58 protein-coding genes (1 of these 58 cut by a window edge) are annotated in these 55,251 nt (G+C 66.3%); 32 read left to right on the forward strand and 26 right to left on the reverse strand.

From position 1 onward, the window contains the following. Both ACERIM_RS05025 and ACERIM_RS05030 read left to right on the forward strand, forming a co-directional pair. Positions 1-112 carry the final stretch of a PAS domain-containing sensor histidine kinase gene (locus ACERIM_RS05025; protein WP_373631575.1) on the forward strand. 1,775 nt of this gene lie to the left of the window's left edge, so the window shows 112 of its 1,887 coding nt (coding positions 1,776-1,887); the start codon falls outside the window, past its left edge; its stop codon occupies positions 110-112. Positions 113-135: 23 nt separating this feature from the next. Next, positions 136-741, forward strand: a complete 606-nt coding sequence (locus ACERIM_RS05030; protein WP_373631576.1) for a riboflavin synthase — start codon at positions 136-138, stop codon at positions 739-741. A gap of 43 nt (positions 742-784) precedes the next feature. Here the strand turns inward: ACERIM_RS05030 and ACERIM_RS05035 are convergent, their stop codons facing one another. Together ACERIM_RS05035 and ACERIM_RS05040 are read right to left on the reverse strand one after the other, a co-directional pair. Next, positions 785-1,807, reverse strand: a complete 1,023-nt coding sequence (locus ACERIM_RS05035; protein ID WP_006647970.1) for a PrsW family intramembrane metalloprotease — start codon at positions 1,805-1,807, stop codon at positions 785-787. A gap of 78 nt (positions 1,808-1,885) precedes the next feature. Beyond that, positions 1,886-3,199 (reverse strand): dicarboxylate/amino acid:cation symporter, encoded by a 1,314-nt coding sequence (locus ACERIM_RS05040; protein ID WP_006647969.1) that lies wholly within the window; start codon positions 3,197-3,199, stop codon positions 1,886-1,888. Between the two features lie 324 nt (positions 3,200-3,523). Here ACERIM_RS05040 and ACERIM_RS05045 point away from each other — a divergent pair, with 324 nt between their 5' ends. Further along, positions 3,524-3,901 (forward strand): hypothetical protein, encoded by a 378-nt coding sequence (locus ACERIM_RS05045; RefSeq protein ID WP_373631577.1) that lies wholly within the window; start codon positions 3,524-3,526, stop codon positions 3,899-3,901. Then, on the forward strand, positions 3,898-5,334 hold the full coding sequence (locus ACERIM_RS05050; protein WP_373631578.1) for a DUF402 domain-containing protein: 1,437 nt from the start codon (positions 3,898-3,900) through the stop codon (positions 5,332-5,334). The genes ACERIM_RS05045 and ACERIM_RS05050 overlap by 4 nt, the downstream gene beginning before the upstream one ends. Positions 5,335-5,414: 80 nt before the next feature. On the opposite strand, the gene ACERIM_RS05055 is transcribed toward ACERIM_RS05050, so the two are convergent. From ACERIM_RS05055 to ACERIM_RS05070, 4 genes are all read right to left on the reverse strand, one after another. Beyond that, positions 5,415-5,873 carry an NUDIX domain-containing protein gene (locus ACERIM_RS05055; RefSeq protein ID WP_373631579.1) on the reverse strand — a complete coding sequence of 153 codons (459 nt, stop codon included), beginning with the start codon at positions 5,871-5,873 and terminating at the stop codon, positions 5,415-5,417. Positions 5,874-6,058: 185 nt separating this feature from the next. Then, positions 6,059-7,045, reverse strand: coding sequence for a bile acid:sodium symporter family protein (locus tag ACERIM_RS05060; protein WP_373631580.1), 987 nt, complete (start codon positions 7,043-7,045; stop codon positions 6,059-6,061). A gap of 247 nt (positions 7,046-7,292) precedes the next feature. Then, positions 7,293-7,460, reverse strand: a complete 168-nt coding sequence (locus tag ACERIM_RS05065; RefSeq protein ID WP_006180265.1) for a hypothetical protein — start codon at positions 7,458-7,460, stop codon at positions 7,293-7,295. 201 nt (positions 7,461-7,661) lie between these two features. After that, the gene (locus ACERIM_RS05070; RefSeq protein WP_373631581.1) at positions 7,662-8,096 is read right to left on the reverse strand and encodes a hypothetical protein; all 435 of its coding nucleotides are present in this window, start codon (positions 8,094-8,096) and stop codon (positions 7,662-7,664) included. A 105-nt stretch (positions 8,097-8,201) separates the two neighbouring features. On the opposite strand from ACERIM_RS05070, the gene ACERIM_RS05075 reads away from it, so the two are divergent. Together ACERIM_RS05075 and ACERIM_RS05080 are read left to right on the forward strand one after the other, a co-directional pair. Continuing rightward, a complete protein-coding gene (locus tag ACERIM_RS05075; RefSeq protein ID WP_006647962.1) occupies positions 8,202-8,546 on the forward strand; it encodes a helix-turn-helix domain-containing protein in 345 nt (114 codons plus the stop codon). A gap of 1 nt (position 8,547) precedes the next feature. Beyond that, positions 8,548-8,868 carry a hypothetical protein gene (locus tag ACERIM_RS05080; protein WP_006647961.1) on the forward strand — a complete coding sequence of 107 codons (321 nt, stop codon included), beginning with the start codon at positions 8,548-8,550 and terminating at the stop codon, positions 8,866-8,868. 39 nt (positions 8,869-8,907) lie between these two features. On the opposite strand, the gene ACERIM_RS05085 is transcribed toward ACERIM_RS05080, so the two are convergent. Continuing rightward, positions 8,908-10,014: an aldo/keto reductase gene (locus ACERIM_RS05085; protein WP_373631583.1), complete on the reverse strand. Its 1,107-nt coding sequence runs from the start codon at positions 10,012-10,014 to the stop codon at positions 8,908-8,910. A 124-nt stretch (positions 10,015-10,138) separates the two neighbouring features. Between ACERIM_RS05085 and ACERIM_RS05090 the strand changes: the two genes are divergently transcribed. From ACERIM_RS05090 to ACERIM_RS05105, 4 genes are all read left to right on the forward strand, one after another. Continuing rightward, entirely contained in the window at positions 10,139-10,354 is a 216-nt protein-coding gene (locus ACERIM_RS05090; RefSeq protein ID WP_006647959.1) for a hypothetical protein, read from the forward strand. Positions 10,355-10,430: 76 nt separating this feature from the next. Further along, entirely contained in the window at positions 10,431-11,330 is a 900-nt protein-coding gene (locus ACERIM_RS05095; protein ID WP_373631584.1) for an acyltransferase, read from the forward strand. A gap of 74 nt (positions 11,331-11,404) precedes the next feature. Beyond that, positions 11,405-11,722: a hypothetical protein gene (locus tag ACERIM_RS05100; protein ID WP_373631585.1), complete on the forward strand. Its 318-nt coding sequence runs from the start codon at positions 11,405-11,407 to the stop codon at positions 11,720-11,722. A 243-nt stretch (positions 11,723-11,965) separates the two neighbouring features. Beyond that, entirely contained in the window at positions 11,966-12,280 is a 315-nt protein-coding gene (locus tag ACERIM_RS05105; protein ID WP_373631586.1) for a HalOD1 output domain-containing protein, read from the forward strand. Positions 12,281-12,297: 17 nt separating this feature from the next. Here ACERIM_RS05105 and ACERIM_RS05110 read toward each other — a convergent pair whose 3' ends face one another. Further along, positions 12,298-13,047, reverse strand: a complete 750-nt coding sequence (locus ACERIM_RS05110; RefSeq protein ID WP_373631587.1) for a hypothetical protein — start codon at positions 13,045-13,047, stop codon at positions 12,298-12,300. Between the two features lie 435 nt (positions 13,048-13,482). On the opposite strand from ACERIM_RS05110, the gene thsB reads away from it, so the two are divergent. Continuing rightward, a complete protein-coding gene (gene thsB, locus ACERIM_RS05115) occupies positions 13,483-15,138 on the forward strand; it encodes a thermosome subunit beta (RefSeq protein ID WP_373631588.1) in 1,656 nt (551 codons plus the stop codon). Between the two features lie 245 nt (positions 15,139-15,383). Here thsB and lrp read toward each other — a convergent pair whose 3' ends face one another. Then, positions 15,384-15,848, reverse strand: coding sequence for an HTH-type transcriptional regulator Lrp (gene lrp / locus ACERIM_RS05120; protein ID WP_006647954.1), 465 nt, complete (start codon positions 15,846-15,848; stop codon positions 15,384-15,386). A 123-nt stretch (positions 15,849-15,971) separates the two neighbouring features. Here lrp and glnA point away from each other — a divergent pair, with 123 nt between their 5' ends. From glnA to ACERIM_RS05135, 3 genes are all read left to right on the forward strand, one after another. Next, positions 15,972-17,327 carry a type I glutamate--ammonia ligase gene (gene glnA, locus ACERIM_RS05125; RefSeq protein ID WP_373631589.1) on the forward strand — a complete coding sequence of 452 codons (1,356 nt, stop codon included), beginning with the start codon at positions 15,972-15,974 and terminating at the stop codon, positions 17,325-17,327. Positions 17,328-17,574: 247 nt separating this feature from the next. Beyond that, positions 17,575-17,844 carry a hypothetical protein gene (locus ACERIM_RS05130; protein WP_373631590.1) on the forward strand — a complete coding sequence of 90 codons (270 nt, stop codon included), beginning with the start codon at positions 17,575-17,577 and terminating at the stop codon, positions 17,842-17,844. A gap of 175 nt (positions 17,845-18,019) precedes the next feature. Continuing rightward, positions 18,020-18,538 carry a gamma carbonic anhydrase family protein gene (locus tag ACERIM_RS05135; RefSeq protein ID WP_373631591.1) on the forward strand — a complete coding sequence of 173 codons (519 nt, stop codon included), beginning with the start codon at positions 18,020-18,022 and terminating at the stop codon, positions 18,536-18,538. Positions 18,539-18,580: 42 nt separating this feature from the next. On the opposite strand, the gene ACERIM_RS05140 is transcribed toward ACERIM_RS05135, so the two are convergent. From ACERIM_RS05140 to ACERIM_RS05155, 4 genes are all read right to left on the reverse strand, one after another. Continuing rightward, entirely contained in the window at positions 18,581-19,078 is a 498-nt protein-coding gene (locus tag ACERIM_RS05140) for a hypothetical protein (protein ID WP_049965716.1), read from the reverse strand. A 63-nt stretch (positions 19,079-19,141) separates the two neighbouring features. Further along, positions 19,142-20,269, reverse strand: coding sequence for a pyruvate dehydrogenase (acetyl-transferring) E1 component subunit alpha (gene pdhA / locus ACERIM_RS05145; RefSeq protein WP_373631592.1), 1,128 nt, complete (start codon positions 20,267-20,269; stop codon positions 19,142-19,144). Between the two features lie 62 nt (positions 20,270-20,331). Next, positions 20,332-21,423 carry an aminomethyltransferase family protein gene (locus ACERIM_RS05150; protein WP_373631593.1) on the reverse strand — a complete coding sequence of 364 codons (1,092 nt, stop codon included), beginning with the start codon at positions 21,421-21,423 and terminating at the stop codon, positions 20,332-20,334. A gap of 39 nt (positions 21,424-21,462) precedes the next feature. Beyond that, positions 21,463-21,759: a DUF6432 family protein gene (locus ACERIM_RS05155; RefSeq protein WP_006180242.1), complete on the reverse strand. Its 297-nt coding sequence runs from the start codon at positions 21,757-21,759 to the stop codon at positions 21,463-21,465. 378 nt (positions 21,760-22,137) lie between these two features. On the opposite strand from ACERIM_RS05155, the gene tnpA reads away from it, so the two are divergent. From tnpA to ACERIM_RS05180, 5 genes are all read left to right on the forward strand, one after another. Next, positions 22,138-22,542, forward strand: coding sequence for an IS200/IS605 family transposase (gene tnpA / locus ACERIM_RS05160; RefSeq protein WP_049965719.1), 405 nt, complete (start codon positions 22,138-22,140; stop codon positions 22,540-22,542). A 4-nt stretch (positions 22,543-22,546) separates the two neighbouring features. After that, a complete protein-coding gene (locus ACERIM_RS05165) occupies positions 22,547-23,788 on the forward strand; it encodes an RNA-guided endonuclease InsQ/TnpB family protein (protein ID WP_373631594.1) in 1,242 nt (413 codons plus the stop codon). Positions 23,789-23,837: 49 nt separating this feature from the next. Next, complete coding sequence (locus ACERIM_RS05170) at positions 23,838-24,848, forward strand: hypothetical protein (RefSeq protein WP_373631595.1); 1,011 nt, start codon at positions 23,838-23,840, stop codon at positions 24,846-24,848. 150 nt (positions 24,849-24,998) lie between these two features. After that, positions 24,999-25,385, forward strand: a complete 387-nt coding sequence (locus ACERIM_RS05175) for a DUF5611 family protein (RefSeq protein WP_006180240.1) — start codon at positions 24,999-25,001, stop codon at positions 25,383-25,385. A gap of 276 nt (positions 25,386-25,661) precedes the next feature. Beyond that, positions 25,662-25,847 (forward strand): hypothetical protein, encoded by a 186-nt coding sequence (locus ACERIM_RS05180; protein WP_373631596.1) that lies wholly within the window; start codon positions 25,662-25,664, stop codon positions 25,845-25,847. On the opposite strand, the gene ACERIM_RS05185 is transcribed toward ACERIM_RS05180, so the two are convergent. Both ACERIM_RS05185 and ACERIM_RS05190 read right to left on the reverse strand, forming a co-directional pair. Continuing rightward, positions 25,848-27,179, reverse strand: coding sequence for a dicarboxylate/amino acid:cation symporter (locus tag ACERIM_RS05185; RefSeq protein WP_373631597.1), 1,332 nt, complete (start codon positions 27,177-27,179; stop codon positions 25,848-25,850). Positions 27,180-27,280: 101 nt separating this feature from the next. Continuing rightward, positions 27,281-28,768, reverse strand: a complete 1,488-nt coding sequence (locus ACERIM_RS05190) for a heme-binding protein (RefSeq protein WP_373631598.1) — start codon at positions 28,766-28,768, stop codon at positions 27,281-27,283. Positions 28,769-28,925: 157 nt separating this feature from the next. On the opposite strand from ACERIM_RS05190, the gene ACERIM_RS05195 reads away from it, so the two are divergent. Beyond that, the gene (locus tag ACERIM_RS05195) at positions 28,926-29,450 is read left to right on the forward strand and encodes a PadR family transcriptional regulator (RefSeq protein ID WP_006647944.1); all 525 of its coding nucleotides are present in this window, start codon (positions 28,926-28,928) and stop codon (positions 29,448-29,450) included. 24 nt (positions 29,451-29,474) lie between these two features. Here the strand turns inward: ACERIM_RS05195 and ACERIM_RS05200 are convergent, their stop codons facing one another. The 4 genes from ACERIM_RS05200 to ACERIM_RS05215 all read right to left on the reverse strand — a co-directional run bounded on the left by ACERIM_RS05200 (position 29,475) and on the right by ACERIM_RS05215 (position 34,913). Continuing rightward, entirely contained in the window at positions 29,475-31,316 is a 1,842-nt protein-coding gene (locus tag ACERIM_RS05200) for a site-2 protease family protein (protein ID WP_373631599.1), read from the reverse strand. Between the two features lie 44 nt (positions 31,317-31,360). Continuing rightward, on the reverse strand, positions 31,361-33,073 hold the full coding sequence (lysS, locus tag ACERIM_RS05205) for a lysine--tRNA ligase (protein WP_373631600.1): 1,713 nt from the start codon (positions 33,071-33,073) through the stop codon (positions 31,361-31,363). Further along, positions 33,070-33,795, reverse strand: coding sequence for a UMP kinase (gene pyrH / locus ACERIM_RS05210; RefSeq protein ID WP_006647940.1), 726 nt, complete (start codon positions 33,793-33,795; stop codon positions 33,070-33,072). The genes lysS and pyrH overlap by 4 nt, the downstream gene beginning before the upstream one ends. Positions 33,796-33,887: 92 nt before the next feature. Further along, positions 33,888-34,913: a CapA family protein gene (locus ACERIM_RS05215; protein WP_373631601.1), complete on the reverse strand. Its 1,026-nt coding sequence runs from the start codon at positions 34,911-34,913 to the stop codon at positions 33,888-33,890. A 137-nt stretch (positions 34,914-35,050) separates the two neighbouring features. Here ACERIM_RS05215 and ACERIM_RS05220 point away from each other — a divergent pair, with 137 nt between their 5' ends. From ACERIM_RS05220 to ACERIM_RS05230, 3 genes are all read left to right on the forward strand, one after another. Continuing rightward, positions 35,051-35,887, forward strand: coding sequence for a molybdopterin synthase (locus tag ACERIM_RS05220; protein WP_006647938.1), 837 nt, complete (start codon positions 35,051-35,053; stop codon positions 35,885-35,887). A gap of 256 nt (positions 35,888-36,143) precedes the next feature. Continuing rightward, positions 36,144-36,383: a hypothetical protein gene (locus ACERIM_RS05225; protein WP_006180229.1), complete on the forward strand. Its 240-nt coding sequence runs from the start codon at positions 36,144-36,146 to the stop codon at positions 36,381-36,383. A 248-nt stretch (positions 36,384-36,631) separates the two neighbouring features. Further along, positions 36,632-37,795, forward strand: a complete 1,164-nt coding sequence (locus tag ACERIM_RS05230) for a site-2 protease family protein (protein WP_049905365.1) — start codon at positions 36,632-36,634, stop codon at positions 37,793-37,795. A 24-nt stretch (positions 37,796-37,819) separates the two neighbouring features. On the opposite strand, the gene thiL is transcribed toward ACERIM_RS05230, so the two are convergent. Further along, entirely contained in the window at positions 37,820-38,698 is an 879-nt protein-coding gene (gene thiL, locus ACERIM_RS05235; protein WP_373631602.1) for a thiamine-phosphate kinase, read from the reverse strand. A gap of 96 nt (positions 38,699-38,794) precedes the next feature. Here thiL and ACERIM_RS05240 point away from each other — a divergent pair, with 96 nt between their 5' ends. Continuing rightward, complete coding sequence (locus ACERIM_RS05240; RefSeq protein ID WP_373631603.1) at positions 38,795-39,250, forward strand: 30S ribosomal protein S19e; 456 nt, start codon at positions 38,795-38,797, stop codon at positions 39,248-39,250. A gap of 118 nt (positions 39,251-39,368) precedes the next feature. On the opposite strand, the gene ACERIM_RS05245 is transcribed toward ACERIM_RS05240, so the two are convergent. Then, positions 39,369-40,649, reverse strand: coding sequence for an RNA-guided endonuclease InsQ/TnpB family protein (locus ACERIM_RS05245; RefSeq protein WP_373631604.1), 1,281 nt, complete (start codon positions 40,647-40,649; stop codon positions 39,369-39,371). A 183-nt stretch (positions 40,650-40,832) separates the two neighbouring features. Between ACERIM_RS05245 and ACERIM_RS05250 the strand changes: the two genes are divergently transcribed. The 3 genes from ACERIM_RS05250 to hisS all read left to right on the forward strand — a co-directional run bounded on the left by ACERIM_RS05250 (position 40,833) and on the right by hisS (position 43,344). Then, positions 40,833-41,183: a DNA-binding protein gene (locus ACERIM_RS05250; protein ID WP_006180225.1), complete on the forward strand. Its 351-nt coding sequence runs from the start codon at positions 40,833-40,835 to the stop codon at positions 41,181-41,183. After that, positions 41,183-41,773 carry an asparagine synthase-related protein gene (locus tag ACERIM_RS05255; RefSeq protein WP_373631605.1) on the forward strand — a complete coding sequence of 197 codons (591 nt, stop codon included), beginning with the start codon at positions 41,183-41,185 and terminating at the stop codon, positions 41,771-41,773. The genes ACERIM_RS05250 and ACERIM_RS05255 overlap by 1 nt, the downstream gene beginning before the upstream one ends. A 272-nt stretch (positions 41,774-42,045) precedes the next feature. Beyond that, on the forward strand, positions 42,046-43,344 hold the full coding sequence (hisS, locus tag ACERIM_RS05260; protein WP_006647933.1) for a histidine--tRNA ligase: 1,299 nt from the start codon (positions 42,046-42,048) through the stop codon (positions 43,342-43,344). A 1-nt stretch (position 43,345) separates the two neighbouring features. Here hisS and ACERIM_RS05265 read toward each other — a convergent pair whose 3' ends face one another. Further along, the gene (locus ACERIM_RS05265) at positions 43,346-43,576 is read right to left on the reverse strand and encodes a hypothetical protein (protein WP_373631607.1); all 231 of its coding nucleotides are present in this window, start codon (positions 43,574-43,576) and stop codon (positions 43,346-43,348) included. A gap of 132 nt (positions 43,577-43,708) precedes the next feature. Between ACERIM_RS05265 and ACERIM_RS05270 the strand changes: the two genes are divergently transcribed. Beyond that, on the forward strand, positions 43,709-45,184 hold the full coding sequence (locus ACERIM_RS05270; protein ID WP_373631608.1) for a sulfatase-like hydrolase/transferase: 1,476 nt from the start codon (positions 43,709-43,711) through the stop codon (positions 45,182-45,184). A gap of 377 nt (positions 45,185-45,561) precedes the next feature. Next, entirely contained in the window at positions 45,562-45,993 is a 432-nt protein-coding gene (locus tag ACERIM_RS05275; RefSeq protein WP_373631609.1) for a hypothetical protein, read from the forward strand. An 18-nt stretch (positions 45,994-46,011) separates the two neighbouring features. On the opposite strand, the gene ACERIM_RS05280 is transcribed toward ACERIM_RS05275, so the two are convergent. The 3 genes from ACERIM_RS05280 to ACERIM_RS05290 form a co-directional block, all read right to left on the reverse strand. Further along, positions 46,012-46,446 (reverse strand): desampylase, encoded by a 435-nt coding sequence (locus ACERIM_RS05280; RefSeq protein WP_373631611.1) that lies wholly within the window; start codon positions 46,444-46,446, stop codon positions 46,012-46,014. Beyond that, the gene (locus ACERIM_RS05285; RefSeq protein ID WP_373631612.1) at positions 46,443-47,435 is read right to left on the reverse strand and encodes an ABC transporter substrate-binding protein; all 993 of its coding nucleotides are present in this window, start codon (positions 47,433-47,435) and stop codon (positions 46,443-46,445) included. Before ACERIM_RS05285 ends, ACERIM_RS05280 begins: the two co-directional genes overlap by 4 nt. Before the next feature lie 334 nt (positions 47,436-47,769). After that, positions 47,770-49,629, reverse strand: coding sequence for a molybdopterin biosynthesis protein (locus ACERIM_RS05290; protein WP_373631613.1), 1,860 nt, complete (start codon positions 49,627-49,629; stop codon positions 47,770-47,772). A 110-nt stretch (positions 49,630-49,739) separates the two neighbouring features. On the opposite strand from ACERIM_RS05290, the gene ACERIM_RS05295 reads away from it, so the two are divergent. After that, positions 49,740-50,867: a serine hydrolase domain-containing protein gene (locus ACERIM_RS05295; RefSeq protein WP_373631615.1), complete on the forward strand. Its 1,128-nt coding sequence runs from the start codon at positions 49,740-49,742 to the stop codon at positions 50,865-50,867. A 15-nt stretch (positions 50,868-50,882) separates the two neighbouring features. On the opposite strand, the gene glp is transcribed toward ACERIM_RS05295, so the two are convergent. After that, positions 50,883-52,190, reverse strand: a complete 1,308-nt coding sequence (glp, locus tag ACERIM_RS05300) for a gephyrin-like molybdotransferase Glp (protein WP_373631616.1) — start codon at positions 52,188-52,190, stop codon at positions 50,883-50,885. A 971-nt stretch (positions 52,191-53,161) separates the two neighbouring features. On the opposite strand from glp, the gene ACERIM_RS05305 reads away from it, so the two are divergent. Beyond that, the gene (locus tag ACERIM_RS05305) at positions 53,162-53,533 is read left to right on the forward strand and encodes an Hsp20/alpha crystallin family protein (protein WP_006647924.1); all 372 of its coding nucleotides are present in this window, start codon (positions 53,162-53,164) and stop codon (positions 53,531-53,533) included. Between the two features lie 66 nt (positions 53,534-53,599). Next, complete coding sequence (locus ACERIM_RS05310) at positions 53,600-55,246, forward strand: ABC1 kinase family protein (protein WP_373631617.1); 1,647 nt, start codon at positions 53,600-53,602, stop codon at positions 55,244-55,246. The last annotated feature ends 5 nt before the right edge of the window (positions 55,247-55,251 follow it).

Genomic DNA, 55,251 nt, shown 5'->3' on the forward strand with positions numbered 1-55,251 from the left:
CTGGGGGATCGACGTGACCGAAAGCGCGGCCGGCGGCGCGCGCTTCGAGTTCACCGGGGTCCGGACCGTTTCCGCCGACGACGCCTTCGAGCCGGACCCGGAACGGCTTTGACGCGTCGCCCGTCAGTTGCGGCTATGTTCACGGGGATCGTCGAGGAGACCGGCAAGATCGTCGCACGAGAACACACCGACGACGGCCTCCGGCTCCGGATCGGTGCCGACGAGGTCGCGACGGGGCTCGAACACGGCCAGAGCATCAGCGTCAGCGGCGCGTGTCTCACCGTCGAAGAGTTCCGCGAGCGCGAGTGGTTCGAGGTCTTCCTCGCGACCGAGACGGTCGAGCGGACCTATCTGGGCGACCTCGCGACCGGCGAGACGGTCAACCTCGAGCGGGCGATGCCGGCCGACGGCCGGTTCGACGGCCACGTCGTCCAGGGGCACGTCGACGCGGTCGCCACCGTCACCGATATCGAATCCGTCGAAGAGGACTGGTTCTTCGAGTTCGACCTCCCGGCGGCTTTCGACCGATACGTCGTCGAGAAGGGGTCGATCACGCTCGATGGCATCAGCCTGACCGTCGCGGACCTGGACGAGGAACGCGGCCGGGTCACCGTCGCGATCATCCCGACGACCTACGACCTGACGACGCTCGCCGAGAAGGAGCCCGGCGATCCCGTCCACCTCGAGGTCGACGTCCTCGCGAAGTACGTCGAACGGCTGCTGGAAGCGCGGTTCGACTGAGCGGGGCTCTCGAGACGGTTCTCGTCGCCCCGCCCCAGCCCGGTCAGCGCTGGGGCGGGTCGAACTCGGTCAGTTCCGGCCGCGAGTCGCCGACGCCGTCGCTCGTGACGGTCTGGTAGGTCCGGCGGTAGCGTGCGAGCTTTCGGTAGAGGTAGTAGCCGACCGCCAGATCGTAGCACACGACGTAGCCGACGAAGGCGACCCCGTAGCCGATCGGGAGCGCGCTGGCCACCTGCCCGGGCACGATGCCGACGGTCACGTTGTACGTGCCGTGGACGAACGCGGCGACGAGCAGCCCTTTGAGGACGATCGGACCGGCGTACTCGCGGTTGAACTTCGCCAGCCCGAGGTAGTAGCCCGCGATCGCCGAGTAGATGACGTGGCCGGGGCCGGCCAGCGCCCGGACGGTCGCGATCCCGCCCGCCGTCGCGAGGAGGCTGGCTTCGGGTTCCGCCTCGCCGACGACCCGGCCGATGTAGATCGCGTTCTCGATGGCCGCGAAGCCGAGTCCCGCCACGGCACCGTAGACCGCGCCGTCGATCACGGCGTCGAAACTGCTGCTCCGGTAGGCGAAGACCTTTACGGCGAGCAGCTTGACCGTCTCCTCGACGGGGCCGACGATCAGGTAAAAAAAGAGGAGGCTCCCGACGGCCCCGACGCCGAACAGCGGCCGCGTCACTGAGTTTACGACTGCGGCGAACGTCGCGAACAGGATCGCCAGCAGAAAGGTCGCGACGAGCAGCCGTAGCGGTTCCGCCGTCGTGATATCGGCGTACCAGATATACGCCGCGAGCAGTCCCGCGGGGACGAGCGAAAGCGCGAAAAAGCCCGCGAGATACGGGTCCTCGACGACGAGCGCGGCCGGCGAGACGAGCAAGGAGAGAGTGATCACGATCGCGGTTAGCAACACGATCGCCCGAAACCCGTAGCTGACCGCGTTGTAGAGTGTATACGCGATCAGATCCGGGACGGATCGCGGGTTCCACGTCGAGACATCGTAGAGGTCGAGTGACCCGTCTCCGGACCGCTCCTCGGCGCGTTCGACCGGGTCTCGCCTGCGTTGCATGAGCGACGGTATGGCTGCCGGCCGGGTATAGGTTCGGCAACCGGCGGCGTTCCGTCGTCCAGTGTCCCGACGGCCGTCTCAGTCGTCGGTCGTGCCCGGCGTCGAGTCCGGGACGTCCGTCTCCGACCAGACGGTGGCCGCGCGGTCGATCTTGTCGTTCCAGCCGGCGACGAGCGTCGTGACTGCCAAGTCGCCGGTCACGTTGTTCATCGTCCGCAGGCGGTCGAGGATCGGATCGACGCCCGCGACCATGCCGACGACCTCGAGCGGGAGGCCGAGTTGCGTGAGGACCATGGTGAGCATGATCAGGCCGCTCCCGGGGACGCCGGCAGTACCGACGCTCGCGAGGAGGGCCGTCGCGACGACGGTGAACTGTTCGCCGATGGTCAGGGTCTGGCCGACCATGTTAGCGGCGAAGACTGCCGCGACGCCCTGATACATCGCCGTCCCGTCCATGTTGATCGTCGCGCCCAGCGGTAGCGAGAAGCTGTAGACCTCCTCGTCGACGCCGAAGTTCTCGTCGGCGTCGTTCATCGTGACCGGCAGCGTTCCGCTCGAGGAGCGGATCGAGAGCGCGGTTACCATCGCTTCCTTGCTGCCCCGGAGGAAATCCAGCGGTGATTCCCGGAGCAGTCCCCACTGGATGATCAGCAGGTAGGTGACGCCGATGTGGAGGCCGACCGCGATCGCGAGCGCGCCGATGAGTTTCGCAAACGGTGCGATCGCGTCGACCCCGGCGTTCCCGAACGTCGTCGCCATCAGGGCGAAGACGCCGATCACGCCGTACTCCATGACGCCCCAGACGATCTTGAACATCGCTTCCGCGCCGGTTTCCGCGAGTTCGAACACCGTTTCGGCACCCTCGTGAACGGCCGAGTTGACGTCGTACTCGTCTTGCAGATAGGCCAGCGCGAGCCCGAACACGATCGTGAAGAAAATCGTCGGGAGAACGTCGCCCGCGGCCATCGCTCCGACCGGGTTCGTCGGCACGATGTTCATGAACACCTCGACGATGTCGGGGGCCTCTTTGGTCTCGACAGTCGCGTCGGCCACCTCGAGCCCGGTCCCGGGATTGATCAGGTTCGCGACGAACAGCCCGATACCGATCGCGATCGCGGTCGTGACCAGATACAGCGCGACGACCTGCCCGCCGATCTTCCCGAGGTTCGACGGCGAGAGCCGTCTGGCACCCATAAGCAGCGTGAAGACGATGATCGGAATCACGATCATCTGGAGCAGTCGGACGAAGAGATCACCGAGCGGCTCGAGCCGCGTTGCCGGTTCGCCGACCGTCAGGCCGACGAGCGAGCCGAGGACGAACGCGACGCCGATGCGGTAGATGATCGGAACGGATCGATATCGATCGTAGAGCTGCCTGAGTGTGATCGCCATACCCACCCTGGCAATACTTACACAATAAAATCATCGATCCTGAACATACGGTCTGGGTCCGTCGCGCTCGGATATTTATTTTCCAGTGATGGTGTATCATTCTTCCCGGATGAAAATTCACTACAAATAATTACTAATGGATGGGGGAAGGGTGTACGAACGATCAGGTATCGGTCGGTTGCCTCGATCGGAACCCCTGCCAGCATTGTCTCTCCCCGTCGTCAGAACGATGACCTGTCCTGGCCAGTCCGACGTGCCGGGTCCCGAAAACGCCGATCGCTCGGACTCGGAATCCACAAAGGCCTCCCGTCCGAACCGACGCCCATGCACTTCGACCAGCGAACCCAGCGGGCGCTCCGGGACGTCGGCCTCGAGACCGACGACCTCCGGGCCGCCTCCGAGGCGGTCGTCGAGGCCGTCGCGGACGACGCGGCGGCGCTCGAGGCGTTCTTCGACGATCACGACACCGTCTACTCCGATATGGACATGGCCCACTCGAGTTCGGCGTATCCGGAACACGCGGTCGATTACGCCGACATCACGACCCACGGCGACGAGATGCGGGGCTGGCTCCGGTTCGAGACCTGGGGCGTCTACGTCGAAGGGGGGCGGCTCCTCGAGGACGGCTCGGTCGAACTCTCCCTCGGCCCGACGATCAACGACCGGGTGCGGTTCGCCGCCGACCGCGACAGGCTGCGATGACGACGGCTCGAGTCCGCGGCATCTACACGACGGCCGTCACGCAACTGCTGAGCGAGGCCGACTGCGAGGTCGTGCAGGCCTCCGAGCCGATTCGGGAGCGCTTCGACCAGTCGTTCGACGCCGCGCCGGCCGACGCGACGGTCGAGACGACCCGCGATCGGCAGGGCGTCGAGATTTCCGGCGACCCCGACGCGGTCGAGACGGTCGCGACGGCCCTCGAAGGGCTAGCCATCGACGCCTTCCGCTGGGACGACGAGATCCCCCGCGGCGCGGTCTTCGACGCCGAGGTCCTCGAGGCCGGCGGCGGAGGCGGCGCGGTCGTCGATCTGGGCGAGGGCCGGCGGGGCTATCTCGCGTACGACGCCGTCGACGGCTACGTCGACGCGGGCGACCGCTATCGCGTGCAGGTCAGCGAGCCTGCGCCGCCGTGGGACGACGACCGCCCGCTCGTGGAACCGACTCTCGAGGTCGCTGGCGGGCTCTGTACGCTCTCGCAGGATCGCAGCGGCGTCTCGGCGGCGCTGCGCGGCGAGCGCGCCGAGGAACTGGTCGGCATGACCGACCTGCTCTCGGTCGAGATCCCCGAGGGGTGGGGACTGCGCTGGCAACACGCCGCGGCCGACGCCGACCTCGAGGCGATGGGGGCTGCCCTCGAGGACGCCGCGAGCCGGGCCCGGGCGCTCGAGGATGCGCTCGCCGACGCGCCGGCCGAGCCCGGCGAGCCGGGACTGCTCGCCACACCCCGGCGGACCGAGTGGTGTTGGTTCGGCCGCGAGACCCGATTCGAACTGGACGGCGTCCGCCGGCGGGTCGAGACGACGATGCCGGGCCATCACCGGTCGAAGGCCGCCGATCGGGCCGCCAGCGCCGCGGTCGACTTCGCGGAGGCGGTCTGTGGCTCGCTGGGTGCCGATACGACCGACGACGACGCCTTCCCCTTCGCCGCGGTCGCCCGCCAGTTCGGCCCGACGAACGGCGACCGCCTCGAGATCGGCCACGGCAAACCCGATGGCCGGCTCATCTCGTTAGGTCGCGGCGAGGTCACCGACTGGGACCCCGAGGGCAAGCTCACCCTCGAGCGGTCGATGAGCGGCGGCGGCAGTTACGACGCGCTCGGGGTGCCCAAGGAGTCGGGCGACGTGGCCGTGACGAAGTTCCGCGAGGGTCGGTGGTGGTATCCGACGACCTACAAGGCGGCCGACGGCACGCCGAAAGGGACCTACGTCAACGTCTGTACGCCGGTCGAACTCTTTCCGGATACCGCGCGGTACGTCGACCTCTACGTCGACGTGATCCGGCAGCGTGACGGGACCGTCGAGATCGTCGACGCGGACGACCTCGAGGCGGCCGTCGACGACGGACTCGTCGCCGAGGATCTCGCCGCAAAGGCGATGGACGTGGCGGAAGCCGTCGAACGAGCGCTCTCGAAATAGGGTCCGCGTTTTCGGTGCGCTCGCGCTCGAGAGCGGCGCGACTGGGAGCGTCCGCCCGGAACGCGATCCGCGACCGGCGATCAGTCCGAGGCGCTCGAGGCCGGTTCGGCCCCCGCGGCGACCGGGAGCAGATCGACGTACTCGTCGAGATCGAGCGCGAACTCCCCCGCCGTCGCCGGCCGGACCCAGCGGAACTCGAACTCCGAGCCGTGTTCACCGCCGCCGTCGGTGACGGTGTGGGTCCACCGATCTCGCGGTTCGTAGACCGTGGCGTGGAAGAAGTGCCGAACGTAGCGCTTCGGCGGTTCCTCGCGTCGGGTCCAGACGTCGGTCGTCAGATGCTGCGCGCCGTTCAGCGTTCCCAGTCCGCTCTCCTCACGGACTTCCCTGAACAGCGCTTCCTGCGGGGATTCTCCCGGCTCGAGGGTGCCTTTGGGAATCTGGAGCCCGTCGTGGCCCGGCCCCTCGAAGACCAGTAGCTCGCTCGAGCCGCGCGTGATGTAGGCACACGCCTTCCGGACGTACGTGACGTCGCCCATGATACAGCATAGCATACCGTGCCACTATAAAAATCTGTCATGGATGCAATTCAAGGACCTTAAGGGAATTTCTCGGTCGGATCGCGGACGAATCTCGGCGGCTTCAGACGGTTTCCTGTCAGTCATTGCCGGCGCAACCGCGACCTGACGGCGGTTGTGTCGGGAAATCGGTACAGCAATCCGTATCAGTCGGCAGCGACCGGTTCCTCGTCCCCGACCGGCGCGTCTCCGTCGAGGTAGGTAAACAGCGTCGCAAGCGCCGGGCCGGAGACGTTGTGCCAGACGCTAAAGAGCGCCGGGATCAGTGCGGCACCCGCGCTGAAGTGGGCCGTCGCGAGCGCGACGGCCAGGCCGCTGTTCTGGAGGCCGACCTCGAACGCACACGCTCGCGCTCGATCCTCCGCCATATTGGCCGCGTGACCGACCGCGTAGCCGGCCCCGAGCCCGAGGCCGTTGTGCAACACGACCGCGAGGAAGACCAGTGCGCTCGCGCCGAGGATCGTCTCGACGTTGAGGCCGACGACCGCCGCCACGATGGCGACGATGGCGATCACGCTGATCGCCGGGAAGATAGAGAGTCCGGCCTGTGCGAGCGCCGGCGCGTACTCGTCGAGGACGTAGCGCAGCACCAGGCCCCCGACGACCGGGAGCAAAACGACTTGCACGATCGACGTCGCCATATCGATGAACGTGACGGTGATCGACTCGCCGGCCAACAGGACGATCCACGCCGGCATCACGAGCGGCGCGGCGATCGTCGTCACCGACGTGATCGACACCGAGAGCGCGACGTCGCCGCGCCCGAGATAGGTCATCACGTTCGAGGCGGTCCCGCCCGGGGCCGCGCCGACGAGTATCAGGCCGAGACCGATCTCCTCCGGCAACCCAAGCGCGACGACGAGGACGTAGGCGATCGTCGGCATCAGGAGCCATTGGCTCATCGCGCCGATGAAGACGTCCCGCGGCCGCTCGAGGATGCGACGGAAGTCCGCGGGGGTCAGCGTCAACCCCATCCCGAGCATGATGATGCCCAGCAGCGGTGTGATGTAGGGTGCGATCGGGGTGAACGTCTCGGGGGAGTAGAGCGCGAGCGGGGAGACGACCAGCACCCAGACGACGAAATACTTGCTCGTCACCGATCCGACTCGTTCCAGAACACGCTGCAAACTCATTCGGCTCTCACCGCACTGTGAAACATGCACAGCCGTCTGTGAGTCTGCTACATTAATACTACGGCTTACGTGTACGTTTGCCACCCCGTGAGACTCGAGTCGGGACGCGGTGACGAGCGGCTACCGATCGGGAGCTATTCGACGGCCGGCTTCGGGCGAGTACCCGTAACCACCGTGACGGGGCCGGGACCGGGTCGGTGAGATAGGAACGGGGCTCGAGACGCGGGTCGTCGCATCGGTGAGCGATCTATGCCGGATCCGCGCGTTCGGTGCTGCCGGCGACCGGTGTGAAGTGATCGTCGGCGACGGGCCGGCCACAGACGGGACAGCCGTTGGCCAACGTCGCCTCTCGCACGGGCTCGGTCACCGCCATCTCCTGGCGACAGTCGGGGCAGGTGAATTCGTACGGTGTCATGGTGGGTGGTGTCCTCGACGACTAGACCTTCGGCTCCATCCCCGATAGGGAGACGACCCAGATATAGAGGGTCGTATATACGTGGGTCCGCCGATCCCCACGATCACGGCCCGACGGCCGATCGCAGGAGTTCGGATTCGACCGTTCGGCGGTGTTCGGTACCCGTACTCGAGACACTGCCCGATCGGTCGACTCGAGCCGCTACAGGACGTTCGCCGTAACGAACGCGATCTGGCCGAGGACGAGGGTCAGGAGGACCGTCAGCACACACAGTTCGTAGTACCCGCGCCGGCGATCGAACGCCTCGGTGCCCTCGAGGGCCGTCCCGAGCGCCCGCAGTCCGAGATAGGCGGCCGCCACGAGGCCGGACGCGGCGGTCAGCGCGAGAACCGTCGGCGCGTATTCCGGGCCGTAGTACGTCCCGACCGACCAGCGGATCCGAACACTGTCTCCGAGGATCGGCGCGGACGCGAGGCTCACCGCGACGCTCGCGAGGACGACGAGGAGCCCGCCGGCCGCGGTCGGCCGGAGCCGGCCGCCGGCGGGACTCGCACACAGCGTCGCCAGCCGCGTCGCGACGCGGCGGAATCGATCACGGAACCGCTCGAGCCGTCCGGTAGTTCGGGTCGATGACATCGTATGCTCACGGACGGGGGCCGTACGGAAAGCCTGCCTCGCACGACTGCAGCGGCTGCAGTCGTGAAAATCCCTTTATGTTCGTTCTCGGTACAGGTCAGTACCGTGAGTGAGGAGCCGGACGTCGAGACGGTCGGGACCCTGCTGGAGGACCCGACAGTGCGCACGATCCTCACCCAAACGAGCCAGGAACCCATGTCAGCCACCACTCTGAGTACTCACTGTGACGCGTCCCAACCGACGGTGTATCGACGGCTCGAGGACCTCCGGGAGTGCGGTCTCCTCGTCGAGCGGACCAAGCCCGATCCCGACGGCGGCCACCATCGGACCGTCTACTCGACGAACCTCGAGCGGATCACGGTCGATCTCGAGGGCGGCGAACTGACCCTCCGTATCGAGCGCCGCGAGGACATGGCCGACCGGTTCACGGACCTGATAGAGGGGATCTGACGTGCGCTCGCTCCCGCTGCAGCTCTGGGAGGCCTCGCCCGCCGAGTGGGTCGCCACGTTCGTGCAGGCGACCGATATCCTGAGCGCGGTCATCGGGCTGTTCATCGCGTATCAGGCCTATCGGGGCTACCGGCGAAACGACAGCCGGCCGATGCTGGTGATCGCCGTCGGGTTCCTGTTCGCGCTCGCGGTCCCGTTCCTACTCGTGATCCTCTACGCGATACTCCCGTTCCTCTCGGAGACGCTGCTTGCGGTCTGCAGTCAAGCGAGCCAGCTCTCGGGGCTGCTCGCGATCCTGTACGCGCTCCGGATGCCGGCCTGAACGTGCCGGTCTGGGTTCGAAAAACGCCGTTGTGCCCGATCAGTCGGCGGCGAGCTTGTCCAGCCCGGCCGACTCGATGTCTGCCCCGTCGACCGACGACCGCAGCGCGTCCATCCCGTCGTCGCGGTCGATGTCGAAGTCGTTCGCGTAGCGTTCGTCGACGCGGGTCATCTCCTCGTCGGTGAGCTTGGGTACGTCGCTTGCGGCCGCCCACTCGTCGATGTCGCCTTTCGTACGGAACGTCGGCGTCACGGTCGCGACGGGGTCGTGGGAAAGCAGCCACGCGATCGCGGCCTGGCCCATCGTGCGTTCGCCGTCTCGCTCTCGCGAACTCTGCTCGCTCGAGCCGTCCGCGGACCGTGGCTCCGCGCGCTCGAGGAAGCGCAGCTGCTCGAGTTTCTCCCAGCCGGTCTCGTACCACTCGTCGGGGCGGAAGCCCCGATGGTCGCCCTCGCCGAGTTCGGTGTCGGGCGTGACCTGCTCGTTGAGGATCCCCGAGGAGTGTGGCACCCGGGGGATGAGGCTAGTCGACGACCCCGTCCGCTCGATCGTCTCGAGGAAGTGGTTCCCGACCTCCTGCTCGAGGACGTTCCAGACCAGTTGGACGGAGTCGAACTCCTCCTCGATAGCGAGGTCGCCCTCGGCGAGCCAGCCGATCGAGGGGCCGAGCGCGAGGCCGGTCGCGTCGATCAGCCCCTCCTCCTCGAGTTCGTCCAGTAGCTCGAGGACGTCGGGCGTGATCTCGTCGACGTCGGCATTGTGGAGTTGGAGGACATCGACGGAGTCCATGTCGAGCCGCTCGAGGCTCCCCTCGACGGCGTCCCGAAGGTACTCCGGATCCATCTCCTTGGGGAGTTCCCCGTGGCCGGCCTGTGGGTTGTTGTAAAAGTCGTAGCCGACCTTGGTGGCGACGGTGACCTCGTCGCGGACCTCGGCCAGTGCCTCGCCGAGCAGTTTTTCGCTGTCACCGTGGCCGTAGACGTCGCCCGTGTCGAAGTAGGTGATCCCCTGATCGACGGCGTACTGGACCATCTCGATGGCGTCGTCCGCGGAGCGGTCGCCCCACCAGTCGGTCCCGACGACCCACGCACCGAAGCCGACCTCGCTGACCTCGACGCCGGAGTCGCCCAGTTCGCTGTGTTGCATATCGACCCCTTCGTAGTGGGGGAACTTATGGTGAACGGAACGCTCGAGCGGCCGTCCGAACGGGTTCGGGCGGGACCGCGTCGGCGAGGCGAATCGTTATTTGCCCGCGGCCGGCAGCTACGGTATGGCCGCCGCTCGCAGCCGCAATCCCCGACTGATCCTGTTCGGGGTCGTCCTCGCACTGCTTCCGATCGGACTGCTTGCCGGTCGCTCCCTCGAGTTCGCGACCGATCGGCTGACGATCAGCGGCGTCGTCGTCGGCGTCGTCTTGGTCGTCGTCGCGCTCGCGATCCCCGTCCTGTTGCTCGCTAGCTGGCAGGCCGAGAACGAATCGCGGTGACACGCGTGCCAGTGGGTCCGGCAACCGGGACCGGACAACCGAACCCCTATCAACTCGGCGGGCAATACTTCGGGGTATGACAAAGCGGTACGTGTCGCTCCCCGACGAGGCCGAATCGGGGATGCGCGAGTTCATCGACGAGGTCGATCGACGGCTTGCGAGCGACGAGGACACCTGCTCGGTCGTCGAAGACGTCCTGATCGACCTCTCGGGCGACCGCCAGGCCTACGAGCGCTGGCAGCGCGGCGAGTCGGTGTCGGCGGCCGAACGCGTCCGCCTGCAGAGCTACGATCCCTGCAACACCACGCTCGAGAGCGAGTACTACGCCGAGAAGGACGAGGAGCGGTTCCGCCGCTCGAAGCACCTCCAGTGGCTCTGGCGGCAGTTCGACAGCCTCCCGATCGCGGACAACGTCGAGTTCGCGCTGCGATTCCGGCGGATGCTCGCGGACCACCTCTTCGAGGAGTGTGGCGACAACTGCCGGTTCTTCAAGGGTATCACCTTCACCTACGGCCACAACATCACGATCGGGGACAACACGGTCGTCCACGACGACGTCCACCTGGACGACCGCGGGAAACTCACCATCGGCGACCGCGTCTCGATCTCCGACGGCGTCCACGTCTACAGCCACGACCACGACGTCGTCGACCAGACCGAGGTCCGCAACTACCACACCATCGTCGAGGACGACGTTCGGCTCACCTACGACGCGATGGTCCGGGCCGGCTGCAAGGTCGGCGAGAACGCCATCGTCGGCGCGCGCGGCATCGTCCAGAACGACGTCCCCGCCCACCACATCGCGATCGGGATGCCCGCCACGAGCGTCAAGATCAAGCCCGGCTGGGAGGACGTCGCCACGCCCGTCGACGAGGCCGGCACGAACCGTCAGGCACAACGGCGGATCGAGTACGATGTCCCGGACGACCTCGAGGTCTTCGACGAGTTCGGCCGGGACCTTCAGCCACCCGAGTAGGTCCCGTTTCTCGAACTGTCTTCGATTCGGACGGCGGGGAATAGCCAAGTGCCTCGAGAACATATGTCACAGTGATGGAGCTGTGGGGCTGGCTCATCGGATACATCGCGCTGTTTGCCCTGTTACACCTGTTACTGTACTATCTCTACGCCCGGCGCGACGACGGCGACGGTGAGCGGACGCCGTCGCTGGCCGATCCGAACCGCGCGAGCGTCCGTTCCTCGCCGGGTTCCGACCGGTACCCGCACGCGTCCGACGACGCCGAGCCGGTCCTCGACGACCGGGCGGTGGTCGACGGCGAACCGACCCGCTGTCCCCACTGCGGTGCGCCCAACGAGGGCGATCAGGCGTTTACGTACTGCTGGAACTGCGTGTCCGCACTGCGCCGATAAACGCCGGCACGGACTGGTGCCCTTCTCGAACGCGGATCGATCCGGGACCCGTTCGACGATCCGGCATCGGCACTCACTGTCGCCGTTCGGTGCCCCGTCGCAACTCGACTGCACACTTCGTTTCTAGTTCGTGGATACTCTCGAGTTCTAACTACTGTTCCTCCGTCACTCTTCCAGATTAGTGCAGTAATAAACGATTACGCTTTTGGTTCTCAAGTGAGGACTGGACGCAGACGAACCGCAATGAACGATTACGCTTCCGCCGCCGCCCGGTCTCGCTCTCCGCCCCTGTATCGCGTCTCGCACGATCCCGCCGGCCCGGCGACGCTCAGCACGACCGTGATCCACGCGCTGGCCGACTGCATGGGCGTCGACGTCACCGACGGCCGCGTCGCGCTGTACGATACCGTCGACCCCACCGCGCTGGACAGGCTCTTCCGACCGCGTCACAACGGCAGTCCCCGGACCGGCGGCGCGCTCTCGTTCGTCGTCGATGGCTATCACGTCACGGTCAGGGGCGACGGTGAGATCCTGATCGAACCGCCGATCCGGCGCTGAAAACAACCGTTTCTTCGTCAGCTCGAGAGGTCGGTCGCGAGCCGCTCGAGGTGATCGACGCCGACGACGGCGACGACGTCGCCCGACTCGGCCCGGAGATCCTCGAGGCGATCGATCATACACTGCTCGCGCGTGTCATCGCGATAGGACAGCGCCGTTCCGTCGGTATCGACGCCGCCCAGTAGCGCCTGCACGCCGGCCACGTGGGCACGCTCGTGGTCGGCCTGTCGCTCCGGCGGGTCGTCGCGGTCGCAGTCGTATTCGGCCTTCGTGCCGGGGACGACCGTCATCGAGGTCGCGTGAGTCAGCGTCGCGGCGACCCGACAGGCGAGTGCCTCGCGGGTCGCGCCGCCGACGCTCGCGAGGACGCGCCGGGCGGTCCCGGCCGAGACGCGGTCGGCGACCAGCCGCCGGACGAGCAGTCTGAGAAACGACCAGTTCGGCGCGTCGATCCCGACGGGATCGGCCTCGGGTGCGGCCCGAATCGCGGCGCTCATCTCACCGCCGAACCGCGGCGACGCCGCGTCGTCGGCGCGGTCGCGAGCGTAGACGCGATACAGCGGGACGGCGATGGCCGGTAACTCGAGGGCGACCGTCTCGGGCTCGATTCGCTCGAGGACCCGCTCGACGCGCGCGATGCTCGCGGGGTGGTCGTGGACGACACCGACGAGTACGAGGTCGCCGTCCGGTCCGGACAGCCGGCGGTAGAACTGGGGGGTGATTCGGGGATCGTCGAACGATTCGGGTACGGACGGGGAGTCGTCCATGCTCGAGTGGTAATACGTGACTACCGGCATAACCCTTCCGTTGTGTTGACTCGATGCTGAGTCAGTATTTATTCGCCAACCGACGCCGGGTCGGGCATCGTTTCGGCCGTAAAACCACGGCTTTCCGGACCGGTGGGTCAGCGGTTCGGTCGTCGGTCCCAAACGAGGGTCGTGAGACGGATTTTCGACGTCGTCGTGAGGGGTGGCATCGGCTGGTCCGAACGAGGATCCCGTCGCCACACACTATCTAATATAAAAGCACCGTGCCGGCCCCCGGCTGGGAACTATTCACGAGCCGATCCGATCGGCGAAATCGGTCGTCAATCCCGTACACTGTGGCGGTTTTCGTCGGCAAATCGGCCGCCGGACTGGTACGGCCGACTGCGACGATTGAGAAAGCTTTATGTAGAATCACAATCAATCGATCGAGTGACTATGAGTCAGCGAATGCAGCAGGGGCAGCCGATGATCGTAATGAGCGAGGACTCCCAGCGCGTCAAGGACAAGGACGCGCAGGATTACAACATCAGCGCCGCCCGTGCGGTCGCTGAAGCCGTTCGATCCACACTCGGTCCGAAGGGCATGGACAAGATGCTCGTCGACTCCATGGGATCGGTGACGATCACCAACGACGGCGTCACCATCCTCAAGGAGATGGACATCGACAACCCGACGGCCGAGATGATCATCGAGGTCGCCGAAACGCAGGAAGACGAGGCCGGCGACGGCACCACGACCGCCGTCGCGATCGCCGGCGAACTCCTCAAGAACGCCGAGGACCTCCTCGAGCAGGACATCCACCCGACGGCGATCATCAAGGGCTTCCACCTCGCTTCCGAGCAGGCCCGCCAGGAGATCGACGACATCGCGACCGATATCGACACGAGCGACGAGGAACTCCTCCGAAAGACCGCCGAGACCTCGATGACCGGCAAGGGCACCGAGGTCAACAAGGAGTATCTCGCCGAACTCATCGTCGAGGCCATCCGGCAGGTCACCGTCGAGGACGAGAACGGCGACAACGTCGTCGACCTCGAGTTCCTCAACATTGAGACCCAGACGGGTCGCAGCGCCGGCGAGTCCGACCTCCTCGAGGGCGGCATCGTCGACAAGGACCCCGTCCACGACAACATGCCCAACTCGGTCGAGGACGCCGACATCCTCCTGCTCGACGAGGCGATCGAAGTCGAGGAGACCGACGTCGACACCGAGGTCTCGGTCACCGACCCCGACCAACTCCAGAAGTTCCTCGACCGCGAGGAGAAACAGCTGCAGGAGAAAGTCGACAAAATCGCCGACCTCGGCGCTGACGTCGTCTTCTGCCAGAAAGGCATCGACGACCTCGCCCAGCACTACCTCGCCAAGGAAGGCATCCTCGCGGTGCGACGCGCCAAGAAGTCCGACCTCGAGTTCCTCCAGGAAGTCGTCGGCGCGGCGATCGTCTCCGACCTCGAGAGCGCGACCGAGGAGGACCTCGGCTTCGGCGACGTCACCCGCGACGAGGAAGACGAACTGTTCTACGTCGAGGGCGAGGACGCCCACGGCGTTACCCTCCTGCTGCGTGGCTCGACCGACCACGTCGTCGACGAACTCGAGCGCGGCGTCAACGACGCGCTCGACGTCGTCGCACAGACCGTCTCCGACGGCCGCGTCCTCGCGGGCGGCGGTGCCATCGAGGTCGAACTCGCCGGCCGTCTGCGCGACTACGCCGACTCCGTCTCCGGTCGCGAACAGCTGGCCGTCGAGGCCTTCGCCGACTCGCTCGAACTCGTCCCGCGCGTCCTCGCCGGGAACGCGGGACTGGACTCGATCGACACGCTCGTCGACCTGCGTGCGGCCCACGACGACGGCCAGATCACGGCCGGCCTGAACGTCTTCTCGGGCGACGTCGAGGACACCTTCGAGGCCGGTGTCGTCGAACCGGCCCACGCCAAGGAACAGGCCGTGACCTCCGCCGCAGAGGCCGCGAACCTCGTTCTCAAGATCGACGACATCATCTCCGCCGGCGACCTCTCCACCGACAAGGGCGACGACGAAGAGGGTGGCCCCGGCGGTGCCGGCGGCATGGGCGGCATGGGCGGCATGATGTGAGACTAAATTTTGCTCTGCGAGCGCGGCGAAGCCGCGCTCTCGGCAAAATTTAGTATAAAAACACTCCTCCTTCCGTTCCGACCCGCTACGCGGGTCTCCACATCAGTCGTCGGCCCGCTCGCTCACTGCGTTCGCTCGCGGTAAAGGCGTCGTTCGGGTTCTTCGAACCGTTCACTCGCCGATCTTACCCGTCGTTTAGTGTCGCCACTGCCCCGGTTGTGGAGTGTTCAAAAAGACCCGTCCGATTACTCCTCGTCCTCGACCTCGAGTTCGAACTGTTCGTTCTCGCTCACGGCGTTGAGAACGACGCTCGTGTTCGAGGCCTTGATATCGGGATCGGTCAGCAGTTGCTTGATCTGGTCGTTCATCCCGTCGGTGTCCTCGAACTTGCCGATGGCGATCACGTCGTAGTCGCCGGTGACCTCGTAGACGCTGGTCATCTGGCGATGGTCGCGCAGCGTGTCGGTGACGTCCGGGAGGGCGTTCCCCTCGACCTGCAGTTGGATTACGGCGGTCACGTCGTAGCCGACCGCGTCGTAATCCACCCGCGGGGTGTAGCCCTCGATCACGCCTTGCTCCTCGAGATCGGAGAGGTGGTTCGAGACGGTGGTCACGGACACGTCGAGTTCCTCCGCGAGGCTTCGCAGGCTCGCCCGGCCGTCGCCGAGAAGTGCATTCACTAGTTTTGCATCGAGATTTTCGTACGTCATCAGGTACACCCACTCACTGTGCCCTTTAGAAATTTACGAATATGCAGTTTCGAGAGGGAGAGCGAAGATTTGCACGGAACGGTAGTGCTTTAGTATACTGGTTACGAGGATACGACGAGAAAGATGACAAGCGGAAACCTCTCTGAAACCGAACAAGCGGTATTGGACGAGATCGAGGAGCAAGACGTCGACTTCCTCCGACTACAGTTTACCGACATTCTGGGCACGGTCAAGAACGTCTCCGTGCCGGCCCGCCAGGCCGAGAAGGCCTTCTCCGAGGGGATCTACTTCGACGGTTCTTCTATCGAAGGCTTCGTTCGCATTCAGGAGTCGGACATGCGACTCAAGCCCGATCCCGAGACGTTCGCGATCCTCCCATGGCGCCAGAAGGACGACAGCGCCGCCGCCCGAATGATCTGTGACGTCTACGACACGACCACGGGCGAACCCTTCGAGGGCGATCCGCGCCGCGTTCTCAAGAACGCACTCGACCGCGCCGAGGAGATGGGCTACATGGTCAACGCCGCGCCCGAACCGGAGTTCTTCCTGTTCGAGGAGGACGAGGACGGCCGCGCCACGACCAAGACGAACGACGCCGGCGGCTACTTCGACCTCGCACCGAAGGACCTCGCCAGCGACGTCCGCCGCGACATTATCTACGGGCTCGAGGAGATGGGCTTCGAGGTCGAGGCCAGCCACCACGAGGTCGCCGAGGGGCAACACGAGATCAACTTCACCTACGACGACGCGCTCGCGACGGCCGACAACGTCGGCACCTTCCGGACCGTCGTTCGTGCGATCGCCGCCCAGCACGACCTGCACGCGACGTTCATGCCCAAGCCGATCCCGCGCATCAACGGCTCGGGGATGCACACCCACCTCTCGTTGTTCACCGAGGACGGCGAGAACGCCTTCCACGATGAGGACGACGAGTTCAACCTGAGCGACGAGGCCCACGCCTTCACCGCCGGGATTCTCGAACACGCGCCGGCGATTACGGCGATCGCGAACCCGACCGTCAACAGCTACAAGCGCCTGGTGCCCGGCTACGAGGCACCGGTCTACGTCGCCTGGTCGGACCGCAACCGCTCTGCCCTGATCCGCAAACCGGCGGCCCGAACGCCGGCGGCCTCGCGCGTCGAACTGCGCTCGCCCGACCCGTCCTGTAACCCCTATCTCGCGCTCGCCGTCATGATCCACGCCGGCCTCGACGGCATCGAGAACGACCTCGACTGTCCCGACCCGGTCCGCGAGAACATCTACGAGTTCGACGAGGCAAAACGCGAGGAGTACGGCATCGATACGCTGCCCTCGAACCTCGGCGAGGCCGTCGACGCCCTCGAGGAGGACGAGGCCATCTACAACGCGCTGGGCGACCACGTCGCACCCAAGTTCGTCGAAGCGAAGCGACAGGAGTTCGAGGACTACCTCGTCGACGTCTCCGACTGGGAACTCGACCGCTACCTCGAGACGTTCTGAACGCCGCCGATCGGTCCGGCCTTTTCTTCTCCGCGTCGGTCAGCAGCCTCGCTCGCGGTCGTGACTCGAGTATGAGCATCTCGGCGTCGCGCGTGTAATCTCGACTATGCCGGTGCGAGACCGACGATCCGCGTTCCTGCGACGGACCACGTCGATGCCGGCCGACCGAGGGACGCGCCGATCGCGCGGTCTTTACGGCGCACATTCAGGGGCAATACGTAGGCACGGTGGCGACGGAGCGCCGAGTATGGCTGACGCGCCGGCGATCACCGAGGTCGAAACGGCGGACGAGTACATTCACGTTCGGTTCCGTGATCCCGACCGGTACGACGAAATCAGGACACCCGATTGGGCGACACAGCCGGCGGAATCGGTCTCCGAAGGCAGCGAGGTCAGAACTGGAAAGATCGAAGGCGAAGACGACTGGGCGGTCACCAGCGTCCTGATCGACAAACACGTCGGCGAGGACAAAGCGAAAGACCAGGCTCGAGAGATCGTCGAGAAAATCGAGTCCTGACCGGGTCCCCGCCGCAGGCGTGGCCGCGGATCCGCCTCCGTTTCGGCTCGCTTGCCCGTCGCTCGAGCGGGTCCCGGACGCTCGCTCCGCCGCTCGAGTCCCGTCGACAACGCATCGACGACTGTCACGGTGATCGTGATTCGGTATTATGGGTGCGATAGTGATACTATTACACATGGTCGACAGCAGGACCTACGCGTTCGAGGACGACCGGCCGACGATCGACGACACGGCCCGCGTCAGCAGCGAGGCGACCCTCGTCGGCGACGTCGAGGTTGCGGCGGACGCGAGCGTCTGGCCCGGCGTCGTGCTACGTGGCGACGTTGGTCCCGTCCGGATCGGCCGGGAAACGCACGTCGGGGACAACGCGACGATCCACGCCTCGCGACTCGCGAGCGAAGTCATGGTCGGTCACGGGGCCGTCCTCAACGAGACGTCCGTCGAGACGCGATCGCTGATCGGGTTCAACGCGACGATAAACACCGGCGTGACGATCGGCACCGGCAGCATCGTCGCCGCCGGCACCGTCGTCCCCGACGAGTACACGATCCCGCCGGACTCGTTCGTCCGCGGTGTCCCCGCGGAGATCACGCCGCTCGAGGAGACCGGGATCGACGCGGCGGCGATCCTCGACGACTACTCGTCGGGCGAGTACACGAACCTGGCCCAGCGCCACGAGGAACTGTTCGACTGAAAACCCGGCCGGCGCCCCCTCGAGCGGTCGTACGGGATCGCGCTACGACCGCTGGCTCGCGGACCCGAGTTCGAAGATCTCCCTGTAGAGACTCTCGGCGAGGCTGTCGATCCGTTCCTCGGCCTCGCTGGCGGCCATCGTGTCGGCGATGCCCCGCCACTCCACGGAGAGGCGGGCGATCGGCACCAGCGCGACTCCGCCGATGACGATGTCGCCCTCGGGAGTGTGAACGCGCCACTCGGTCCTCGTTCCCGTCGCGGCGCGGGTAACGCCCTCGATCTCGCCGCCGGCAGCGACCCACCGCTCGACCAGGTCGTCGGTGATCCGGCGGAGCTTTCGTTCGCCGAGCAGGTGACAGGCGAGGCCGAGGCCGGTCACGATCGCGAACGCCGCGGCCGCCATCGCGAGGCCGCCGTAGGGAACGTTGATCGACGCCGCGAGGCCAGCCGTCACGACGACCAGTCCGACGACCCGCCCGTCGACCGCGTTCGGCACCGTGCCCTCCCAACTCGCCTCCCGGGACGGCTGCTCGAGTCCCATATCGACTGGGGGTTGCGACGACGCTCGGGTAGCCCTTGGCCTGTCCCACTGCGGCCTTTATCCTCACTCGTCCTCGAGTAACGCGTCGTCGCCGTGGCGGTCCCGCAGGTCGGCGAGGTACTCGCGCTGGGCCTCGAGTCGCGGCGTCGGCTCCGCGTAGGCGTACTCGAACATCTCGCCGGGATCGCCCGCCACGTCTTCGGCGCGGTCGACCAGCGTGGCCAGCGTCTCCTCGATCTCGCTCTCGATCGCCTCGATCCGGTCGTCGTCGAGGACGCCCGCGTCCCGCAGGTAGGCTTCGAACCGGTCGATCGGATCCTTCTCACGCCACTCCTCGATCTCCGACTCGTCGCGGTAGACATCGGGATCGTCGGCCGTCGTGTGCGCGCCGTAGCGGTACTGGACCGCTTCGATCAGCGTCGGGCGTCGCCGCTCGTCGCCGGACTCGAGGGCTTTTTCCCGGGCGGCCTTCGTGACGACGTAGGTCGCGAGCGGGTCCATGCCGTCGACCTGGACGCCCGCGAAGCCGTAGGCCGTCGCCTTCTGTGCGATGGTCGCGCTCGCGGTCTGGCGCTCCCGCGGGACCGAAATCGCCCACTGGTTGTTGTTACAGAAAAAGACCGTCGGCGTGTCGACGACACCGGCGAAGTTCAGCGCCTCGTGGAAGTCCCCCTCGGAGGTCGAACCGTCCCCGAAGTGAGCGACGCCAACCCGGTCATCACCGTTCAGCTTCGCGGCCCACGACCAGCCCACGATGTGGGGCAGGTGGGCGGCGATCGAGATGTTCAATGGGAAGACGTCGATCTCGGCCAGCGCGGCGTTGCCGTCCTCGTAGCCCATCCAGTACAGCAGGTACTCCCATGGCAGACCCCGCACGACCAGCGCCCCGTGTTCCCGGTACTGAAAGGAGAGCATGTCGTCGTCGGCCAGCGCGTAGGTCGCCCCGATCTGGGACCCCTCCTGGCCGGCCAGCGAGGAGTAGGTCCCCAGCCGTCCCTGCCGCTGGAGGCTGATCATCCGTTCGTCGAACCGGCGGGAAAACCGCATGTCCCGGTACATCGACCGCAGCGTCTCGGCCTCGAGGGCCGGCTCGAGTTCGGGTGCGACGACGGTTCCGTCCGCGTCGAGGACGCGGATCCGATCGTCCGGCTCCCGGTCGAAAAGGTCCCGATCGAGGGCGTCTCCGGACATGCGTCGTTCCTCGAGTCCGCGGTATATAACAGTGGCTCCGAACGCGGGATCCGTCGTCCCGCCTACTGGTACTCGGGGAGCCGAGCCGACCGATTCGAGCCCTCGACGAACGGCAGTTCGGTCCGGGTCGCGGCGACCTCCTCGCCGTCGACGCGAACCGTCAGCTCGTCACTCTCGAGGCCGTAGTCGACGACGGCGAGCGCGATAATCTCCTCGAGCATCGGGCTTTCGCCCGCGCGGGTCACCTCGCCGACCGAGGCGTCGCCGTCGAAGACGGCCGCGCCGCCTTCGGGGACGGCCTCGCCCTCGAGCGTCAGCCCCACGAGCCGTCGACTCGGCTGACCGCGGTTCTCGACGCGGGAGACGACCTCTTGACCGACGTAACAGCCCTTCTCGAAGTCCAGACCGTTGCGGAGGCCGAGGACGTTCGGCAGCTCCCCCTCGAGTTCGGTATGGAACAGGGGGGTCCCGGCCTCGAGCGCGAGGCTCTCGAAGGTCCGGTAGCCGAAGGGGGCGGCGTTGAGGCCGTGGTTGAGCAGCGTGTCGTAGACCGCTTCGGCGTCGTCGGCCGCACAGATCACGTCGAAACTCTCCTCGCCGGTCAGCGCGTCGGTTCGGACGACCGTGACGCCCTCGTCGCCCATCGTCCCGCGGACGAACGAAAGCGGGCGGTCGGGCGAGGCGGCCCCGTTGAGAACGCTGGCGATCTTCTCGGTCGCTTGCGGGCCGTGGATGCCAAAGATTCCGTACTCGTCGGTCGCAACCCGGATGTCGACGTCCTGAATGAACACTTTCTCCGACCACTCCTCGGCCAGCGGTTCGGCGGCCTCGGGCTGGGTGAAAAGCAGCAGCCGCTCGCCCGCGTTGTAGACGTAGAGTTCGACCTCGATCCCGCCCTGCGGGTCGAGGACGAGCGCGTAACAGCCCTCGCCGTCCTCGGCGGGGACCCGGTTCGAGACCACGTTGTCGACGTACTCGACGCGATCGTCGCCGTCCACGACGATCACGCCGTAGGCCGGTTCGAACAGTCCGACGCCGTTGCGGACCGCGCGATGGGTTCGTTCGGGACGCCCGAAGTGGTCGACGATCGTCCGGTCGGCGCGCTCCCCGAACGTGGCCCCGTGATCCTCGTGGATGGACTCGATGACGCTCATGGATACTCCCTGGAGCCTGACCGTATCAGGCGTTTCGATTCAAAAAGGCAGCCGGTCGCGAAGCCACTCGCCGAACGACTCGTCGTCGTCCTCGTCGGTCGGCTCGTCGGGGACGACGCGGTCGGCGGGTTTGATCACCGTCTCCGAGCCCGAGTCGACAGCGATCAGGTCGTCCTCTTTGAGCGTCGCCAGGGCGTCCTCGAGTTCGTCGATGTCGACCTCGACGGCCGCCCGGAGTTCGAAGACCGTCATTCCGTCCTCGGCGCGGTCGACCAAGGCGTCGAGTACCGCCACCTCCGTCCTCTCCCGGTTCCGGTACTCCCGCTTTGCTCTCATCCGTGTGTCTATTCGACGACCCGGGATTTGACGTTTGTCGTTCCGACAGCGACGAACGCCGCCGCCGAACCCGCCTCCTCGAGCCCACGGTCCGATCCGCCTGCCAGTCGGCCGGAATTCAGACCGCTGTCACGACCGAAAAACTCGCTTAGCTCAAAGTAGGCGCTAAATCCCCTTCCTCAGCGTGCGCCAACCGAAAGAAGGCGCGAGCAGGGAGGGGATACAGCGTTCACGAGAGCGAAGCTCTCGTGCGCGAACGAGACGCGAAGCGTCTCGTCAACGCCGCACGGTTTTCATACACGATTCGGTAGCAGGCCCACAGGCCCACGCAGCCGAAATATTTTTCAGTAGGATATTATATAGTATTAACTGGACCCAATGAGCTATGACCTCGACTTGGGAGCGCACTTGACGTATTCCCTACGCTACCACCCGATACTCACCACGAAGTATCGGCGCGGAGTGCTAACCGAGGAGCGAACCCAATTTATCCACGAGGTCATCAGCGGGTTCACGGACAACTACAGCGTCGAACTGACGAACCTCGACGGCGAAGACGACCACGCACACATCCTGTTCCGAGCGAAACCAATCACAGACCTCGTGAAGTTCATCAACACGGTCAAAGGTGCGATCGCCTGCCGTATCCGCAACGAGTACGCGGACGAACTGAAAACCGAACTGTGGCGAGACTCGTTCTGGGACGACTCGTACTGCCTCATCTCGACGGAGCAAGTGTCGCTGGATATGCTGAAACAGTACGTCGAGAACCAACGCGAGTAACGCCATGTACTACGCCTACAAGTACCATCTCAAGCCGTCCGATGCCCACCGTAAGGAGTTGGACCGCCACCGAGACATTTGTAGGCAACTGTATAACCACACGCTATACCGCCTCAACGAGTACCAAGAGAACCACGGCGAACTGCCGTCCATGACCACCCTGCGGTCGGAGGTTCCCGATCTCAAGAAATGGTGGGACGGCCTCTCAGACGTGTACTCGAAGGTTCTCCAAACCGTCGTGGAACGCCTGTTCGACAACCTCAAAGGACTCTCCAAACTCAAGGAGAACGGCTACGGCGTCGGTCAACTCAAGTGGAAGCCTCCACGGGAGTTTCGCAGTTTCACGTACAGTCAGTCTGGCTTCAAACTCGACAAGAAGGGTGGTCAGGCTGTGCTGTCACTCTCGAAACTCGCGGACATTCCTATCAAACTCCACCGATCCATCCCCGACGACGCGACACTCAAGCAGGTCACAATCAAGAAGGAACCGACGGGCGAGTGGTTTGCCACGTTCGGTGTCGAAATGGACTGTGAGCCACCCGAACCGCCCGAGAATCCCGAAGAGTGCGTCGGGATCGACGTGGGAATTCTCAAGTATGCCCACGACACCGACGGCATGGCGGTCGGGTCCCTCAACCTCTCCGATGAGCGTGACCGCTTGGAACGTGAGCAACGGAAACTCTCGCAAAAGCAACACGGGTCGAACAACTGGGAGAAACAACGGCGGCGGGTCGCGGAGTGTCACGCCGATCTGCGACGAAAGCGCCGTGACTTCTTGCACAAACTCTCGAACTACTACGCACGGGAGTACGACCTCATAGCCGTTGAAGACCTGAACGTGAAAGGGATGATGGAATCGCCGTCGAACAGCCGCAACACAGCCTCCGCCGCGTGGCGAATGTTCTTCTCGTTGCTCGAATATAAGTGCAAACACGAAGGAACGCACTTCGTAGCGGTTAACCCGAGAGGGACGACCAAGGAGTGCGCGTCGTGCGGCGTCTCGACGGGAAAGCCGTTGTGGGTTCGTAAACATTCCTGTCCTGCCTGCGGTTTCGAGGCGGACAGGGACGCGAACGCGGCGTGGAACATTCTTTCTCGCGGCCTCGAAAAAGTAGGAGTGGGACACTCCGAATCAACGCCTGTGGAGACTGCGCTCCCTGTGGATACGCCTGTATCTGCAAAGCGCGTCGTGGAAGCAGGAAGCCTTCCCCTCAAGGAGCGAACAGCGGCAGCCATGAGCGAGTAGGGTAGTTCACCAGTACGTTTTTTATGGGACCGGTCGGTACGGTGGGACAATGGTCCTGCGATGTTCGCTGCTCGGACACGACTTCGGCGAGGCCGAGGTCGAACGCGAGCGCGAAGAACGGGGCAGCGAGGTCGTCGTAACCGTCCAGGAGTACGAGGAGTGTGCCCGCTGTGGCGAGCGCAACGTCATCAGCGAGAACACCGAAGTAACGAGCCTCTCCGCCGGGACGGACGCCGACTCGCCCCCCGCCGAGCCCGATACCGAACCGCCCGAACCAGCACTCGCGTCCGACTCCGACCCGATCGACGGCGAGGAGGACGCCGAGTTCATCGATGCCGACGAACCCGCGACGGCGGCCGCCGGCCCCGCAACCGCCGATCCGGCCGACACGGACGACGCCGGCCCGACTGCGGCCGACCCGGCCGCCCCTGACCTCGAGGCGGCCGAGCCCGACCCGGCCGGAGTCGACGACGAGATCGATCTCCCGACCGACGAGAACGGCAATCCGGTCACCGACGACGGCGAGATCCTCGAGGACGACGACGAGCCGGCCGCCGATCCCGACCGTGACCGCGAACGCGGCGAGTGGCCCGACTCCGACGACGTCGGTCCGCCGGCGGACGAGACGAACGAACCGACCGACTGGCCCGACGACGGCCCTGTAGGTGCCGACGACGCGGCCGACGCCGGTGCCGAGGTCGATCCGGCCGCGATCGAGGACGACGCCGTCCTCCTCGACGACGAGCCGGACGACCCCGTCGGCGGTGCTGACGCCGCCGAGGCCCCTGCCGACGCCCGCTCCGTGACTGCCGAGCCGCCGACGCAGGACACGACCGAGGCTGCTGCCGACGTCGCGTCGGAACCGGGGACCGGCATCGAGCGAGCCGAGTCGGTCCCGACGCCCGCCGAGGGCGACAGCGGTCCCGGCGAGGACGTGCCGACCGAGTTCTACTGCCCCCGGTGTGAGTTCGTCGCCGCCGGCGATCGGGGCTCGTTGCGGGCCGGCGACATCTGTCCCGACTGCCGGAAGGGATATCTCAGCGAACGCGAGCGGCGTTGATACGACCGGTATCCCGATTTCCCGGTGCAACCGCGACAGTCACGGGTCTCGTGTCCGTGATACCGCCGTTCGAGCGATCCCTGACAGGTCAGCGGATCGAATCGTTGGCTATGAAAAGAGGTAAACGCGCCGCCGTGTTTCTCCCAATCCATGAAGGAGTACAAGATGCGTCGCGGTGAATATCTCGAGGAGCGCATTCCGGATATGGAATCGACGGTCGAGGACTACTTCGGCCCGATCACCGGCACCGAGGAGTACAAGGGCAGCGACCTCTACCTCATCGACGAGCCGGACAACCCGGTCTTCGAGAAGATCGTCGTCGGTGCCGTCGAGTACTCCGGCAAGAAGGACAAACTCGGCGTCGAGTTCAACGAGCGCGACCCCACCGAACTCGGCCCCGACGAACTCGAGGCCGCGGCCGACGCCGTCGACATCAAGAACGACTTCCTGCTCGAGGCGACCGGCCGTGACGCCAAGGCACGACGCGACTCGATGAAGCGGAAAGTCGAGGACGACCCGGATCACGATTTCGACTAACGAAATTTTACGCTGCGGTCTATCGCGAGCGAGGCGAACAGCGCCTCGCTCGCGATGTCCCTCGGTAAAATTTCGATCAAAAACACTCCTCTTTCCGTTCGCTCGTCCTTCCAGTCCTCGCTCACATCAGTCGTCGGCCCGCTCGTTCGTGCCGTCGACACTCACTCGCGGTCGGTATCGGGCGGCGGCCTGCCCTCCCGGCCACGGTACCGCCCTTGACGTGGCCGTTCCTGTTGCTTCGTAACGGCTTTGACCGCCGCGTCGAAGTACCCGGTAATGGAACCACAGGCGTTTCTCGCGGCGACGCTGGTCGCTCACGTCGGCTTCGCGATCTTCGTGACCGCCCACGGCTATCTGACCGGGCGCGACCCCGGCAAGTGGCCCTTCGTGACGCTCGCGTTCGGTCTGGCCGGGATCGCCGCCTACTTCTTCTACGACGAGTCGGCGGACTCGAGTCCCTGATCAGTCACCGGCTGCGACGCTGTCCTCACCGTCGCCACTGGCTTGCGAGCCGTCGGCCCAGACACCCTCCGTGAGATCGATCCCGTCGGTCCACTTGCCGACGACCGACGCGACCGCGAGGTCGCCGGTGACGTTGTTCGTCGTCGCGATCCGGCCGAGGATCGGGTCGACGCCCGCGACGAAGCCGACGATCTCGAGGGGGAGTCCAACGGCGTTCAGAATGACGGTCAGCATGATGAGCCCGGCCCCGGGGACCCCGGCGGTGCCGATACTGATCAGGATCACGGTCGCGAGGACGATCAACTGATCGCCGAGACCGAGCGACACGCCGACCATGTTCGCGGCGAAGACCACCGTGACGGCCTGTCTGATCGCCGCCCCGTCCATGTTGATCGTCGCCCCGAGTGGGAGGCCGAAGCCGTAGACCGACTCGTCGATGCGCAGGTTCGTTTCCGCGTCGGTGATCGTCACCGGCAGCGTCCCGCTCGAGGAACGGATCGTAAAGGCCGTCACCATCGCGTCTTTCGCGCCGTTGAGAAACGAAAGCGGCGACTGACCGAGGATACCGACGGTCATCACGCCCAGGTAGGTGACGGTCATGTGGATCGCGATGCCGATCGCGATGACGCCGACGAGCGCGCCCAGTTGCACGATCGCGCCCAGGCCTTCGGTCCCGATCGCGGCGGCCATGAGCGCGAAGACGCCGACGACGCCGTACTCCATGACGCCCCAGACGATCGTGAACAGCGCCTGCGTACCGGCGTCGATAAACGCGAAGAAGCCGTCGATCGCGTCCGCGATCGGCTCTTCTGTCGTCGACTCGCGGACGATCGTCAACGCCAACCCGAAGACGACGACGACGAAGATCGTCGCCAGAATCTCGCCGTTGACCATCGCGGCCAGCGGATTCTCGGGGACGATACCGAGGACGACCTCGGAGACCGACGGCGGTTCGGCCTGCTGGGCCTCGCCACCGGTGAACTCCACGGCCGTTCCGGGATCGAACAGGTTCGCGACTGCGAGCCCGATCAGGGCCGCGATCGTCGTCGTCGCGGCATAGAGTGCGACGGTCAGCCCGCCGACCTTCCCGAGTTTCGACGGCGTCAGCTTGCGCATCCCGCCAAGCAGCGTAAAGACGATCAACGGGATGATCAGCATCTCGAGCAGCCGCAAGAAGAGATCGCCAAGCGGGCTGAGAACGGCAGCGCGTTCGCCGGCGATGGCCCCGAGTGCGGTCCCGAGGACGAACGCGACCGCAATACGGTAGATGATCGGAATCGAGCGATACTGCTCCCATGTTCGTCGTGGCAACGACTCCTGCGTCGTACTCATCGATCCGCCTTATGAACGGGACCGATCAACCCGTGTCGGTACCGGTGAGACTGTCCCACACCTATGACGGGCCGTTCTGGCGGAGACGACTGGGGTCCGTCTCAGGCCAGGAAGACGTGTCGCGGCCGGTCCGCGAGGACGTCCCGCCCGAACTCGACGGTCTCGGAGAAGGCGTCGCTCCGGAAGAACGTCATGGCGTCGTCCCGGGAGTCCCAGCGGCTGGCGATGAACATGTCGTTTTCGTCCTCGCGGTTGACCAGCAGGTCGGTCTTGCGGTGGCCGTCCATGTCGGCGAGGATGCCACCGACGTCGTCGAAGGTTTCGACGAAGTCCCCGCGGTGGTCCGGTTTGACGGTGTAGAACATCCCCATCGTCCCCCACGAGTCGTCCTCGTCGTCACCGGCCTGTCGGACGACATCGGGTAACTCGGCGAGGAACCCGGCGGCCGTGTTCGCGGCCCGTTCGGTGTCCCAGAGGCTGACGACGGCGGTTTCGCTGTCCGTATCCTGGGGCTCGTAGACCGCCGTCTTCACGTGGGTGTCGTAGTGGTCGAAGTTCTCCCGGTAGCCGTCGACCTCCGCGAACAGCTCGTCGGGGTCGGCCGCCGAGTAGAGGACGACTGCGTGGACGTCCTCGCCGTGGGGCTGGCCCGCGTAGATGCCCTCGTCCTCGAGTTCATCGCGGACGCCGCCGCTCTCGTCGCCGTGGCCCGATCCCGACTCGTCGCCGTGATGATGTCCGTCGGAGCCGCCGTGGTGTCCCTGGGCGTCACCGCTGGCGTGAGGGTGGGACGTCTCGCCCTCGGCCGGCACGCGGTCGCCGGCGAGGAAGGCCCCGAGGTCCGCCGGTGGGAACCGCCGTGCCGAGAGGAACCGCCCGAACTCGGCGAAGCGGGAACTCGAGGGATCGAAGCGCATCTCGTAGAGCAGTTCCTTGACGTCGGTCGGGTCGTCACCGAACAGGGTCACGCCCCACTCGAAGTCGTCGAGCCCGACGCTACCGGTGATGATCTGGGTGACGCGGCCGGCGTAGTCCTTGCCGATCTCGCCGTGGTTCGCGAGGTAGTCCGCCCGCTCGTCGAAGGGCAGTTCGTACCAGTTGTGGTCCGGCCCGCGGCGCTTGCTCATCGGGTAGAAACTGAGGAACTCGCTGTCGGGAATCTCGGGTTTGAGCCGGGACTCGATGTAGCGCTCGAGGCCGGCGTCTTCGACCTCGCTGTCCTCGTCGAAGTAGTCCTCGGACATGTAGCCCGAGACCTCCGTGACCGACACGTAGGAGTCGGCTCGCTCGGTGAACTCCGCGAGCGCAGTGTGTTCGAACTGCCGCTCGAGCGCGTCGATGTCGCCGAGGGTGGGTCGGAGGTGGAGGACGAGCAGGTCGGCCTTGTGGCCGAGGACGGCGAACGTCGCCGAATCGCCCTCGTCGGCGTCGTCGACGGCCTCGCTGGCCTCGAGGTAGTCGATGCCTTCCTCGATGGCCCGTTCGCGTCGCCGCTCCGGGGCGGCTCGCCAGGCGTCCCAGTCGATCGACCGGAAATCGTGGAGAACGTACCAGCCTTCTTCGGTCTGCGGTGGTCGCCGTCGTTCCATAGTTGCGGGTTGGAACCGGGCGCTCAAGAAGGACCGGATTTCGGTTGACAGTTTCGGCCCCGACCGTCGCCGCCAGATCAACCGGTACCGAACCTGCACCGTCGGAACTCGGCGTGACCGAAACCCTTTAGCGCCGTCCGTTTTATCCCCGAGACACATGCGGAAAAGTGGCCCGCCGAAAGGACTCATCGCCTATCTCGTCCTCGAGCTTCTCGCGGAGAAACCACGGTACGGATACGAGATCTTGAAGGAGATCTGTGAGATCAGCGGCGGTCACTGGGAGCCATCCTACGGCTCGGTCTACCCCATCCTCTATAAGTTCGAGGACAAGGGCTGGGCCGAGCGCATCGAACGCGAGGACGAACCCGACCGAAAGTACTTCGAACTGACCGCCGAGGGCCGGGCGGAACTCGAGGAGCGGCGCGAAACGGGCGCGGAGAAGGCCCGTGACTTCGCGGACGTCATTCTTGGCTTTTTCCACGTCTATGCCGCCTTCTCGACGGACGATCGGTTCGACATCCCCCCAATGGAGGGCGAGTGGCACTTCGACGAGGCGTTCAGCCGCTGGGTCGTCGAACAGGTCGTCCGCCACTACGAACACTACTTCGATACCGATTTCGAACGCCTCGAGGCGACGCCCGAGGAGTTCTACGAGCGCCACGGCGTCGAGTACGAGGAGTGACGTCGCGGGCCTGACGGTCGTTCGCTACCCCGAGACCAACTGCGGCCCGAACAGCAACAGGAGGAAGCTCACGAGCATCGTCACGCCGACCGTCGTCGTCACGACCCGGACCATCCCACGGGTCGCCTCGATCGGGAGCCGCGAGATGATCGCCTCGGTACTCGTCCGGAGGATGTGGCCACCGTCCAGCGGGAACGCCGGAATGCAGTTGAAAAAGCCAAGCTGGAGGTTGATCCAGCCGGTCCAGAACAGCAGATTCGCCAGCAGGAAGACGGTCCCGTCGCCGAACGCGCCCAGGAGCCCCTGTGCCTCGTAGAAGTTCTGAATCCCGCCGGTGAAGCCGGCGAAGTTGAACGGCAGCGCGCCGCTGACGCCCATCACCGGCAGTAGGATTGCCAGCCCCACCTTCCCGAGGAACGTGTCGGTAATCGGTCCGAACCGCGTGTCGCCATCGCCGCCGAGCAGCCCCAGGTACTCGTCGGCGGGATAGAGCTGGACCCCGATGTCGCTGACCGCCACGCCGGACGTTCCCTGGTACGGCTGAATGCCGAGGAACCCGCTGTCGGATCGCGGATGCTCGTCGAGGGTCACCTCGTAGCTTCCCCGTTCGTCGCCGATGTAGCCCGCGACCGCGACCTCCTGTCCGGGCTCAGTGTCCTCGAGCAGGTCGGCCAACTCCGCGTAGCTGTGGACCCGTTCGCCGTCGAACCGGGTGATGACCATCGTCTCGTCGGTCGGCCCGGTCTCGGCCTCGAGGGGTTCGTCTTCGACGACCGAGACGGCGGCTCCGACGGTCACCTCGCGCTCGACGCGGTCGCCGCCGTCGGCGGGATCGATCGTCAGGTTCACGCGCTCGTTCTCGCCGACGGCGTCGAAGAAGCCGCGTTCGGTCGCGATCGTTTGCCCGTCGACGGCGCGGATCTCGTCGCCGGTCGATAGGCCGGTCGGGCCGTCGTCGATCGCCGCGGTCACGAGCAGGGATCGGTCGACGGTCTCCGTCTCCTCGCCGTTGAGTTCGATCGCGATCTGCTCGCCGCTTGTCGCCTCGAGGCGGTCCGCGAGGTCGTCGTTGCCCTCGACGGCGGTGCCGTTGATCGCCGTGATGCGGTCGTTGGGTTCGATCCCGGCGTCGGCGGCGGGGGAGTCGGGTGCGACGCCGCCGACGGCGGCCCCGGAGGCGACGCCGATCGAGCCGACGACGGGGCCGAAAAGCAGGGCGAAAGCAAGCAGCGTGATCGCGAAGTTGTTCGTGACGCCGGCGGCGAACATCCGGGTCTGGCCGCCGCGGGAGGCAGACTTGCTGCTCTCCTGATCCGGCTCGACGAACGCGCCGACCGGCAGGACGGCAAGCATCGCGATCCCCATCGAGTCGATGTCGATGTCCTCGACGCGACAGAGCAGCCCGTGGCCGCCCTCGTGGACGACGAGGCCGACGAGCAGCCCGAAGACGATCCCGGGCGTGGCAGACAGCGGGAGGAAGTCGTTGACGCCGGGAATCACGAGGACGTTTCGCGGCTGTCGAACGGCGGATGTCGCCATCTCCGGCGTCGAGAGTGCGGTGATCGCCGCCTGTAGGAGGAACACGAACATCCCGATCATCACGACCAGCGCGATGCCGACGCCGAGGTTCGACCACGCCCGCCAGAACCGTTTGGGGCGAGCGAGGCGGTCGAGGAGGGCACGACCGCGTTTGGTATGGAGGGTGAGGATCGGTCCCTGCGTGCCGACGTAGTCCGGCAGCCGGCCCGCGTTTCGCAGGCCGACGATCGCGGCCCAGTAGCAGAGGAGACCGATCAGGACCCACGTGAGGAGTTCGGAGCCGTATATTGCAGGGGGCGAGACGAAACCGAGGGAACCGTGATCCATCGGTACTATCTCGGGCGGGCGTTCTCAAATGGCTTTTGTCTGTCCTAGCGCTCCCGCCGGAGCCGCGCGACGACGAACTCCCGGTCGACCTTCGCGAGGAACGGACCGAGCTTCGGCCCCTGGTCCTCGTCGAAGAACAGCCGGTAGCCCGCCGCGAAGAAGTCGCCGACATCGACGTCGTGGCGCTTTGCGGTCTCGTAGATCTCGCCCTGGATCTCGTCGGGCTCGTGGCCCGCTTCGATGAAGTCGGCCAACTCCGCCAGCGCGTCCTCGGTCGCCGCGTCGAAGTCGTGGTCCGGGATCGCCGTCCGTTTGAGTTCGTAGTCGAACTCGTTGCCGGTACGCCGTGCCCAGTTGCGGGCCTGCTCGACCCGATCCAGGGCTTCCTCGACGGCCCACTCGGGCGCATCGTCGGGAATGTGGCCTTCTTTGCGAGCGACGTCCTCGCGCAGGTCGGGATCGTCGAACATCCCGAGTACCGCGGCGAAGGTGTAGGGCAGCCGGATTCGCTCCTCGCGGGGCTCTTCGACAATGAAGGGGTAGACCCGCTCGGCGAATGCCCGCTCGTCCTCGTCGGCCTCGATCTCGTCGAAGTAGATCGCCTCGAGCCGGTCGAACTCGTCGACCAGCTGGTCGAGGTGTTCGATGCTGAAGTCGCGTGCCTTCACGGGATCCTTCACGAAGAAGTACCGCAGGACTTCCGGCTCGAGCAGTTCCAGGACGTCCGAGACGAGAATGACGTTGCCGGCCGAGGAGGAGAAGGGCTCGCCGTCGAGGGTAAACCACTCGTAGACCATCGGCACAGGGGGCTCGATTTCGAGGACGTTGCGGGCGACGTCTTGGCCACTCGGCCACGAGCCTTCGGCGTGGTCCTTTCCGAAGGGCTCGAAGTCGACGCCCAGCAGCTGCCACTGGCCGGGCCACTCGAAGCGCCACGGGAGCTTCCCCTCCCGCAGCGTGGCGGTACCCTCGTGGCCGCAGCCGTCGATCGTCTGGTCGCCGGCCTCCATGTCGGTACAGCGGTAGTCGACGGTCGGCTCGTCACCGGCCAGATCGACGCTCGTCACCGTCTCGGTGACTTTGCCACACGCCTCGCAGATCGGGTTGAAGGGGACGTAGTCGCCGTCCGCGTCGACTTTGTCCTGGTACGTCGAGAGGACTTCTCGAGCCCGCTCGCGGTGTTCGAGGACGAACCGGGTCACGGCCTCGAACTCGCCGGACTCGTACAGCTCGGTGTTCGAGACCAGTTCGATCGGGACGTCGAGTGCGTCGGCGCTGTCTTGGATGATCGTCGCGAAGTGGTCGCCGTAGGAGTCACAGCAGCCGAAGGGGTCCGGGATATCGGTGTAGGGCGCGCCGAGGTTCCGGCCGAGCGCACCGGCGTCGACCTCGCCGAGATCGACGAGGTTGCCTTCGAGGTCACAGAGGGTCCGGGGCAGCCCCCGGAGCGGGTCGCGGTCGTCGGCGGTGAAGACCTGTCGGACCTCGTGGCCGCGGTCCCGAAGCACCTCGGCGACGAAGTAGCCCCGCATGATCTCGTTGACGTTGCCCAGATGAGGAACGCCGGACGGTGAGATGCCGCCCTTGACGACGATCGGCTCGTCGGGATCGCGCGCTTCGATGCGGTCCGCGACCGTGTCGGCCCAGAACGCGTGGCGCGTCTCGCTTGCCTCCTCGCTCTGGAGCGTGTAGGGACTGATCGCGTCAGACGCCGCCGCGTCGCCGGTCTCCTCGTCGGCGTCGCCGTCGGCACTCATTGCTCGTCGGCCGCCCAGTAGGTCGGTTCCGCGCCGGCACCGTCGGGGACGATGTCGGTCCCCTCGTGATCGCCGTCCCGAACGGCGCGGGCGATCCGGTCTGGATCGGTGCCGTCGAGGACGATCGTCCGCATCCCCGAGCGCTCGATGATCTTCGCCGCCAGCAGGTCTACGGGCGCGGAGGCACCGGCGTTCATCTCGAGGCCGGCGATGGCGTCGACCAGCTCCGTCGCCGAGAGCCGGTCGTGCTTGGTCGCGTCGTCGTCCTCGTTGGGGTCGGCGCTGTAGACGCCGGGGACGCTCGTGGCGTAGATCAGCAGATCGGCGTCGATGTACTCCGCGAGGGCGGCCCCGACCGCGTCGGTCGTCTGGGCCGGCGCCACTCCGCCCATGATGCAGATGTCGTCCCGGCGCAGCGCCTCGCTTGCCTCCTCGTAGTCCAGCGCGGGTGCTGTCACCGACTCCTCGCTGAGCGCGGCGATGAGCAGCCGTGCATTGAGTCGGGTAACGTCGATCCCGAGCTGGTCGAGTTCGATCTCGTTGGCCCCGAGGTCGCGAGCGGCTCCGATGTATTCGCGGGCGACGCCGCCACCCCCGACGACGGCCCCGATCCGACAGCCTTCGCTGATGAGATCCTCGATGACGGCGGCGTGCTCGGCCACCCGATCCGCGCCCGGCTCGGGGACGAGTACGCTCCCGCCGATGGAGACGACCACTTTCATACTACCCCGGTGTAGCGGAGTTGCTATCTTAAGGGTTGTCAACTGCCCGGACGGCGTGGTGACACACCGCTCGAGCCAGTCGCCGCCGCGACTCACCGCTCGAGCGACAGGACGAGTCCGTCGCCTTCGCGCTCGAACTCGGTCCCGAACGGGTCGGACAGTTCGCGTATCCGATCTCGGGCCCACGCGGCCGCGTCCGGGCTCGCCTCGTGGACCGCACAGCCGTCGATTTCGGTGGGATACAACCGGAGGTCGCGAACCCCACCCTCGGGCGTCGCACGCAGAACGAACAGGAAACTGCGGTCGTTGTGCAACTCCTCGTCGATCCTGTAGTCGTCCACGAAATCACCCGTATCGTAGCAGATCGGGGCCCCCTCGTAGACCTCGATCCCCTGCAAGACGTGGGCACTGTGACCGTGGACGAGATCGACGCCGTTCTCGACGAGCCAGTGACCGAAGTCCCTGAAAGAGTCCGGCGGTTCCGTCACCATGTTCGGCCCCCAGTGTAGCGAGGCCACCAGTACATCGGGATCACGTTCACGTGCGCGCTCGAGGGCGTCCCGGACGAGCCGTCGCGTCTCCGGATCGTCGACGTCGATCTCGATCCGGGCCGTTCCCGGCGAGTCCGCGTCGGCGGCGTATTCGGGCGTGTTGTCGGTAAACGAGACGACCGCGAGGTCGAGCCCGTCGTTGCCCCCGTCGCTTGCCTCGGAGTCGGGAATCGTCAGTACCGCCGGCTCGAGCGCTTCGTCGAGCGTCTCACCCGCACCCGTGCGGGCGATCCCGGCGTCGTCGAGCGCGGCGAGGGTGTCCCGTAACCCGGTCTCCCCGTAGTCGAGGACGTGGTTGTTCGCCAGCGCACAGGCGTCGACGCCCGCGCGCTCGAGCGCCGGGACCGCCCAGTTGGGGTCGGCCCGAAAGTGAAACGGACGGTGAGTTCGCTGCCACTCCCGACCCCGCGTCGAGAGGACGCACTCGAGGTTGCACACCAGCCCGTCCAGTCCGCGGAGCCGCTCGAGGACGGTCCCCCAGACGGCATCGACCGGGCGGTTCCGCTGGCGCTCGTCGACGAGCCGCCCGAGCATGACGTCACCGGTGACGCCGATTCGGAGCGCCATACGAATCGTTCGCGACCGAGACCCAAAATTCCGGACCAGCGTTCGACGGCTCGAGGCACCGTGTCCCGACCGCGACGACCCCCGGCCGCGGGGCTTTCGTCGACAGCTACAAACCCCGACCTACCCACAGTCTAGCCATGCACGTACTCGGTGTTCGCGACGCGGGAGCCGACGGCGACGCGCTCGAGGCGGTCGTCGATCGGGTCGTCGACCGGCTCTCCGAGCGGGGGCGGGTCGGGGTCGTCAGATACGACGCGACGATCGCCGACGGGACGCAGGTGCGCGAGTCGGCGACGCGCGGCGGCGACGTCACCTACGATCTCGGTGTCGACGGCGACTGGACCGCTTCGGGGACGGGGATGGGCGTCCGCGACGCCCTCGACCGGCTGGCGACCGACTGCGAGTACGCGGTCGTCGTCGGCGTCCCCTCGCTACAGTATCCGTCGATTCTCGTCGGCGGCGACGGGTCCGACCGCGAGGCCGCCGGCGAGGTGCTGGCGACCGTCGAGGGGCCCGCCGGCCTCGACCTCGCGGCGCTGGTCGACGACCTCGAGGCGGCCGAGCCCCACCGCACCCTCGAGTCGCTGGTCGCCCGAGTCAAGGCGTCGCCGGCGGCCGACCGTGCGGGTGCGATCGCGACGTTTACCGGCCGCGTCCGAGCGAAAGACAGTGCGGACGACGCGCGCACGCAGTACCTCGAGTTCGAGAAGTACGAGGGCGTCGCCGACGAGCGCTTGGCCGCCCTCGAGGCCGACCTCGAGTCGCGGGACGGCGTCTTCGCGGTCGAACTCTACCACCGAACCGGGATCGTCGAGGACGGCGAGGACATCGTGTTCGTCGTCGTGCTGGCCGGTCACCGCGGGGAGGCGTTCCGGACCGTCGAGGACGGGATCAACCGGTTGAAAGACGAAGTCCCGCTGTTCAAGAAGGAGGTCACGGTCGAGGACGAGTTCTGGGTCCACGAGCGATCGTGATCGTTCCCGTCGTTCACCGACCGGGCTGAACGGGCGAAACGGTCGGGAAAGACGACATTGAACTCCCCATGTCTATCGAGCCGAAGATAATATGTTAGAGTCGGTTTTAAAACGTCTAACGGGATATGAGCGGTTCGATAATAGTTCTATTACCGAACATAAAACGTCTATTACCCTCCGGATAGCTGAACACAATCGAAACGGGGCTAACCAACCCTTCTTTATAACGGGTCGCCGCCACAAGGGAGAATCGTCGATGAGTACGACAGCCCAACCCTCCACGGAAAGCAAGGAACGCCGCCTGAAACGCTACCTGCGCGAACGTGCCGAAGACGGCGAGCTGTACTTCAAAGGCAAGTTCATCGCGGACGACGTCGGGATGTCGCCCAAAGAGATCGGCGCGTTGATGGTCAAGCTCTCCGACTCGGTCAGCGACCTCGAGATCGAGAAGTGGTCGTACACGAGCGCGACGACGTGGCGTGTCGCTCCCGCGTAACGCCGTACCGACGCTCGACCGGTCCGCCCGTCCCCGCAGTCCGCTCCCGCGTGCCGACGCGTCACCGACGCTATCCGGCACGACGTTCCGAACACGTTGACGCGTTTACCGACGACGCGGTTCGTACTCGTTTTCCCGCCGACAGCCATATCCCTATCCGCTCGCCGATAGCCGCGTCCAACCCACGAGAAACGGACTCGGCTGCCGACGACAGTCGTTTTATACGGCCCCAAGTCGAACCACGGATGATGGACGACGGCGACCGGTCCGGCTTCGACGGCACGGAACGTAACGGCCGTTCCCCCGCGGACGGACCGCCGATCGATCGGATCGAGTCGGTGTTTGCAGTCTACGAAGTCCGGCGCGAGGACGATCAGATAGTGTATTACGGCGACCCGCTGACCCACCCCGAGCGGGTCATGCGCGACCTCTGGCCGACGTTCAACGACCGGGGCTACGACCTCGAGTTCGAACGCCGCCACGGCGAGTACGTTCTCGTCGCCGAGCCGGCGACCCGCGGCATCGACGGGATCCCCTGGACGAACGTCGTGCTGTTGCTGGCGACGGTCGCCTCAACGCTGTTCGTCGGCTCGTGGTGGTGGTATCCGGCGCTCGACCCGTTCGCGAACCCGACCGATCTCCTCCACGCGTGGCCGTTCTCGCTGGCGATCCTCGGCGTTCTCATGGTTCACGAGATGGGCCATTACGTCATGAGTCGGTACCACCGGGTCGAGGCCTCGCTGCCCTACTTCATTCCGATCCCGACGCTCATCGGGACGATGGGCGCAGTCATCAGGATGAAAGGCCGGATGCCCGACCGGAAGGCGCTGTTCGATATCGGCGTCGCCGGGCCGCTCGCGGGGCTGGTCGCGACGGTCGTCGTGAGCGTGATCGGGCTCCACCTGCCGCCCGTGACCGTCGATCCGGCGCTGCTCCAGAACCCCGACGCCGTCCGGATCGAACTCGGGTACCCCCCGCTGCTCGAGTTGCTCGCGGCGGCGTTCGACCAGCCGCTGTATCGCGACGACCCGACGACGGGCGTGAACCCAGTTGTCATCGGCGCGTGGGTCGGGATGTTCGTCACGTTTCTGAACCTGATCCCGGTCGGCCAACTCGACGGCGGCCACATTTTGCGGGCGATGACCGGCGAGTTCCACGACACCGTGGCCGCGCTCGTCCCCGGCGCGCTGTTCGTTCTTGCTGGCTATCTCTACTACGTCCAGGAGTACACGGTGAACGCAGTCTCGGTCTGGATCATCTGGGGGCTGCTGACGACGGTGTTCGCGTCGGCGGGGGCAGCGACGCCGATCCGGGACGACCGCCTCGGTACCGGCCGGACCGTCCTCGGCGTCGTCACGTTCGGGCTCGGCTTGCTCTGTTTCATGCCGGTTCCGGTGATGGTCATCGGCTGAGCCGCTGCCGCCAGTCGCCGGCGCCTACCCGTGCGTGTAACCCCGGTCCGCCAGCCGTTCGCCGTCCATACTGATCCCGTGGTCGCGCTCCCGAACCGTTCCGAGGACCGACAGCGAAACGTCGGTTGCCGAACGGACCACCGACAGCGACTCCTCGGGTACGGTCGCGACGAGTTCGAAGTCCTCGCCGAAGGTCGTCGCGCGCTCGAGCGCGTCGGCGTCACCGTTTGCGACCTCGTGGACGGCGTCGTCGATCGGGACCGCCGCCGACTCGATCTCGAAGCCGCAATCGCTCGCTTCGGCCAGTTGATGCAGCGAGCGGGCCAGCCCATCGCTCGAGTCCATCATCGCGCTCGCGTGCGGGGCGAGGGCTCGACCGGCCGCGATCCGTGGGCGAAACCGAAACAGTTCGTTCGCCCGCTCGGTGTGGCCCCGATCGAACAACTCGAGCGCGGCTGCGCTGCGGCCGAGGGTGCCGGTCACGCAGACGCGGTCGCCGGGGCGGGCCCCCGACCGGCGGACGGGATCGTCGGCGCGGCCGATCGCGGTCGTCGCCGTCGTGAACTCGTCGTGGCCGTCGAGGTCGCCGCCGACGTATTCGGCGTCGACGTGGTCGCAGATTTCGCTCGCGCCACGAACGAAGGCGAGCAGTTCGTCCCGTTCGAAGGTCGGTGCGGCGTAGGCTGCGACCGCGGCCGTCGCCTCGGCACCCATCGCGGCGACGTCCGACAGCGACGCGCCGATAGCGCGCCAGCCGGCGGTATACCGGGTCGTGCCGTCCGGAAAGTCGGTTCGATCGTGCAGCATGTCCGTCGTCACGACCAGTCCGTCGACGACGGCCGCGTCGTCGCCGGCCGCCGCGAGTTCCCCCTCGAGCAGTCGGAGGGCGGCGCGTTCGTCCATACCCCCCGTTTCGACTCGAGGGCGAAAAGCGGTCCGGGCCGGCCGGATCGGCACGATACGATGGTCTTAAATGCCGCGGACGGAAATCACACGCCAATGGCTACGATGTACGACGTTCCGGCGGACGACCTCATCGAGGCGCTCGCCGACGATCTCGCGGACCGACTCGAGGAACCGGACTGGGGCAAATTCGCCAAGAGCGGCGTCGCCAACGAACTGCCGCCCGAGCAGGACGACTTCTGGGCCACCCGCGCGGCCAGCCTCCTGCGCAAGGTCGCCGACCGCGGCCCGGTCGGCGTCGAGCGACTCTCGACGGAGTACGGCGGCGCGAAGGGCGGCTCGAACCGCTATCAGGTCGCGCCCGCGAAGCGAACCGACGGCTCGAAGAACCTCATCCGGACCATCCTCCAGCAGCTCGAGGAGGAAGACCTCGTCGAGACCGCCGAGGGTGAGGGCCGTCGTATCACCGCCGACGGCCGGAGTCTGCTCGACGAGACCGCCGACGAGGTCCTCGAGGAACTCGACCGCCCGGAACTCGAGCGCTACGCCTGATCGCGGTACCCGTCGCACTGTTCTCGCATCGATTTCGCCGCCCAGAGCGACGCTTCCGTCGTCCTTGACATCCTCCCCGCCGTGAAGGGCGAGGATTCCCACGTTGGAATATTACGGTCTACGACGTGACCCGTTCTTGAGGTGCGAACGCACCAATTTCCTTGTCAAACAGGAACGTCGATGGCTGTGCCAACCAGCCGTTACTCCTATCACCGCCATCCGTGACGGGACTCGGAGATACTTTCTGCCGAATGTTCTCAGCACCGTTCACATCAGCGTTCGCCACCAAACCGCACTCATCGCACACGTACAACCCACGTTCAACACGGTTAGCCTTGCGTTCCCGACTACAGCACGAACACGACTTCGACGTACCCCGCTCGGATACATCCTCAACTGAGATTCCTTCCATCTCGGCCTTGTATTCGAGGAGGTCGGTGAACCGGTCGAACGCCCACGAGTGCAAGTCGAGGTTGCCGTGTTTCCCCCAGTTTTTCGACTCGCCGTTCTCTTCGTCCTCGCGGATGCCAGAGAGGTCGCCTACCACAATCGTTCCAACACCCCCCTCAACACATCGCTGCACGATGTGTTTCGAGAGGGCGTGGAAGTAGTGGGTGCGCCGCCGAGACTTCTTCTGGTTTAGCCGCGTGGCCTGCTCGGAATTCGAGTCGTCACAACGAGCGATGCGCTTACTGAAGTAGTAGTTGTCCTGCTTCAGACAGTTCAGCGGATACAGTTCGCTGTGACCGTCCTCGTAGGCTAGTGCGGCGAAGTTGTTGATTCCGAGGTCAACCCCTACGGTCTTCTCACCGGGTGACTCGGCCACTTCAACTTCGACTTTGCACACGAAGTGCAGTTCCCATTCATCCCCTGTCCAAACGGCCCTGACTTGTTGAACGCTCTCCACCGTGGAGAGGTCAATATCGGGGCGGGTCTGGTACTCGCAGAGGATGAAGTCTGACCAGTATTCCTTGAGGTTTGAGCCTTTGCTGAGTCGGACGCGGTTGTACTGGGTGTCGAGTTTGAAGCCTTTGTTCTTGAATGTGACCGTGCTTCGTGGGTGTTCGTCGCCGTGTTTGCGGTATCCGGGCGGGTTCGCTCTCGTGTCCCCGTTGCGTCGTTTGCTGTACCAGCCGTTGAACGCCTCAGCGAGTTCTTGAAGAACGCGCTGACTTGACTGAGAATGTAGGTCATCATAGCGTTCGTGCGACTTGAGGTACGCGGTGAGTTCGTCGTGTTCTGGAATGTAGTCGAGTTCATCCCAGACACGACTGATTGTCCACCGTCCGACATTCCAGAGTTTGGACGCGGCGAACCCGAGCGAATCGAGGTCGTCGGACACCCGGGACTGGTTCCTGATGAAAGCAGTGTAGGTGCGGGTGACGACCTGTTTCGCCATACGTAACCTATGTTGATAAATCTACTTGAAAGTATGGATTACGCGGCGTGGAATATCCTACCGTGCCGTCGAACGGTGGTTTGTGTAGGATATTGTCGGATTCATCCCCGCCCTGAAAGGCGGGGCTTTCTCCTTGGCTTCCCGTAATCATTTTCCCGCCCGCCGGACAAGTACGATATAACCATGAGTGGCTCACCAGACGAGGAGAAACTCGAGGAGCTCCGACAGAAGAAAATGGAGCAGCTACAGGACCGGGCCGAGGCCCAACAGGGCGAGGGCGGTCAGGAGGCGGCCCAGCAGCAGGCCGAAGCCCAGAAGAAGGCCGTGTTGCGCCAGCACCTGACCGACGACGCCCGCAAGCGGCTCAACACCGTCAAGATGAGCAAGCCCCAGTTCGGCGAACAGGTCGAGCGCCAGGTCATCAGCCTCGCCCGTAGCGGCCGCATTCAGGGGAAGATCGACGACGACAAGATGAAACAGCTCCTCAAGGAGCTGAAACCCGACTCCCAGAGCTTCGACATCCAGCGCCGGTGATGGAGCTCGGACTGCTCTACAGCGGCGGCAAGGACTCGACGCTGGCCGCACTCTTGCTCGAGGAGTTCTACGACGTGACGCTACTGACGGCCCACTTCGGGATCAGCGACGACTGGCAACACGCCCGCGAGACGGCCGAGTCCGCGGGCTTTGCCTTCGAACGCCTCGAGTGTGATCCCGACGTCGCCAGCGAGGCCGTCGATCGCATCCGCGAGGACGGGTTCCCGCGAAACGGCATCCAGCACGTCCACCAGCATGCCTTGGAGCGACTGGCGACACGGGAGTTCGACGCCATCGCCGACGGCACCCGCCGGGACGACCGCGTGCCGACCGTCTCGCGGGCACAGGCCCAGAGCCTCGAGGATCGCCACGACATCGATTACATCGCCCCGCTGTCGGGCTTCGGTCGCTCGGCCGTCGACCGGCTCGTCGACGACCGACTGGACGTGACGGTCGGTCCGAGCGAGGAGATCGATCGGGCCGACTACGAGGCGGAACTCCGGGCGCTCATCGCCGAGGAGGAGGGGCGGGCGGCGATCGCGGACTACTTCCCCGATCACGATCAGACGTACGTGACGAACGTCCGCTGACGACGGTGTCGCTCCGGTCCCTACCCGCCGCGCGCGAACTCGAACCGGGCCCCGCCGGCCTCGCTTTCGGTAATCGTCACCTGCCAGCCGTGGGCGTCGGCGACGCGTTGCACAGTCGGTGTCGGGTGCAGGTCGACATCGATCGACGGGATGGGCTCGGAACGGGACTGGTGGAACGAAGGGAAGCAGCGCCGACGCAAACGGGTGGCGACCGCGAGCGCCGCGGGAGCGGAACGAAAGGATAGAAGTTCGGCGTCCCCGAACGGATATCCATGTACGACCGGATCAAGGGCTTTCGTGACTTCTACCCCGGCGAGATGGCCGCCAGACGGGAGGCCATCGACGTGCTGGAGGACACTGCCCGCGAGTACGGCTTTCGCGAGATCGGGACCCCGGCGCTGGAACGCGCAGAGATGTGGACGGACAAGAGCGGCGACGACATCGTCGACGAACTCTACGCCTTCGAGGATCAGAGCGGTCGCCACGTCACGCTGACGCCGGAGCTGACGCCGACCGTCGCCCGGATGGTCGTCGCGAAACAGCAGGAGCTCTCGAAGCCGATCAAGTGGGTCTCTACGCGGCCGTTCTGGCGCTACGAGCAGGTCCAGCAGGGCCGCTACCGTGAGTTCTACCAGACCAACGTCGACATCTTCGGCTCGTCGGAGCCGACGGCCGACGCCGAGATCCTCGCGTGGGCCGCCGACGCCCTGACCGGACTGGGACTGACCGGCGACCACTTCGAGTTCCGCATCTCGCATCGGGACATCCTCGGGGGTGTCCTCGAGAGCTACGAGGCCGACGTCGACACCGAGGCGGCGATCCGCGCGGTCGATAAATCGGACAAGCTCTCGCGGGCCGAGTACCACGACTTGCTGATCGACGCAGGCCTGTCGGCGGATCAGGCGGCCGAGTTCGGCGACCTCATCGCGGCCGGCGACCTCGAGGAAGTCGAGGAGTTCGCGGGGACCGAGCGTGTGACCGCAGCGGTCGAGAACCTACAGAACGTACTGGACGCGGCCGAGGACTTCGGTGCCCGGGAGTACTGTACGATCTCGCTCGAGACGGCCCGCGGACTGGACTACTACACGGGCGTCGTCTTCGAGTGTTTCGACTCCGCGGGCGAGGTGTCGCGGTCGATCTTCGGGGGCGGGCGCTACGACGACCTCATCGAGAGCTTCGGCGGCCAGCCGACGCCGGCGGTCGGCGTCGCGCCGGGCCACGCGACGCTCGCGTTGCTCTGCCAACGGGCCGGCGTCTGGCCCGAAGAAGACGTGACGACCGACTACTACGTCCTCCAGATCGGAGACACGCGCGCCGAAGCGGCCCGGATCGTCGGCGAACTGCGCGATCGTGGCCACGTCGTCGAGACGGACATCGCGGGCCGGTCGTTCGGCGCGCAACTGGACTACGCCGACTCGATCAACGCCGAGACGGTCGTCATCGTCGGCGAACAGGACCTCGAGAACGACGAGGTGACGATCAAGGATATGGAATCGGGTGACCAGACGCAGGTCCCCGTCGACGAGTTCCCCGGCGACCGCGAGCGACCGACGTTCGAGGACCTCGCCTGACTCACTCGCGGTTCGGCCGCTGTGCTTCCGTTCCCGACTCCGGCCGCCCTGCCGACTGTGCTTTGGCTCCCCGACTATCACCGTCGTTTTCGGGGCGATTGTCCGCGTCGCGGCGCTCGACCGGCGAGTGACCGGTCTCGACGAAGTGGTCGATCATCGCCCGGCTGAGTTCCACGTCCGCCCCGTCGGTCCGATACTCCCACCCGCACTCGTCGCAGTACGCGCTCGGCACGTGCGGTCCCTCGAAGGGCAGCCCAATGAGCGGTGGGGTTCACGCGGTTGCGTCTTATAACGGCAGCCGCGCGAGTCGCCGAGAGCCGCCGCAGGTCCCACCATTAACTGCGACCGGGGTGTACGACGGTCGATGGCCGACTCCGACTCCCGCCCGAACGTCCTGTTCGTCCTCACCGATCAGGAGCGATACGACGCCAGCGCGCCCGACGGACCGCCGGTCGAGACCGAGGCGATCGACTCGCTCTCGAGCGAAGGGGTCCGCTTCCAGCAGGCGGTCACCCCGATCAGCATCTGCTCGAGCGCTCGTGCGTCGCTGCTGACGGGGCAGTTCCCCCACGGCCACGGGATGTTGAACAACTGCCACGAGCCCGACGCAATCCGGGAGGATCTCCCCGACGAGTTGCCGACGTTCTCGGAGGAACTCGTCGCGGCCGGCTACGACCTGACCTACACGGGCAAGTGGCACGTCGGTCGCGAGCGGACGCCGGCCGACTTCGGCTTCTCGTATCTCGGCGGGAGCGACACGCACCACGACGACATCGACGAGGCGTTTCGCGAGTACCGCAGGGAGCGTGGCACGCCCGTCGGCGAGGTCGCACTCGAGGAGGCGATCTACACCGGCGAGGATCCAAGAGACGGCGAAAACGGGACGTTCGTCGCCGCGAAGTCCCCCATCGACGTCGAGGAGACGCGTGCGTACTTCCTCGCCGAGCGGACGATCGACGCGATCGAGTCCCACGCCGACGGCGACCGGGACGGCCCGTTCTTCCACCGAACGGATTTCTACGGGCCCCACCACCCCTACGTCGTCCCGGAACCCTACGCCTCGATGTACGATCCCGCCGACATCGAGCCACCCGACAGCTACGCGGAGACCTACGACGGGAAACCGCGCGTCCACGAGAACTACCTCGCCTACCGCGGCGTTGCGGACTTCGACTGGGAGCTGTGGGCCGAGGCGCTCGCGAAGTACTGGGGGTTTCTCACGATGATCGATCACCAACTCGAGCGGGTCCTCGGGGCCCTCGACGACCACGGACTGGCCGACGAGACCGTCGTCGTCCACGCCTCCGATCACGGGGACTTCGCCGGGAGCCACCGCCAGTTCAACAAGGGGCCGCTGATGTACGACGATACCTATCGGATCCCGCTGCAGATCCGCTGGCCCGCCGTCACCGACGGCGAGACCTGCGAGACGCCGGTCCACCTCCACGACCTCGCGGCGACGTTCCTCGAGATCGCCGAGGTACCCGTTCCCGAGAGCTTCGACTCGCGGAGCCTGGTCCCGCTGCTCGAGAACGGGGGCGAGCCGCCCGCCGACCTCGAGTGGCCCGACTCGACGTTCGCCCAGTACCACGGCGACGAGTTCGGCCTCTACAGCCAGCGGATGGTCCGGACGGCGGCGTACAAATACGTCTACAACGGCCCCGATATCGACGAACTGTACGACCTCGAGGCCGATCCCGCCGAACTACAAAACCTGATCGATCACCCCGACTACGCGAACGCCCGAAGGGAAATGCGCGAGCGACTGATCGAGTGGATGGACGAGACGGCGGATCCGAACCGGCTGTGGGTGAGCGGCGTCCTCGAGAACGCCTCGTAGCTTTGGTTCTTCAGAACGTGCGGTGGCGCGCGCTGTCTGCCGATCGAGCGCTAGCGAGAGCGGCCGATAACCTCGTGCGGGGTCGTCGCGAGTGAAACGAGCGACTGCTTGGAAGATGCTCCGCATCTTCCAGTGGATGAGCGAGCGACTGAAGGGAGCGAGTGAATCGGTTGGAGAGGGTGTGGCCGCTCCGTGTTGCCACGATAGCAGCGCGCTCCCTGCTGTTGTCGTCTGTACCGAGAGCGGAATGTTCAGTCGAATTTTCGCTTGAAGCACCGACTCCACGACACGATCTCAGAACGGAAGCGTACGTTTACGGTGCCGAAGCCGATACCATCGTCCATGATCGCCGCCACCGACGAGACGGGGGGACAGCGATGACGCGCGACGACACCGACGACTCGCCCGCCGACCTCCGCGAGCGGGCCGCCCGCGACGAGGAGATCGCCGACGCTCTCGAGGACCTCCTCGAAGAACTGCGCGACGAGGATATCAAAGGGTCGCGTCTCGAGGGCCTGTTCGACGAGGTCAGCTCGAGCAATCCGAACATCTGGAACATCGTCTCGGCCTTTATCGACGTCGAGGACAGCGAGGCGATCGTCACCGACGAGTCGAAACTGGCACAGGGCAGCTGGGCCCCCGAAATCGTCGAGGGCTGTGACACGATGATCACCCTCGAGATCGACTACGGGATGATGCCCGACGAGTTCGCCTACACCGCCGGGAAGAAGCTGAGCCAGCGGATCGAGGAGTTCCGCGAGCGGGCGGCCGAGGCCCGAGAGCGGGCTGACGAACTCGAGGACGACTGACCCCGCAGACGGACCGGGTCACTCGACGACGACTTGCTCTCGCTCGAACCGATCGCCGGGAGCGTCGGCTCCGTCGCCCCCCGTCCGCCAGCGCCACGACCCGATCTCGAGGGGCTCGAGCGAGACGATCACGTACGACCGATCGGGCCAGGTCGCGTTCGCGGCGTCGGTCGCACTCGGCCGCGCCGGCCCGCGGGGATGAGAGTGATAGAAGCCGACGATCGCCTCGCCGCGGTCCTCGAGCCGGTCGAAAAGCCGCAGCTGTTGCTCCGGATCGATCTCGTATCTGGTCCGCGGATCGTCGGCGACGTTCCCGGCCGGGTACTGCGACGCCACGCGGCTCCGCCCGTCGGGGTCGTACTCGCCGCCGAGGACGCCACAGATCTCCTCAGGCGTTCCGTCGCGGGCGCGCTCGAGGATCGTCTCCCGGATCCCAGTCGGTAGGACGATCACGGTCCCGAGTCGACTTCGGCACGGGACTCGGTTTCGGCGGACTCGCGCTCGCCCGCCGGTGTGACCCCCTCGAGGTCGTCGAACGGCACCGCGACCTCCGGGTCGGGGCCGTCGAATCGCCCGGGGTGGACGATCGGTGCCAGCGCCTCGAGGGTGTCGACCAGCCGCGGGCCGGGTCGGTTGAGGTAGTGATCGCCGTCCATCGCCCAGACCCGTCCCTCCCGGACCGCCGTCAGCTCCGCCCAGCCCTCGCGCTCGGTGAGGTCCGTCGCGTTCCGCGCGGTTTGCTCGAGCCCGAACCCGCAGGGCGCGGCGATCAGGACTTCGGGGTCGTACGCGCAGATGTCGTCCCACTCCCGGGGGCGCGAACGCTCGCCGGGGTCGGCCAGCCCGTACTCGCCGCCGGCCCACTCGACGAGTTCCGCGGTCCAGTGGCCCGCGACCATGACGGGGTCGGTCCAGTCGAGGATCGCCACCCGCGGGCGGTCCGCGGGATCGAGGTCGGCGGTCCGCTCCCGGACCGCCTCGAGCCGGGCCTCGAGGTCGGCCCGCAACTCTCGAGCCCGCTGCCGGCGGTCGATCGCCGCGCCGATCCGTTCGATGTCGTCCAGCACGTCGCCGACGCTGTGGGGGTCGGTCGGGACGATCTCGGGGCTCGCATCGATGCGGTCGACGGCGTCTTCGATCACCGCTTCGTCGACCGCACAGACGTCACACATCCCCTGCGTGACGATGGCGTCGGGCTCGAGGGCGTCGAGCGTTTCCACGTCGACGTCGTAGACGCCGGCCTCGGTGTCGGCGGTCTCGAGGACCTGTTGATCGATCTCGCCGCTCGAGGCCGACTCGTCGACGTCGATTCTCGAGCGAGTGATTGCGGGGGCGTCCGCGGCCCCCGGCGGGTAATCGCACTCGTGGGAGACGCCGACCGGCTCGCGGCCGAGCGCGGCGACGATTTCGGTGGCCGAGGGCAGCGTCGTAACGGTTCGCATGGTCGTCCGTAGGGAGCGAGCGGTCAAAAACGGCCGGCTCGAGGAACGACGACTCGAGTGGTATCGGTAGCTCGAGCGGACGTGGACTGTCTTTGCTGCTATCGTGGCAACACGGAGGGGCCACACCCTCCCCAGCCGATTCGCTCGCTCGCAGGACTCGCTCGCTCATCCCTCGCGCAGTGTCACCGGCCGCCCTCGTTAGCACTCGGTCGGCCGCCAGCGCGCGCCACCGTACTCCGGGTGACCGGTTTAGGGCGATCCGTTCCTCACCGCGACGGCTACGCCGATGGCTCTCGAGCGGCCAGAAACTGACCGAAAGCACCCGCTGCTATCGCTACGCCGACGACACGTCCGAAAGCGCCGCCTCGAGTTCTCGAACCCCCGCCTTCTCGGTCCGATCGGGGTTCGCCAGCGCCCGCACTGGCTGCTCGCCGATCGGAACGAACCCGAGATCGAGCCGGTCGGCGGTCTCGCGCAGGCCCAGCCCGGCGTCGGCATCGCCCGCGATGACCTTCCGGGCGGGGCTCTCGTGGGCGCGCAGTCCCAGATCGAAGCCGTCGATGGCGTCGACGATGTCGTGGCGGTCGACGCCCCGTTCGTCGGCGAGATCGGCCACGGAAGCGCCGAGGCTCGAGCGCAGCCCGGAGTCGGTCGTCCGATTGATAAAGCGCAGGTCGCGATCGACCAGATCGGCCAGCCCCTCGAGTTCGGCGGGGTTGCCGGCGGGGACGACCAGCCCCCACTCGCGCTTCCAGCGGCCGAGTTCGACCGCTTCGAACTCGGGTTCGACGGGGCCCGCGACGACGGCCGCGTCGGGGACGCCGTCCCGGAGCCGCCGCAGGCCAGGGCGGCTGCCCACCGAGAGATAGCGGGGGTTCTCGAGGCCGTCGAGAAGCCGCGAGAACGTCGGATCGTCCTCGCCGACGGCGAACAGCGTCGGCGGCCGGACGTCCGGCGAGAACAGCGTGACTGTGACGGGTTCGCCTTTCTCGAGGTAGTCGGTCTCGGGGCCGACCTCGACGAGGCCGTCGGCGTCGGCGAGGCTGGTGGTCGCGCCGCTGCCCTTGTCGACGGGGTAGACGAGGGTCTCGCCGTCACCGCTCTCGACCAGACCGACCGGCATGAGTCGATGACGACCCTCTTCGTAGCGTTCCTGCCGCGCCAGCCGCCCCGAAACGGTCGCGGCGGCGGGTTCCGGCACGCCGGCGGCCTCGCGGATCGCCGGCGCGACGAAGGTCCGGAAAACCATCATCGCGGAGACGGGATAGCCCGGAAGGCCGACGTAGGCGGAGTCGTCCAACCGCCCGATCAGCATCGGCTTTCCCGGCTTGATGCTCACGCCGTGGAGTAGCAACTCGCCCTGCTCCTCGATGACCCGGTAGATGACGTCGACCGCGCTCGCGCTGGTCGACCCCGAGGAGAGGACGAGGTCGCACTCGTCGGCCGCGGTCCGCAGGATCTCCTCCATCTCCGCTTGCTCGTCGCCGGCGTGCGGATAGAGGACCGCCTGGCCGCCCGAATCCTCGACCCCCGCGGCGATCGTGTAGCTGTTGACGTCGTAGATCTCGCCCCGGTCGCTCTCGAGGGGGTCGCCCGGCCGCACGAGTTCGTCGCCGGTCGAGACGATGCCGACCGTTGGTTTCGCCCGAACCGGGACCTCGTCGATGCCCAGCGCTGACAGCAGGCCGATGTCTCGCGGCGTGATCGTCGTCCCGGGCCCGAGCGCGCGCTCGCCGGCGGCCACGTCCGCGCCGGCGAACATGACGTTGTCGCCGGGCGCGACCGAGGTGCGGATTAGGACTTCGTTCCCGTCTGCCTCCGTGTCGGTCCGTTCCACTGGGACCATCGCGTCGGCCCCGTCGGGCATCACCGCACCGGTCGAGATTTCGGCCGCTTGGCCCTCCTCGAGCGCCACGTCCGGTTTCGCGCCGGCGTGGACCTCGCCGACGATCTCGAGGCGGGCGGGGTCGGCCTCGTCCGCGCCGAACGTATCGCGGGCTCGGAGCGCGTAACCATCCAGACTCGCCCGGTCGAAGCCGGGGACGTCGAGTTCGGCATCGAGTCGCGCCACGAGAACCCGGCCGCGGGCGTCTTCGAGCGCGACGCGTTCGACGCCGCCCTCGAGGGATAGCGAGTCGATCGCCGCCCGCGCTTCGTCGGGGGTGGCGAGATCGCGGAACTCCTTGCGGTTCATACCGGCCATTCGCGCGCCGCGGCTAAAAACGTCGGTCGACCCGCGGACGAATGCCCGCGATATGTTCTCATACGACAACGATTAAACGTCCGCCCGGAGAGTACCGTGCCATGTCACGGCTCTCCGAGCAGGACCGCGAGCGTATCGCCGATCTCTTCGACCGCCATCTCGAGGCCGGCCTCCATCACGGGGCCCAACTCGCCGTCTACGTCGACGGCGAACCGGTGATCGATCTCGCCGGCGGCGTCGAAGCGCCTGACGGCCCCGAGGAGACCCGCGAGACGCGACACGTTCTCTTCTCGAGTACGAAGCCCTACGCGGCGGTGACGCTGCACTCGCTGGTCGAGGAAGGGGAACTCGCCTACGACGACCGGGTCGTCGACCACTGGTCCGAGTTCGCCGACGAGGGGACCGAAAAGGCCGAAATCACCGTCCGGCAGGTACTCAGTCACACGTCGGGACTCAACCGCGGCGAGATCGACGACCGGCCCGACCTCTGGGGCGACTGGGACGCCGTCGTCGAGAAACTCGAGGCGATGGAGCCGAACTTCACGCCCGGCGAAACGCCGGCCTATCACGCGCTGACGTTCGGCTGGCTGGTCGGCGAACTCGTCCGTCGGGTATCGGGAACGCCGATCGAGGAAGCCGCCGAAGCGCGCGTCTTCGACCCGCTCGGACTGGCCGACACCGGGATCGGCCTGCGCGACGACGAGGACGACGACGTCGCGACGCTGGTCGGCTTCGAGCCGTTCGACCGCTGTCGCGATCCCGACGAGGGGCTCGGAAAGAACGCCGAGGTCGCGGCCCCCTTCAATTCGGAGGAGGTCCACCGCGCCGTGATCCCTGCCGCCAACGGGATCGGAACCGCCGGCGACATGGCTCGCTTTTACGCCTGCCTGGCCAACGGCGGCGAACTCGAGGGGACGCAACTGCTCGAGTCCGAGACGGTCAAGCGGATGACGCAGGTACAGGCCGAGACCGAGGCCGACGGGACGATCGGCCGCGAGGGTCGGTTTGCGCTCGGCTTCTGGAAGGGCGGGACGACGGTCGCGCCCTACGGCACGCTCTCGCCGAAACACGTCTTCGGCCATGCGGGGCTGGGCAGCAGCGTCGGCTGGGCTGACCCCGAGGCGAACGTCGGCTTCGCCTACGTGACCAACGGGGTCCGGGACGGCTCGTACGAACACGTCGCCCGCGTCAACGCGCTGGGGGACGCGGTTCGACACGCGCTGCAGTGACCGATCGCCACACCGCTACGGGTTCGCTTCCCAGTCTTCGACCGCGACCGTCTCGCCGGCCGGAATCCCCTCGCGGTCGTCGTCGACGACCACCCAGCCGTCGGCCAAGGCGACGCTCGAGAGGACGCCCGACCCGCTCGCTCGCGTCGGGATCGCCTCGTAGTGGGGCTCGTCGGGGCCGGAGTCGTCTCCCCCGCGTTCCTCGAGCCGTACCCGCGCGAACGTCCGCGTCCCGGGTTCGCTCGGAATCTTGCGCTCGAGGCGGGCCCGCGTCGTCGGGTGGGGGTCGGGCTCGGTCCCCTCGAGCCAGCGAAGCACCGGCCGGAGGAACTGGACGGCGTTGACGATGCAGGCGACAGGATACCCCGGCAGCGCGAGGACGGGGGTGTCCTGGACGATCCCCAGACAGACCGGGTGGCCGGGCTTGAGCCCGACGCCGTGGACGAGTACCTCGCCGAGATCGTCGATCACCTCCGGCAGGAGGTCGCGCTCGCCGACGCTCGAGCCGCCGGTCGTGACGACGACGTCTTTGGTCAGATCGCGCTGGATCGCCACGCGCAGCGACTCGGGGTCGTCGGTGACTACGTCGCGGTAGGTCGCCCGCGCGCCCCAGCGCTGGGCCAGCCGCGAGACGGTCAGCCCGTTGGTCTCGATCACTTCGCCGGGACCGGGATCGCCTGCGACGAGTTCCTCACCCGTCGGCACCACGCCTACCGTGGGCTGTTGGGCCACCGCGACGCTGCCGTAGCCCGCCGAACGAAGGAGGCCGAGGTCCGACGGCCGGAGCCGGTGGCCCGCGTCGTAGAGGTGCTGGCCCTCCTCGACGTCCTCGCCGACCGGCGCGACGTTTTCCCCCTCCGCGAGGGCGTCCTCGACCTCGAGTTCGCCGACCGACTCGCGTTCCGTGACTCGTTCGATCATGACGACGGCGTCGGCCCCCTCGGGGAGCGCACTGCCGGTGTGGACCCGCGCGGCCGTGTCCGGCTCAATGCGGTCGGCGGTGGCGTGGTCGCCCTCGCCGTCCGGGGCTGCGATCCGCAGCACTTCCGGCGAGCGCTCGCTGGCCCCGAAGGTGTCGGCAGCCCGGACGGCGTAGCCGTCCATCGCCGCCCGTTCGTAGTGGGGGACGTTGCGGGCCGATTCGACGGGTGCAGCGAGGACGCGGCCGTCCGCGCGATCGACATCGACGGTCTCGGTTCCGCAGGGTACGTCTCCCTCCTCGCCGTCCCCCACGACCGCCTCCTGCAAAATCCGGCGCGCCTCGTCGACCGGCGTTCGAACCTTGAACCCGGCCTCCGTGCGCTCGCGGTCGGCTCCTTCCATACCCTGAATCGGGTTGTCGGAGGCCAAAAGCGTGGGGGAAGCCGTCGTCTCTCCGTCCGACTCGAGGTCGAATTTGGCGTCAGAGTCCCCCGCTCTCGTCTCGACGACTGTTCAGTGACGTCCTCCCCGTCGTAAACGACGGGGCTTCCCCAGCACGAGGAAACCCGGGCTGTTGCCGAGCAGGTTTCAGGACTGTCTCTCCCGAGGTCGGTGGAACGGGTTTCGTTCCTCGATCGGGAGCGTCCTGTGGCACCGCCACGTGTACTCCCATCCGCAAGCGTGTCATCGACGCTCGGTTTCTCAGAGCGTCTCTCACCCAAGCGGTCATGCCTCGCGGCATCGACGGTTCGGTCACACTTAGCCGCCCAGTGGGTCGGTTTACCGTGCTCGCGAACGACGCGAACCCCGCATCCGATGAACCGTGGTCCATCCGACCGTGGGAACCTTCGCCCCGGAAAACCCAGGACGTTGGTTTCAGCGCGTCTCGTACTTCCGCGCAAGTGCCGAAAGCAGACGTAACCCTTGGGAATACGTACGATTCGGTGCGTACTAAGCGTGGGGGTTTCGGACCGGTCGACGACGGTGGACTGAGTAGTCGAGTGACGCGATTCACGCCCGCCGTGAACGGCGGGATTCTCTCGCTGTTTGAAGAATAGATAGTCGACTGGAGAGAGAAGCATCCTGCTATCGTGGCAACAGGGATTTCCTCGCCCTCCCCAGCCGATTCGTTCGCTCCTTTCAGTCGCTCACTCATCCCTCGCGCAATGTTCTCGGCCGTCCTCGCTAGCGCTCGGTCGGCCGACAGCGCGCGCCACCGCCGGCGATTCTCCGTCATCGTCCGAATCGTGACTGTCTCCCGCCGTGAGAGACATCGGTGCAACTCGTCCCCGGAGCGTATCGGCGCACATTCGCGGAGGCGACGGATCGCCGCGACCGCGGCCTTTTTCGTATCGGCGTTCAAACCGGTATCTATGTCAGCGCTCCGCGACGCGTTGCGGGATCTCTCCGACGACGTCTTCTTCGATCTGCTCGAGAGCGAGGAGGCCTACCTCCTCGTCCTCGACGTCCCGGGAGTCTCCGCCGAGTCGCTCGAGGTCGCGATCGAGGACGGTCGGGTCTCCATCGACGCCCAACGGGAGAAAGACCCCGCCGGCGACTACCGCTATCTCGAGGAGAACCGGTCGCTGTTTCTCGAGGTGGACCTCCCGCTGCCCGACGACGCCTCCGACGCCGGCGGCGAGGCGACGGTCGACCGGGGCGTCCTCGAGTTGACGCTCCCGAAACGCGGGGCCGGCGAGGAGACGACGATCGATGTCGTCGACGAAGACGCCCAAACGGGGTGACAGAGGCTGGCTTCCCTCCGTGCATACAAGCGGTTCGTCATCGTCGCTTGGCAGTTCCTCCCGCTGTTGCTGGCCTACGCCCGTGACCGGCGGCGCTTCCTGCTGTTCGGTCGCCGGCGGCAAGTCGATCCCGAGACCCATCGCCACCGGGCCGAGGTGTTGCTCGAGTCGCTGTTGACGCTTGGGCCGACGTTCATCAAACTGGGGCAGTTGCTCTCGACCCGGCCCGACATCCTCCCGCCGTCGTACGTCGACGTCCTCGCGTCGCTGCAAGACGACGTGCCACCGGCCGGCTGGGACGAAGCGAAAACCGTCCTCGAGGACGAACTCGGGCCGGTCGACGAGCGCTTCGCCGAGTTCGACACCGAACCGATCAGCGGCGCGAGTCTGGGACAGGTCTACCGCGCGCGGCTCGACCCCGAGAGCGAGCGCGCACGGGGGCGCAGTGGCAGTGGCGACGGCCACGACGTGGCAGTGAAGATCCGGCGACCGAACATCGAGTCGCTCGTTCGGGCGGACCTGCGGGTGATCAAGTGGTCCTTACCGATCCTGCTGTATTTCGTCGACGACGCCCGGTCGTTCTCGCTGGAGAACTTAGCCGAGGAGTTCTCGAAGACGATCCGCGAGGAGATGGACTACGAGCGCGAGGCCGAGATGCTCACCGAGATCCGCGGCAACTTCGCGGACGACGACCGCTTTCTCATCCCCGACGTGATCGGGAGCCACTCCGGCCCCCGCGTGCTGACCATGGAGTACGTCGAGGGGACGAAGATCAACGACATCGACGAACTCGAGCGCAGGGGGATCGACCGGACGCGGATCGCGGAGAATCTGGAGCGATCCTACCTGCAGATGATCATGGACGACGGGGTCTTTCACGCCGATCCCCACCCCGGAAACCTCGCGGTGACCGACGACGGGCGGATCGTCTTCTACGACTTCGGGATGTCGGGTCGGGTCGATCCGTTCGTTCAGGAGAAGATCGTCGACTTCTATATCGCCGTCGCCAACCAGGATATCGACGGCATCCTCGACGCCCTGGTCGAGATCGGGACGCTCTCGCCCGAGGCCGATCGGGGCGTGATGGCCGAAGTCATGGAGATCGCCATCCAGGACGCCCGCGGCGAGGACGTCGAGCAGTACCGGGTCAACCAGATCGTCGGGCAGGTCGAGGACTCGATCTACGAGTTCCCGCTGCGGCTCCCGAAGAACCTCGCGCTCGTCCTCCGGGTCGCGACCGTCGTCGAGGGCGTCTGCGTGACCTTAGACGAGGACTTCGATTTCATCTCCGTCGCGACCGACTACCTGACTGAACAGGGCTACCGCGAGGAGTCCATCCGACAGTACATCGACGAGACGGGCGACCAACTCCGTCGGACCGGCCAATCCCTGACCCGGATCACCCCCAAGGCCGAGCGGGCCCTCGACCGGCTCGATCGCGACGACCTCTACGTCCGGATCGGCGTCGAGGACGAGTCGAACGTCTTCGAGAACCTCGCCAAGCGGCTCGTCTACGGCATGCTCCTGACGATGTCGCTGTTCTCGATGGGCGTCTTATACGCCCTCGAGGCCCCGCGGGCCTCGGTCGTCGCGGCGGTCTTCTCGATCATCGTGCTGATCCAGCTCTACCGGTCGTTCCGCTCGGCCAAGGGGATCGGTGCCCGACCGCAGTTTACCCGCCAGAACCTCCGCCAGCGCCGCGGCAACGAGTAGCGGGA

Origin of the sequence: Natrinema sp. H-ect1, assembly GCF_041821105.1 — an archaeon.
Lineage (GTDB): Archaea > Halobacteriota > Halobacteria > Halobacteriales > Natrialbaceae > Natrinema > Natrinema thermotolerans.

Bases quoted from the DNA above. Each gene is read 5' to 3' on its own strand.
- lrp (WP_006647954.1), bottom strand. From the start codon at position 15,848: ATGACGTACGAAAATCTCGATGCAAAACTAGTGAATGCACTTCTCGGC.
- ACERIM_RS05195 (WP_006647944.1), top strand. From the start codon at position 28,926: ATGCGGAAAAGTGGCCCGCCGAAAGGACTCATCGCCTATCTCGTCCTC.
- ACERIM_RS05240 (WP_373631603.1), top strand. From the start codon at position 38,795: ATGGCTACGATGTACGACGTTCCGGCGGACGACCTCATCGAGGCGCTC.
- ACERIM_RS05180 (WP_373631596.1), top strand. From the start codon at position 25,662: ATGGAACCACAGGCGTTTCTCGCGGCGACGCTGGTCGCTCACGTCGGC.
- ACERIM_RS05220 (WP_006647938.1), top strand. From the start codon at position 35,051: ATGCACGTACTCGGTGTTCGCGACGCGGGAGCCGACGGCGACGCGCTC.
- ACERIM_RS05070 (WP_373631581.1), bottom strand. From the start codon at position 8,096: ATGTCATCGACCCGAACTACCGGACGGCTCGAGCGGTTCCGTGATCGA.
- ACERIM_RS05090 (WP_006647959.1), top strand. From the start codon at position 10,139: ATGGCCGCCGCTCGCAGCCGCAATCCCCGACTGATCCTGTTCGGGGTC.
- thiL (WP_373631602.1), bottom strand. From the start codon at position 38,698: ATGGACGAACGCGCCGCCCTCCGACTGCTCGAGGGGGAACTCGCGGCG.
- ACERIM_RS05215 (WP_373631601.1), bottom strand. From the start codon at position 34,913: ATGGCGCTCCGAATCGGCGTCACCGGTGACGTCATGCTCGGGCGGCTC.
- ACERIM_RS05140 (WP_049965716.1), bottom strand. From the start codon at position 19,078: ATGGGACTCGAGCAGCCGTCCCGGGAGGCGAGTTGGGAGGGCACGGTG.
- ACERIM_RS05035 (WP_006647970.1), bottom strand. From the start codon at position 1,807: ATGCAACGCAGGCGAGACCCGGTCGAACGCGCCGAGGAGCGGTCCGGA.
- ACERIM_RS05065 (WP_006180265.1), bottom strand. From the start codon at position 7,460: ATGACACCGTACGAATTCACCTGCCCCGACTGTCGCCAGGAGATGGCG.
- ACERIM_RS05110 (WP_373631587.1), bottom strand. From the start codon at position 13,047: ATGGACGACTCCCCGTCCGTACCCGAATCGTTCGACGATCCCCGAATC.
- pdhA (WP_373631592.1), bottom strand. From the start codon at position 20,269: ATGTCCGGAGACGCCCTCGATCGGGACCTTTTCGACCGGGAGCCGGAC.
- ACERIM_RS05085 (WP_373631583.1), bottom strand. From the start codon at position 10,014: ATGCAACACAGCGAACTGGGCGACTCCGGCGTCGAGGTCAGCGAGGTC.
- glp (WP_373631616.1), bottom strand. From the start codon at position 52,190: ATGGAAGGAGCCGACCGCGAGCGCACGGAGGCCGGGTTCAAGGTTCGA.
- ACERIM_RS05200 (WP_373631599.1), bottom strand. From the start codon at position 31,316: ATGGATCACGGTTCCCTCGGTTTCGTCTCGCCCCCTGCAATATACGGC.
- ACERIM_RS05150 (WP_373631593.1), bottom strand. From the start codon at position 21,423: ATGAGCGTCATCGAGTCCATCCACGAGGATCACGGGGCCACGTTCGGG.
- thsB (WP_373631588.1), top strand. From the start codon at position 13,483: ATGAGTCAGCGAATGCAGCAGGGGCAGCCGATGATCGTAATGAGCGAG.
- ACERIM_RS05190 (WP_373631598.1), bottom strand. From the start codon at position 28,768: ATGGAACGACGGCGACCACCGCAGACCGAAGAAGGCTGGTACGTTCTC.
- ACERIM_RS05295 (WP_373631615.1), top strand. From the start codon at position 49,740: ATGTCACGGCTCTCCGAGCAGGACCGCGAGCGTATCGCCGATCTCTTC.
- ACERIM_RS05045 (WP_373631577.1), top strand. From the start codon at position 3,524: ATGCACTTCGACCAGCGAACCCAGCGGGCGCTCCGGGACGTCGGCCTC.
- ACERIM_RS05305 (WP_006647924.1), top strand. From the start codon at position 53,162: ATGTCAGCGCTCCGCGACGCGTTGCGGGATCTCTCCGACGACGTCTTC.
- ACERIM_RS05170 (WP_373631595.1), top strand. From the start codon at position 23,838: ATGGTCCTGCGATGTTCGCTGCTCGGACACGACTTCGGCGAGGCCGAG.
- ACERIM_RS05225 (WP_006180229.1), top strand. From the start codon at position 36,144: ATGAGTACGACAGCCCAACCCTCCACGGAAAGCAAGGAACGCCGCCTG.
- ACERIM_RS05255 (WP_373631605.1), top strand. From the start codon at position 41,183: ATGGAGCTCGGACTGCTCTACAGCGGCGGCAAGGACTCGACGCTGGCC.
- ACERIM_RS05040 (WP_006647969.1), bottom strand. From the start codon at position 3,199: ATGGCGATCACACTCAGGCAGCTCTACGATCGATATCGATCCGTTCCG.
- ACERIM_RS05270 (WP_373631608.1), top strand. From the start codon at position 43,709: ATGGCCGACTCCGACTCCCGCCCGAACGTCCTGTTCGTCCTCACCGAT.
- hisS (WP_006647933.1), top strand. From the start codon at position 42,046: ATGTACGACCGGATCAAGGGCTTTCGTGACTTCTACCCCGGCGAGATG.
- ACERIM_RS05275 (WP_373631609.1), top strand. From the start codon at position 45,562: ATGACGCGCGACGACACCGACGACTCGCCCGCCGACCTCCGCGAGCGG.
- ACERIM_RS05060 (WP_373631580.1), bottom strand. From the start codon at position 7,045: ATGAGTTTGCAGCGTGTTCTGGAACGAGTCGGATCGGTGACGAGCAAG.
- tnpA (WP_049965719.1), top strand. From the start codon at position 22,138: ATGAGCTATGACCTCGACTTGGGAGCGCACTTGACGTATTCCCTACGC.
- ACERIM_RS05175 (WP_006180240.1), top strand. From the start codon at position 24,999: ATGAAGGAGTACAAGATGCGTCGCGGTGAATATCTCGAGGAGCGCATT.
- ACERIM_RS05135 (WP_373631591.1), top strand. From the start codon at position 18,020: ATGGTCGACAGCAGGACCTACGCGTTCGAGGACGACCGGCCGACGATC.
- ACERIM_RS05105 (WP_373631586.1), top strand. From the start codon at position 11,966: ATGAACGATTACGCTTCCGCCGCCGCCCGGTCTCGCTCTCCGCCCCTG.
- ACERIM_RS05285 (WP_373631612.1), bottom strand. From the start codon at position 47,435: ATGCGAACCGTTACGACGCTGCCCTCGGCCACCGAAATCGTCGCCGCG.
- ACERIM_RS05055 (WP_373631579.1), bottom strand. From the start codon at position 5,873: ATGGGCGACGTCACGTACGTCCGGAAGGCGTGTGCCTACATCACGCGC.
- lysS (WP_373631600.1), bottom strand. From the start codon at position 33,073: ATGAGTGCCGACGGCGACGCCGACGAGGAGACCGGCGACGCGGCGGCG.
- ACERIM_RS05165 (WP_373631594.1), top strand. From the start codon at position 22,547: ATGTACTACGCCTACAAGTACCATCTCAAGCCGTCCGATGCCCACCGT.
- ACERIM_RS05230 (WP_049905365.1), top strand. From the start codon at position 36,632: ATGGACGACGGCGACCGGTCCGGCTTCGACGGCACGGAACGTAACGGC.
- ACERIM_RS05050 (WP_373631578.1), top strand. From the start codon at position 3,898: ATGACGACGGCTCGAGTCCGCGGCATCTACACGACGGCCGTCACGCAA.
- ACERIM_RS05245 (WP_373631604.1), bottom strand. From the start codon at position 40,649: ATGGCGAAACAGGTCGTCACCCGCACCTACACTGCTTTCATCAGGAAC.
- glnA (WP_373631589.1), top strand. From the start codon at position 15,972: ATGACAAGCGGAAACCTCTCTGAAACCGAACAAGCGGTATTGGACGAG.
- ACERIM_RS05155 (WP_006180242.1), bottom strand. From the start codon at position 21,759: ATGAGAGCAAAGCGGGAGTACCGGAACCGGGAGAGGACGGAGGTGGCG.
- ACERIM_RS05185 (WP_373631597.1), bottom strand. From the start codon at position 27,179: ATGAGTACGACGCAGGAGTCGTTGCCACGACGAACATGGGAGCAGTAT.
- ACERIM_RS05095 (WP_373631584.1), top strand. From the start codon at position 10,431: ATGACAAAGCGGTACGTGTCGCTCCCCGACGAGGCCGAATCGGGGATG.
- ACERIM_RS05250 (WP_006180225.1), top strand. From the start codon at position 40,833: ATGAGTGGCTCACCAGACGAGGAGAAACTCGAGGAGCTCCGACAGAAG.
- ACERIM_RS05030 (WP_373631576.1), top strand. From the start codon at position 136: ATGTTCACGGGGATCGTCGAGGAGACCGGCAAGATCGTCGCACGAGAA.
- pyrH (WP_006647940.1), bottom strand. From the start codon at position 33,795: ATGAAAGTGGTCGTCTCCATCGGCGGGAGCGTACTCGTCCCCGAGCCG.
- ACERIM_RS05100 (WP_373631585.1), top strand. From the start codon at position 11,405: ATGGAGCTGTGGGGCTGGCTCATCGGATACATCGCGCTGTTTGCCCTG.
- ACERIM_RS05290 (WP_373631613.1), bottom strand. From the start codon at position 49,629: ATGAACCGCAAGGAGTTCCGCGATCTCGCCACCCCCGACGAAGCGCGG.
- ACERIM_RS05130 (WP_373631590.1), top strand. From the start codon at position 17,575: ATGGCTGACGCGCCGGCGATCACCGAGGTCGAAACGGCGGACGAGTAC.